The 57,671-nt window shown below is 35.1% G+C and carries 51 protein-coding genes (1 of these 51 running past the window's edge); 37 read left to right on the forward strand and 14 right to left on the reverse strand.

Features of this window, described 5'->3' with window-relative positions; all coding sequences use genetic code 11:
* Positions 1-9 precede the first annotated feature (9 nt).
* On the forward strand, positions 10-7,467 hold the full coding sequence (locus WFZ86_RS15820) for an HYR domain-containing protein (RefSeq protein ID WP_342692824.1): 7,458 nt from the start codon (positions 10-12) through the stop codon (positions 7,465-7,467).
* Between the two features lie 3 nt (positions 7,468-7,470).
* Positions 7,471-8,385: a PorP/SprF family type IX secretion system membrane protein gene (locus WFZ86_RS15825; protein ID WP_342692825.1), complete on the forward strand. Its 915-nt coding sequence runs from the start codon at positions 7,471-7,473 to the stop codon at positions 8,383-8,385.
* A 1-nt stretch (position 8,386) separates the two neighbouring features.
* On the opposite strand, the gene WFZ86_RS15830 is transcribed toward WFZ86_RS15825, so the two are convergent.
* Positions 8,387-8,575, reverse strand: a complete 189-nt coding sequence (locus WFZ86_RS15830) for a LuxR C-terminal-related transcriptional regulator (protein WP_342692826.1) — start codon at positions 8,573-8,575, stop codon at positions 8,387-8,389.
* Positions 8,576-8,888: 313 nt separating this feature from the next.
* On the opposite strand from WFZ86_RS15830, the gene WFZ86_RS15835 reads away from it, so the two are divergent.
* The 11 genes from WFZ86_RS15835 to WFZ86_RS15885 all read left to right on the forward strand — a co-directional run bounded on the left by WFZ86_RS15835 (position 8,889) and on the right by WFZ86_RS15885 (position 18,385).
* On the forward strand, positions 8,889-9,965 hold the full coding sequence (locus tag WFZ86_RS15835) for a hypothetical protein (protein WP_342692827.1): 1,077 nt from the start codon (positions 8,889-8,891) through the stop codon (positions 9,963-9,965).
* A 226-nt stretch (positions 9,966-10,191) separates the two neighbouring features.
* The gene (locus tag WFZ86_RS15840; protein WP_342692828.1) at positions 10,192-10,710 is read left to right on the forward strand and encodes a hypothetical protein; all 519 of its coding nucleotides are present in this window, start codon (positions 10,192-10,194) and stop codon (positions 10,708-10,710) included.
* Between the two features lie 388 nt (positions 10,711-11,098).
* Positions 11,099-12,241: a PQQ-dependent sugar dehydrogenase gene (locus tag WFZ86_RS15845; RefSeq protein WP_342692829.1), complete on the forward strand. Its 1,143-nt coding sequence runs from the start codon at positions 11,099-11,101 to the stop codon at positions 12,239-12,241.
* Positions 12,242-12,622: 381 nt separating this feature from the next.
* Positions 12,623-13,825, forward strand: a complete 1,203-nt coding sequence (locus WFZ86_RS15850; protein ID WP_342692830.1) for a T9SS type A sorting domain-containing protein — start codon at positions 12,623-12,625, stop codon at positions 13,823-13,825.
* 471 nt (positions 13,826-14,296) lie between these two features.
* Positions 14,297-14,617 carry a hypothetical protein gene (locus WFZ86_RS15855; RefSeq protein ID WP_342692831.1) on the forward strand — a complete coding sequence of 107 codons (321 nt, stop codon included), beginning with the start codon at positions 14,297-14,299 and terminating at the stop codon, positions 14,615-14,617.
* 282 nt (positions 14,618-14,899) lie between these two features.
* Complete coding sequence (locus WFZ86_RS15860) at positions 14,900-15,652, forward strand: DUF1835 domain-containing protein (protein ID WP_342692832.1); 753 nt, start codon at positions 14,900-14,902, stop codon at positions 15,650-15,652.
* Positions 15,653-15,947: 295 nt separating this feature from the next.
* Positions 15,948-16,805 (forward strand): alpha/beta fold hydrolase, encoded by an 858-nt coding sequence (locus tag WFZ86_RS15865; RefSeq protein WP_342692833.1) that lies wholly within the window; start codon positions 15,948-15,950, stop codon positions 16,803-16,805.
* Between the two features lie 70 nt (positions 16,806-16,875).
* Positions 16,876-17,337, forward strand: coding sequence for a ferritin-like domain-containing protein (locus WFZ86_RS15870; RefSeq protein ID WP_342692834.1), 462 nt, complete (start codon positions 16,876-16,878; stop codon positions 17,335-17,337).
* A 65-nt stretch (positions 17,338-17,402) separates the two neighbouring features.
* A complete protein-coding gene (locus WFZ86_RS15875; protein WP_342692835.1) occupies positions 17,403-17,564 on the forward strand; it encodes a DUF6496 domain-containing protein in 162 nt (53 codons plus the stop codon).
* A 6-nt stretch (positions 17,565-17,570) separates the two neighbouring features.
* Positions 17,571-17,807, forward strand: a complete 237-nt coding sequence (locus WFZ86_RS15880; protein ID WP_342692836.1) for a 4a-hydroxytetrahydrobiopterin dehydratase — start codon at positions 17,571-17,573, stop codon at positions 17,805-17,807.
* Positions 17,808-17,812: 5 nt separating this feature from the next.
* The gene (locus WFZ86_RS15885) at positions 17,813-18,385 is read left to right on the forward strand and encodes an NADPH-dependent FMN reductase (protein ID WP_342692837.1); all 573 of its coding nucleotides are present in this window, start codon (positions 17,813-17,815) and stop codon (positions 18,383-18,385) included.
* Positions 18,386-18,481: 96 nt separating this feature from the next.
* On the opposite strand, the gene WFZ86_RS15890 is transcribed toward WFZ86_RS15885, so the two are convergent.
* Entirely contained in the window at positions 18,482-19,672 is a 1,191-nt protein-coding gene (locus WFZ86_RS15890; protein WP_342692838.1) for a Pycsar system effector family protein, read from the reverse strand.
* A 25-nt stretch (positions 19,673-19,697) separates the two neighbouring features.
* Between WFZ86_RS15890 and WFZ86_RS15895 the strand changes: the two genes are divergently transcribed.
* Positions 19,698-23,426 (forward strand): metallophosphoesterase, encoded by a 3,729-nt coding sequence (locus WFZ86_RS15895; RefSeq protein ID WP_342692839.1) that lies wholly within the window; start codon positions 19,698-19,700, stop codon positions 23,424-23,426.
* Here WFZ86_RS15895 and WFZ86_RS15900 read toward each other — a convergent pair.
* Both WFZ86_RS15900 and WFZ86_RS15905 read right to left on the reverse strand, forming a co-directional pair.
* Positions 23,409-24,287: a hypothetical protein gene (locus WFZ86_RS15900; protein ID WP_342692840.1), complete on the reverse strand. Its 879-nt coding sequence runs from the start codon at positions 24,285-24,287 to the stop codon at positions 23,409-23,411. The two genes, WFZ86_RS15895 and WFZ86_RS15900, sit on opposite strands and share 18 nt — an antisense overlap.
* Positions 24,288-24,380: 93 nt before the next feature.
* Positions 24,381-25,691: a pectate lyase family protein gene (locus WFZ86_RS15905; protein ID WP_342692841.1), complete on the reverse strand. Its 1,311-nt coding sequence runs from the start codon at positions 25,689-25,691 to the stop codon at positions 24,381-24,383.
* A gap of 448 nt (positions 25,692-26,139) precedes the next feature.
* Between WFZ86_RS15905 and WFZ86_RS15910 the strand changes: the two genes are divergently transcribed.
* The 8 genes from WFZ86_RS15910 (at position 26,140) to WFZ86_RS15945 (ending at position 32,487) form a co-directional block, all read left to right on the forward strand.
* Entirely contained in the window at positions 26,140-26,427 is a 288-nt protein-coding gene (locus WFZ86_RS15910) for a hypothetical protein (protein ID WP_342692842.1), read from the forward strand.
* 56 nt (positions 26,428-26,483) lie between these two features.
* Positions 26,484-26,963, forward strand: coding sequence for a hypothetical protein (locus WFZ86_RS15915; protein WP_342692843.1), 480 nt, complete (start codon positions 26,484-26,486; stop codon positions 26,961-26,963).
* A gap of 263 nt (positions 26,964-27,226) precedes the next feature.
* Positions 27,227-27,994, forward strand: a complete 768-nt coding sequence (locus WFZ86_RS15920) for a ParA family protein (RefSeq protein ID WP_342692844.1) — start codon at positions 27,227-27,229, stop codon at positions 27,992-27,994.
* Positions 27,995-27,999: 5 nt separating this feature from the next.
* A complete protein-coding gene (locus tag WFZ86_RS15925) occupies positions 28,000-28,899 on the forward strand; it encodes a ParB/RepB/Spo0J family partition protein (protein ID WP_342692845.1) in 900 nt (299 codons plus the stop codon).
* A complete protein-coding gene (locus WFZ86_RS15930) occupies positions 28,899-29,459 on the forward strand; it encodes a DUF5683 domain-containing protein (RefSeq protein WP_342692846.1) in 561 nt (186 codons plus the stop codon). The genes WFZ86_RS15925 and WFZ86_RS15930 overlap by 1 nt, the downstream gene beginning before the upstream one ends.
* Before the next feature lie 26 nt (positions 29,460-29,485).
* Positions 29,486-30,190 (forward strand): 4-hydroxy-tetrahydrodipicolinate reductase, encoded by a 705-nt coding sequence (dapB, locus tag WFZ86_RS15935; protein WP_342692847.1) that lies wholly within the window; start codon positions 29,486-29,488, stop codon positions 30,188-30,190.
* Positions 30,191-30,228: 38 nt separating this feature from the next.
* Positions 30,229-31,785: a signal peptidase I gene (gene lepB, locus WFZ86_RS15940; RefSeq protein WP_342692848.1), complete on the forward strand. Its 1,557-nt coding sequence runs from the start codon at positions 30,229-30,231 to the stop codon at positions 31,783-31,785.
* A 78-nt stretch (positions 31,786-31,863) separates the two neighbouring features.
* On the forward strand, positions 31,864-32,487 hold the full coding sequence (locus WFZ86_RS15945; RefSeq protein WP_342692849.1) for a WbqC family protein: 624 nt from the start codon (positions 31,864-31,866) through the stop codon (positions 32,485-32,487).
* Positions 32,488-32,633: 146 nt separating this feature from the next.
* Here the strand turns inward: WFZ86_RS15945 and WFZ86_RS15950 are convergent, their stop codons facing one another.
* The 6 genes from WFZ86_RS15950 to WFZ86_RS15975 form a co-directional block, all read right to left on the reverse strand.
* Positions 32,634-33,677, reverse strand: coding sequence for an endonuclease/exonuclease/phosphatase family protein (locus WFZ86_RS15950; RefSeq protein ID WP_342692850.1), 1,044 nt, complete (start codon positions 33,675-33,677; stop codon positions 32,634-32,636).
* Between the two features lie 51 nt (positions 33,678-33,728).
* Positions 33,729-34,598: a rhomboid family intramembrane serine protease gene (locus tag WFZ86_RS15955; protein ID WP_342692851.1), complete on the reverse strand. Its 870-nt coding sequence runs from the start codon at positions 34,596-34,598 to the stop codon at positions 33,729-33,731.
* Positions 34,599-34,657: 59 nt separating this feature from the next.
* Entirely contained in the window at positions 34,658-35,470 is an 813-nt protein-coding gene (locus tag WFZ86_RS15960; RefSeq protein ID WP_342692852.1) for a rhomboid family intramembrane serine protease, read from the reverse strand.
* Entirely contained in the window at positions 35,467-37,332 is a 1,866-nt protein-coding gene (mutL, locus tag WFZ86_RS15965) for a DNA mismatch repair endonuclease MutL (protein WP_342692853.1), read from the reverse strand. Before mutL ends, WFZ86_RS15960 begins: the two co-directional genes overlap by 4 nt.
* A 177-nt stretch (positions 37,333-37,509) precedes the next feature.
* Complete coding sequence (ribH, locus tag WFZ86_RS15970) at positions 37,510-38,082, reverse strand: 6,7-dimethyl-8-ribityllumazine synthase (RefSeq protein ID WP_315171292.1); 573 nt, start codon at positions 38,080-38,082, stop codon at positions 37,510-37,512.
* Positions 38,083-38,404: 322 nt separating this feature from the next.
* Entirely contained in the window at positions 38,405-39,178 is a 774-nt protein-coding gene (locus WFZ86_RS15975) for a tetratricopeptide repeat protein (RefSeq protein WP_342692854.1), read from the reverse strand.
* A 201-nt stretch (positions 39,179-39,379) separates the two neighbouring features.
* Between WFZ86_RS15975 and recF the strand changes: the two genes are divergently transcribed.
* From recF to WFZ86_RS16030, 11 genes are all read left to right on the forward strand, one after another.
* Positions 39,380-40,459 carry a DNA replication/repair protein RecF gene (gene recF, locus WFZ86_RS15980; protein ID WP_342692855.1) on the forward strand — a complete coding sequence of 360 codons (1,080 nt, stop codon included), beginning with the start codon at positions 39,380-39,382 and terminating at the stop codon, positions 40,457-40,459.
* Between the two features lie 99 nt (positions 40,460-40,558).
* Positions 40,559-41,257, forward strand: a complete 699-nt coding sequence (locus WFZ86_RS15985) for a thioredoxin domain-containing protein (protein ID WP_342692856.1) — start codon at positions 40,559-40,561, stop codon at positions 41,255-41,257.
* Between the two features lie 3 nt (positions 41,258-41,260).
* A complete protein-coding gene (locus WFZ86_RS15990) occupies positions 41,261-41,932 on the forward strand; it encodes a DUF2461 domain-containing protein (protein WP_342692857.1) in 672 nt (223 codons plus the stop codon).
* 31 nt (positions 41,933-41,963) lie between these two features.
* Positions 41,964-42,977, forward strand: a complete 1,014-nt coding sequence (gene murB / locus WFZ86_RS15995; protein WP_342692858.1) for a UDP-N-acetylmuramate dehydrogenase — start codon at positions 41,964-41,966, stop codon at positions 42,975-42,977.
* A 147-nt stretch (positions 42,978-43,124) separates the two neighbouring features.
* A complete protein-coding gene (locus WFZ86_RS16000) occupies positions 43,125-43,739 on the forward strand; it encodes an FMN-binding negative transcriptional regulator (protein ID WP_342692859.1) in 615 nt (204 codons plus the stop codon).
* Between the two features lie 73 nt (positions 43,740-43,812).
* Positions 43,813-44,919 (forward strand): glycosyltransferase, encoded by a 1,107-nt coding sequence (locus tag WFZ86_RS16005; protein WP_342692860.1) that lies wholly within the window; start codon positions 43,813-43,815, stop codon positions 44,917-44,919.
* On the forward strand, positions 44,910-45,461 hold the full coding sequence (locus WFZ86_RS16010; protein WP_342692861.1) for an RNA polymerase sigma factor: 552 nt from the start codon (positions 44,910-44,912) through the stop codon (positions 45,459-45,461). The genes WFZ86_RS16005 and WFZ86_RS16010 overlap by 10 nt, the downstream gene beginning before the upstream one ends.
* Before the next feature lie 189 nt (positions 45,462-45,650).
* Positions 45,651-46,472, forward strand: coding sequence for an energy transducer TonB (locus WFZ86_RS16015; RefSeq protein ID WP_342692862.1), 822 nt, complete (start codon positions 45,651-45,653; stop codon positions 46,470-46,472).
* A 124-nt stretch (positions 46,473-46,596) separates the two neighbouring features.
* Positions 46,597-47,466, forward strand: coding sequence for a lipoyl synthase (lipA, locus tag WFZ86_RS16020; protein WP_342692863.1), 870 nt, complete (start codon positions 46,597-46,599; stop codon positions 47,464-47,466).
* A gap of 31 nt (positions 47,467-47,497) precedes the next feature.
* Positions 47,498-48,505 carry a type I glyceraldehyde-3-phosphate dehydrogenase gene (gene gap, locus WFZ86_RS16025; RefSeq protein ID WP_342692864.1) on the forward strand — a complete coding sequence of 336 codons (1,008 nt, stop codon included), beginning with the start codon at positions 47,498-47,500 and terminating at the stop codon, positions 48,503-48,505.
* Positions 48,502-50,685: a tetratricopeptide repeat-containing hybrid sensor histidine kinase/response regulator gene (locus WFZ86_RS16030; protein ID WP_342692865.1), complete on the forward strand. Its 2,184-nt coding sequence runs from the start codon at positions 48,502-48,504 to the stop codon at positions 50,683-50,685. Before gap ends, WFZ86_RS16030 begins: the two co-directional genes overlap by 4 nt.
* On the opposite strand, the gene WFZ86_RS16035 is transcribed toward WFZ86_RS16030, so the two are convergent.
* The 3 genes from WFZ86_RS16035 to WFZ86_RS16045 form a co-directional block, all read right to left on the reverse strand.
* Positions 50,682-51,494 carry a purine-nucleoside phosphorylase gene (locus WFZ86_RS16035; protein ID WP_342692866.1) on the reverse strand — a complete coding sequence of 271 codons (813 nt, stop codon included), beginning with the start codon at positions 51,492-51,494 and terminating at the stop codon, positions 50,682-50,684. The two genes, WFZ86_RS16030 and WFZ86_RS16035, sit on opposite strands and share 4 nt — an antisense overlap.
* Positions 51,466-52,491: a tetraacyldisaccharide 4'-kinase gene (gene lpxK, locus WFZ86_RS16040; protein WP_342692867.1), complete on the reverse strand. Its 1,026-nt coding sequence runs from the start codon at positions 52,489-52,491 to the stop codon at positions 51,466-51,468. The genes WFZ86_RS16035 and lpxK overlap by 29 nt, the downstream gene beginning before the upstream one ends.
* 66 nt (positions 52,492-52,557) lie before the next feature.
* Positions 52,558-53,295 (reverse strand): hypothetical protein, encoded by a 738-nt coding sequence (locus tag WFZ86_RS16045; RefSeq protein ID WP_342692868.1) that lies wholly within the window; start codon positions 53,293-53,295, stop codon positions 52,558-52,560.
* A gap of 230 nt (positions 53,296-53,525) precedes the next feature.
* On the opposite strand from WFZ86_RS16045, the gene WFZ86_RS16050 reads away from it, so the two are divergent.
* From WFZ86_RS16050 to rluF, 4 genes are all read left to right on the forward strand, one after another.
* A complete protein-coding gene (locus tag WFZ86_RS16050; RefSeq protein WP_342692869.1) occupies positions 53,526-54,641 on the forward strand; it encodes a Nif3-like dinuclear metal center hexameric protein in 1,116 nt (371 codons plus the stop codon).
* Between the two features lie 3 nt (positions 54,642-54,644).
* Positions 54,645-55,424 (forward strand): zinc ribbon domain-containing protein, encoded by a 780-nt coding sequence (locus tag WFZ86_RS16055; RefSeq protein ID WP_342692870.1) that lies wholly within the window; start codon positions 54,645-54,647, stop codon positions 55,422-55,424.
* A gap of 36 nt (positions 55,425-55,460) precedes the next feature.
* Positions 55,461-56,303, forward strand: coding sequence for an alpha/beta fold hydrolase (locus tag WFZ86_RS16060; protein WP_342692871.1), 843 nt, complete (start codon positions 55,461-55,463; stop codon positions 56,301-56,303).
* Positions 56,304-56,396: 93 nt separating this feature from the next.
* Positions 56,397-57,209, forward strand: a complete 813-nt coding sequence (rluF, locus tag WFZ86_RS16065; RefSeq protein WP_342692872.1) for a 23S rRNA pseudouridine(2604) synthase RluF — start codon at positions 56,397-56,399, stop codon at positions 57,207-57,209.
* 60 nt (positions 57,210-57,269) lie between these two features.
* On the opposite strand, the gene WFZ86_RS16070 is transcribed toward rluF, so the two are convergent.
* A protein-coding gene (locus tag WFZ86_RS16070; RefSeq protein WP_342692873.1) for an MSEP-CTERM sorting domain-containing protein crosses the window boundary here: on the reverse strand, positions 57,270-57,671 show its 3' portion. 2,409 nt of this gene lie beyond the right edge of the window; 402 of the gene's 2,811 nt are visible here — the last part of the coding sequence; its start codon lies beyond the right edge, outside the window; it ends in the stop codon at positions 57,270-57,272.

The raw sequence follows: 57,671 nt of genomic DNA on the forward strand, positions 1-57,671 counted from the left end.
GGAAATTTTGTGGATTGCAGTTTTGTTGTGAATGCTTCGGCAGATGTGACCAAACCTACAATAACTTGTCCGTCAAATCAAAGTCTTTCCTGTGGTTCTGTTTTGCCAGATTATAGAAGTTTAGTTATCGCAAATGATGATTGTACTGCTTCACCAACAATCACCCAAAGCCCAGTTGCTGGAAGTGCTTTTACAAGCGGTATGACAGTAACGATGAGAGCTACCGATGCTTCAGGAAATTTTGTGGATTGCAGTTTTGTTGTGAATGCTTCGGCAGATGTGACCAAACCTACAATAACTTGTCCGCCTAACCAAAGTCTCTCCTGTGGTTCTGTTTTACCAGATTATAGAAGTTTAGTTACCGCAACTGATGATTGTACTGCTTCACCAACAATCACCCAAAGTCCTGCAGTAGGAAGTTTTTTTACAAGTGGCATGACTGTAACGATGCGTGCTACCGATGCTTCAGGAAATTTTGTGGATTGCAGTTTTGTTGTGAATGCTTCGGCAGATGTGACCAAACCTACAATAACTTGTCCGTCAAATCAAAGTCTTTCCTGTGGTTCTGTTTTGCCAGATTATAGAAGTTTAGTTACCGCAACTGATAATTGTACTGCTTCACCAACAATCACCCAAACTCCTGCAGTAGGAAGTGTTTTTACAAGTGGTATGACAGTAACAATGACAGCTACCGATGCTTCAGGAAATTTTGTGGATTGCAGTTTTGTTGTGAATGCTTCGGCAGATGTGACCAAACCTACAATAACTTGTCCGTCAAATCAAAGTCTCTCCTGTGGTTCTGTTTTGCCGGATTATAGAAGTTTAGTTACCGCAACTGATGATTGTACTGCTTCGCCAACAATCACCCAAACGCCTGCCTCTGGAAGTGCATTTACAAGCGGCATGACTGTAACGATGCGTGCTACCGATGCTTCAGGAAATTTTGTGGATTGCAGTTTTGTTGTGAATGCTTCGGCAGATGTTACTAAACCAATTATAAGTTGTCCAACAAATCAAAGTTTAGTTATCGGAAGTGCTTTACCCGATTATAGAAGTCTGGCTACCGCCAGTGATAATTGCGCTACTTCATTAACAATTACCCAAAATCCAGCACCAGGAAGTATTTTTGCTTCGAATGGTTTGACCGTTACAATAGAGGCTACCGATACTTCTGGAAATTTTGCGAGTTGTAGTTTTATTGTTAATAATTCAGGCAGTGATTTGCCTCCTGTAATAGGATGTCCATCAGGGGAAGAATTGTTTGCTAATTCCACTTTGCCTAATTATGTTTTTTCATTAACTAGTATAAGTGACGATATTACCGATACTGTTGACTTGGTGTTTACACAAACACCGCCGCAAGGAACCATTTTTACTGCGGATACCAATGTTACAATTACTGCTAAAGATGAATCAGGGAATGTTAATTCGTGTACTTTTTTAGTTAAACTAAAAACCACAAATGTGGTTTTGGATTGTAAATCAAATAGTTCGTATTACCTAAATCTTGATGGAAAATATGGTTTTACTATTTATGGAGAAAAAGCTGATGGTAATACAGGTTTTAGTGTCTCTACAGCTGGTGATATAAATGGTGATGGAATTTCAGACTTTCTTATAGGAGCTCCTGGAAATTATGACCTTTCTTATGGAAAAAATAATGTGTTAAAATTTATTGAAGGTTCTGCTTATTTAGTGTTTGGAAATGCTTCTGGTTTTCCACCTAATATCGACTTAGCGTTATTGAATGGGACCAATGGATTTAAAATTCGTAACGATACTCCTTTTACTAACGAACCAAATACAGGCTATGATGTAAGTAGTGCTGGAGACATCAATGGTGACGGAATAACAGATTTTATGGTCAGTGATCCATACAGAGTAACTTCTTCCGTATCTAAGAATGGAAATACGTATGTAGTTTTTGGTCGAACTTCGGGCTATCCAGCAGAATTAGTATTGTCAAGTCTTAATGGGACCAATGGTTTTTCTTTGATAGGCGCAATACATTACGAAGGTGCTGGAAGCAGTATTGCATCAGTAGAAGATGTAAATGGCGATGGGACAGATGATATTGCTATTCTTGCAGGAAATTCTTCGGCAGGAAATGGTATATGTTATGTATTGTATGGAAAAACATCAGGTTTTCCGGCTCAAATCAAAACAGACCAAATTAATGGCACTAATGGCTTTGTTATTGAAGGAGATGCTTCCGTTGGAAAAGTAGGTAGTAGAGTTGTTGGTTTAGGCGATATTAATGGTGATGGATTTCCAGATATTGGATTAGGTAGTTATAATGGTTCAGATCAACACCGTAAGTATGTAGTTTACGGACGCTCAACCAATTTTCCTGCGACTATAAATACAGCTTCGCTAAACGGCTCTAATGGTTTTATTTTAGAAAATACTGCTTCTCCTTTGGATGGCTATTTTAGTGTTTCTAGATTAGGGGATATAAATGGAGATGGCATTAATGATCTTGTAGTGCATGAAAGTTATGTATTATTTGGCAGTGCTACCATTCCAGCTGTAATGGATTTGAAAAATTTAAATGGAATTAATGGTTTTAAATTATTAGTTGCAGGTAATACAACTTCAATAGGAGATTTTAATAAGGATGGTATTGGTGATTTTGGATTTATTAGTAGTCAAACGTTTTATGCTATTTATGGCAAATCGGATTGGACGACAACCACAATAGACTATACTTTTTTAAACAATCTTAAACCTTCTCAGGGGCTTAAAATAGGTTTAAAATATTATCGAAATTATGATTTGGCATTTGCAGGAGACGTAAACAAAGATGGTGTTGATGATGTAATAATTGGTAATAGCAATGATGTTTATAATATTGATGTTAATCATGATCCAGGATATGCCTATGTTATTTATGGAAAAAAAATTACAGATACCGAAAAACCAGTTATAACCAATTGTCCTTCGGATAAAATTTTAACCAAATTCGATCCAATCCCGGATTATAAGTCAACCATTACCGTAACAGACAATTGTGATACCAGCCCAATAGTTACACAATCACCAGTTGCAGGAACTGTTTTTAATGGAGTCTCTCAAGAAGTTATTTTAACAGTTACGGATGCTTCAGGAAATAAAGCAACTTGCAGTTTTAACATTGATTCTTCTGGACCGGATTTGCCTCCAGCTATAGTATGTCCTGCCACTCAGGAACTATATGCGAATTCGATGCTGCCTAATTATGTTCATTTTTTACAGGCTGTAAGCGATGATATTGCAAAACAGTGGGAATTGGTTTTTACTCAAACTCCAGTAGCAGGAACATTATTTACTGCTGATACCAATGTTACCATTACTGTTGAAGACAAATCAGGCAATACAAGTTCTTGTACTTTCTTGGTTAAATTAAAAACCGGTGGATTTGATATTGATTGTAAAACAACAACTATCAATGTAAATGAATTGAATGGCAGTAACGGCTTTACTCTTTATGGAGAAACCGTAGCCACAAGAGCAGGATTCAGTACAACTCCTGTTGGAGATATAAATGGAGACGGAATGTCCGATTTTGCAATTGGCGCTCCAGGAGACTCAAGATCAGAAGGTTGTTATGTTGTTTTTGGGACAAAAACTGGTTTTCCAGCAAGTATAAATCTCGCTAATTTAGATGGACAAAATGGTTTTCAGATTACTAATGATTATACAGCTGGGCCAAGCAGAACTGGTTTTGATGTGAGTGATGCTGGAGATATAAATGGAGATGGAGTAAGTGATCTTATAGTGAGTGCCTCAGAAAGAGAGACTGGAAGTATTAGTGGAGCAGGCAGAGTGTTTGTGATTTACGGCAAAACAACAGGCTTTTCAGCTTCTATTCCAGTTTCGTCTATAGATGGCACAAATGGATTTTCAATTTTAGGGCAAACGAGTTATGAAATCTTAGGATTTGGCGTTGCCGGTATTGGTGATTTCAATAATGATTCTCATAGTGATATCGCAATTGCTACTTTAAATAAAGGATCTGGGAATGTCAGAAAAACCTATATTCTATTTGGAAAAAGCTCTAATTTCCCTGCTACTGTAAATATAGGAAGTTTAGATTCTTCCAATTCTTGTATCATTGAAGGCGATGTTAGAGCAAATTTAGCAGGAGTGGGCGATGTAAATGGTGATGGTATTTCTGATGTTGCTGTTTCGGGTGAGGATAAGTTTAGATATGTTATATATGGATCGGCTAGTCTTCCTGCAACAATAAACACCAATTCATTAAATGGATCCAATGGGTTCAAAATTGAAAACTCAGTTAGTCCTCTAGAAACATCGTACTATTTTGAAATAAGAAGTGCAGGAGATCTCAATGGAGATTCACTCAATGATATTGGTATGAATAATTATGTATTGTTCGGAAAAAGTACTACACCTGCCGTAGTAGATTTGAAAGATTTGGATGGTACAAACGGATTTAAAATGAATGGAAGTACATTTGAATATCTCCATACGTATAGTTCATTTGGCGATTTTAATCAGGACGGTTTTGACGACTATCTTTTACCATATAATAATGCAACAATATATCTTATTTACGGAAAAGCAAACTGGAATCCTTTGTTGGATATCTTCTCGCTCAATGCTTCTCAAGGGCTAAAAATAAGCACTCGTTATTCGCCAAAATACAGTGCAAGTTTTATTGGTGATGTAAATGGAGACACTGTAGATGATATTATTATTGGAAGTACAAAAACGGTATATAATAGTAATCCTAATGAAGATCCAGGAATGTCTTATGTTGTTTTTGGTAAAAAAACTGTCGATACCGAAAAACCAACCATAACCAATTGTCCTGCTAATCAGGTTCTGGCAGTTAACGATCCTATACCAGATTATACTAAAATTGTAACAGTAACAGACAATTGTGATAATAAGCCAATCATTACTCAATCACCAGTTGCAGGAACTCTTTTTGATGGAGTAAGTCAAGAAGTTACCCTTACAGCTACAGATGCTAGCGGAAATATTGCAACTTGTAAGTTTAACATTTCAACCGTTGCTGATACCCAAAAGCCAGTCATCACTTGCGTTGGCAACCAAACTTTAGCTTGCGGAACAGCAACAATTCCTAACTACATCAGTTTAATCAATGCTACGGATAATATTGATCCCAATCCAGTTATCACTCAAAGTCCAGTCGCTGGAAGTCCTTTTGTAAATGGAATGACCATTACAATGACTGCCACAGATGCTTCGAATAATGTTTCTACTTGTAGTTTTATTGTTAATGCTTCCGCAGATGTTACAAAACCTACTATGAGTTGTTTAGGAACTCAATTCGCCTCTTGCGAATATATTTTACCTGATTTTAGAAGTTTGGTTACAGCTAGCGATAATTGTGATGCCAATCCAGTAATTACACAAAGTCCAGTACCAGGGAGCGCTTATGGAAGTGCTGTGACAGTTACTTTACGTGCTACTGATGCTTCAGGTAATTTTACAACTTGTAATTTTGCTGTGATTCAAGGTGTAGATAATATCAAACCAGTTATTACTTGTGTTGGCAATCAAACTTTAGCAAGCGGAACAGCTACTATTCCAGATTACAAAAGTTTAATTACAACGACCGATAATTGTGACCCTTCGCCAAAAGTTACCCAAAATCCAATTGCAGGAAGTCCTTTTGTGAATGGAATGACCATTACAATGACTGCCACAGACGTATCTAGTAATTTTGAAACTTGTAGTTTTATAATAAATGCTTCGGTAGTTGCAGATACTGAGAAACCAATCATCACTTGCGTTGGCAATCAAAACGTAGCTTGCGGAACAGCAACAATTCCTAACTACATCAATTTAATCACGGCTACGGATAATATTGATGCCAATCCAGTTATCACTCAAAGTCCAGTTGCAGGAAGTCCATTTGTGAATGGAATGACCATTACAATGACTGCCACAGATGCATCAGCTAATTTTGAAACCTGTAGTTTTTTGGTGAATGTTTCAGCCGATATAATAAAACCAATTGTCACTTGTGCTGGCAATCAAACTTTAGCAAGCGGAACGGCTACGATTCCAGATTACAAAAGTTTAATTACAGCGACCGATAATTGTGATCCTTCGCCAAAAGTTACCCAAAATCCAATTGCAGGAAGCCCTTTTGTGAATGGAATGACCATTACAATGACTGCCACAGACGTATCTAGTAATTTTGAAACTTGCAGTTTTATAATAAATGCTTCGGTAGTTGCAGATACTGAGAAACCAATCATCACTTGCGTTGGTAACCAAACTTTAGCTTGCGGAACAGCAACAATTCCTAACTACATCAATTTAATCACGGCTACGGATAATATTGATGCCAATCCAGTTATCACTCAAAGTCCAGTTGCAGGAAGTCCTTTTGTAAATGGAATGACCATTACAATGACTGCCACAGATGCATCTGGTAATTTTGAAACCTGTAGTTTTTTGGTGAATGTTTCAGCCGATATAATCAAACCAATTATCACTTGTGCTGGCAATCAAACATTAGCAAGCGGAACAGCTACGATTCCAGATTACAAAAGTTTAGTTACCGCGACCGATAATTGTGACCCTTCACCAAAAGTTACCCAAAATCCAGTGGCAGGAAGTCCTTTTGTGTCTGGAATGACCATTACAATGACTGCCACAGACGTATCTAGTAATTTTGAAACTTGTAGTTTTATAATAAATGCTTCGGTAGTTGCAGATACCCAAAAGCCAGTCATCACTTGTGTTGGCAACCAAACTTTAACTTGCGGAACGGCTACTATACCAGATTACACCAGTTTAATTACTGCTACTGATAATGTTGATACCAATCCAGCAATTACTCAAAACCCAGTTGCAGGAAGTCCTTTTGTGGATGGAATGACCATTACGATGACTGCGAGAGATATTTCAGGAAATAGTAGTAGTTGTAATTTCAAAGTTCAACAATTACCAGTTAGTGTTTCGGCTGGAAGTGATATATATATTATCGAGGGGCAAACAGCATTGCTTAATGCAACTAGTTCAGGCAATGGATATTTTAGTTGGACCCCATCAAAAGGACTTAGCAATACTACTATTGCCAATCCTGTAGCTCGTCCGTTAGAAACTACTACCTATACAGTTGTTTATACCGATATGGGAGGTTGTTCTGCAACCGATAGTGTAACAATTTATGTAGACCCTGAGCAGAATGACGATACTAAATATGGTCTTTCGGCTAATGATGATGGTATCAATGATTTTTGGAAAATTGATACTATCGAAGAGTATCCGAATAATGAAGTTTACATTTATAACCGATGGGGCGACTTAGTTTTTCAAATTAAAAATTATAACAATACAACTAATGTTTTTAGCGGTATTGCCAACCGAAAAAGAGATATGGGAGCCGACATACTTCCAGAGGGAACTTACTTTTTTGAAATAAAAATAGAAGGAACACATCATCTAAAAAAGACTAAGGGATTCTTGGTTTTAAAACGATAAATAATGATTAAGATATATAAGGCAATAGCGATTTTATTTTTAATACAATCGAGTTTTGGTTTTGCTCAGCAAACCCCAGTTTTTGCAAATTACAGTTACAATACGGTAATTATAAATCCAGCCCACGCAGGTTACTATGAGGATATAGATGCTACTCTGGTCAATTCAGGTTTTTTTAATTCAGTAGATGGCAGTCCACAAAATTTAAGTTTAACGATAAATGCACCACTTCGATCTAAAAATTTAGGTTTAGCAGGAGGAGTGTCTGTTGACCAAATTGGTGTCTCCACTGCTGTTAGTTTTTTTGGTTCGTATTCGTATAAAATATTTTTTGATACTGAATATGCACAAGGAAGATGGTGGGCTTATGATCCTAATATTATTTCTTTTGGTATCACAGCTGGTGGAATTCAGTACAATGAAAATTTATTAAGTCTGGGAATTTTGGATGATCCCGAGTTTCAGCAGAATATCCATGAATTTATGCCTAGCTTGGGAGTTGGTTTTTTATACAATAAAGACCGTATTTATTTTGGTCTTTCAGCTCCCAATTTGTTGGGTTCTACGGTGTCTTCGGAAAGAAGCATTAACTTGAAAACGGCTTATTACTCTTATTTTGGATACCGTTTTTTCACCACTCATTTAGAAGATGTTATGGTTAATCCGAGTGTGTTGATCAAGTATGTCTCGGGAGTGCCACTTCAGGCAGATCTTAATCTAATGGTCAATTATCAAAATAAAGTGGAGTTTGGAGTAGGCTATCGAACCAGCGAAACAGTTAATTTATTAGCAGGAATTCACGTAGGAACTAATTTTAAATTTCTATATAATTATAGTTATGCACTTAAAGGATACAACAATATCAACACCCACGGCATCATATTGAATTATCGTTTTGGAGATGGTTACGAACGATAAATCAATCCAATAAACCATATTCAATAGCGTATTTTACCAATCCCGCCGTGTTTTTTACATTCAGTTTGGATATTAAATTATTCCGGTGGGTATTTACAGTATTGAGACTGATAAATGTTTTTTCGGCAATTTCGCTTCCTGTAAATTCTTGAACAATAAGCACCCCGCTCTGCAAATGTCTCGAGTTCACGCATTTTAGTTTCGTTTTGAAATTCGTGCAAGTCTTAAAAGTCGTCCGATTTTTATCGTTGTCAGTTATGGGATTGGCTGTTCAGCATTAGTGATAGGCTTTTTAAATTCTACATTAGAAAACGAATCTTTTTTCTAAACTACTTTTTACCGCTTTTCAGGAAAATTAGTATTTATATATTTTAGCACATACAACTTTTCTTTCTTATATTAAGCCGTTTTGACTATTTTTGAAAGAGAAAAGTGGAAGTTTTTTTCACTCATTATCCGTTATAAACTATCTCAAAAAATATGAGAAAAAACAAAATATAAAAATGAAAAAGAAAACTTTTTTTTACTTATTACCTCTACTAATAATACATTTAAATCTTTTGTCTCAAACTGAAGATGTACAAAATATTCAAGATTACAAAAATGCAACATTACAGCAGAAATTTGAATTAAATAAAACTTATGCAATAAAAGAAGTATTACCAATTTTGAGTGGTTATCAGACTATTGTAGAAGAAAAATTCGCTGGAGTTAAAAATTTTGGAAATCTTATATCCAAAACTAGTTTTTCAGAACAACAAGAGATTCTAAAATTAACTGGAAACAACTCAGATTTTTGGCGAGCAATTATGGAAATGGAATCTGGAAATCAACTAATTCCAGTAACAAAAATTTTTATGCTAATTTCACAAGGAGAATTTGATTACGCAATCAAATATATTGAGATTATAAAAATGTTTTCAAAAAAAGAAACTTATGCTGACAAATATTTAAATGATTTAGCAATAAGATTAGAATTATTTAATAAACAGCTTAATTCAGAAATCTATCGAGGAATTACTGAACACGACAAAGGAAATTTTGATAAAGCGATTTCAATCTATAACGAAATATTAAAACAATACCCAAATTCAGCTTGGGCTAACTTTGAGTTATTTTATTCTCAAAGCGAGCTAAATAAAAAAAACGGAGAAGGAAAACTAAATAGCATTGAAAACTGGAATAAAAAGAAAAACAATATTTTAGACCATAATCCATTTTATGGATTACCCATAAGTTCCCAAAATCCCGAAGATGCTTATCTATTATTCAGAAGAAACTCAATTGGAGGATTATTCAAAGATAAAAAAGAGCGATTAAATGACATTTATAAATATGCTGAAATAGCAATGGATTTAAAAATTTATGATTTTGCAGCACAACTATTTTGGTTCTCTTTTAGCCATAGCAAAAATAATGAAGACTCCATTTATAGATTTCTTTATTGTATTGAAAAACTTGGAGTAACTAATTTGAAAGAAAACTTTAAAGGAAATTTCGAAAAAGAATTCAAGAAAATTGAAATGGAAAAAGAAAATGAAATGGTAAAAAGTGAAATTTACAAATCGTATCAAAAATAAATTCTACTAATCGAATTTTGACAATATGATGGATTTGAATTTTAAAAGTTACTTTATATTTGAGTAACTAAAGCTCAGATTCATTAATTAAAATTCTTATCAATTAGGATATCAAATACAAATATTTGACTTACTTTTTTAATAAACTTTTTATGAATGTTGGCAATATTCATAAAAAAAAGAATAAAATAAATTCTTATATTTCAAAAACATAATTCAATAAAAAATGAATCAAATTCAATATAATAATAACACGTTGATTTTAAGCGTAAAAAAGTCCCCTCTATTTGGAAGATTAATTTTATATACTATAACTTTTCTTTCAATATTTTTACCATTAAGTGGCTTTACTTTTAATCTTTTAAGTGGAAATGGATTGAAATTTTCTAATTTAGTGTTCTTGTTTGTTTTTGGTTTAATTTCTTTCTTTATGCTAAGGATTTCACTTTGGAATACATATGGAAAAGAAATTATAAAAATATCTGAAAATCAATTGAATTACATAGCAGACTATAATTGGTTTAAGGATAAAATTAAAGAATTTAGTTTTAAAAACATCATATTTAATTTGAATGAAATTGGATACGAGGAAGACAATAAAGCAGTCTTAATTATTAAATTTGATAATGGAACTGTTTTAGAAACGGTTACTAAAATTGATATCAAAGAATTAAATAATTTATTAGATAAATTAAATAAAAATTATAACTATCAGATTACACAAATCCCGCTACTCAAAGTCTAGCTAATTTGTCGTTCAAGCTCTTCGAATGTGCCGAGTTCGCAGCATTGTTATTTCATTTTGTAATCCTTGTAAGTGTCAAAAGTCTCCTGACTTTTATAGAAAACACTTTTTATCATTAGTTATACCTTTTTAAATTCTAAACACATACGTAAAAAAATCGAGTTACTTTTACTAGCTTTACATATCAAAAAAAGATTAAAAAATACGAAATCGTAAGACTTCGAAGACCGATAGTACCCGCTATACTGCTAAACCGTTAACGGTATGCATAAAACGACCGTAATTATAAACTGGTAAACAATTTTAATTTTCAATTGTTATGAAACAAAAAGAAAAATCACTTAAAATGAACATCAATACTTTTACCTCATTTAAAAAAGCGTGGCTCATGCAACTAACATTTGCATTTGTAGTGTTTCTTTCCTCATGCTCAAAAGATGCTGAACCACCATCTCCCCCGGTTATAACCCCTCCTTTAACCGGCACACCTGAGATCAAGATAACAACCCTGCTAAGCAATCAGGGTATTATTTGGGGATTTGATGTACTGCCCAATGGCAACTTGCTGTTTACGCAAAAAGCTGGAACCATGCAGTTGTTTGATACTACAACACAAAACAACACGATGATTACGGGTTTACCTTCTAATATTTCGACAGTGGGACAGGGTGGATTGCTCGATGTAGCCATTTCGCCAGATTACGCTACAAGCCGCAATGTATTTGTAACTTATAGTATTACAGGCGGTTTTCTTTCGCTTGCAAAGTTTACATTAAATGGAAATGTAGCTACCAATTGGCAGGTGATCCTAACTACTGAATCGGCTTCTACTTGGAATGGTCATTTTGGAAGCAGAATTGCGTTTGGACCTGATGGTAAATTGTATTGGAGTGTGGGAGAAGGCGGAACCGCTAGTCTTGGTGGAGCATCAAGTCCACATCAAAATGGACAACGACTTAATACGCTTTGGGGGAAAATACATCGATTAAATCTTGATGGGACTATACCAAATGACAATCCATTGCTTCCCGGACAAACAGCACCAAGTACCATTTACAGTTACGGTCACCGCAATCCTCAGGGCATGGCTTTTCAAACAAGTACAGGACGTCTTTTTGTAAATGAACATGGACCAAGTGGCGGCTGTGAGCTTAACCGCGTTCAAGCTGGTGAAAATTTTGGCTGGCCACTTTATAGCAATGGCATTAATTATAATGGAACTCCTATTAGCAATGGACATAATGCTACAGGAATTGTTGCACCGCTCAAAAGCTGGACACCCGCACTTGCACCCGCAGGTCTAACCTTTATCAATCACACTTCATACAAAGATTGGAACGGCAATATGCTAATGGGAAGCCTGGGACGCCGTCAATTACTTATGATAAGTATGGCTAATGGAGTGCCTGGCAATGAAACGATTTTACTAGAAAATATTGGCCGAGTACGGAACGTAAAAATGGGACCTGCCGGTAAGATATATGTAAGCGTGGAAGACGGAGGTAGGTTACTTGAGTTGACCGCTAAATAAAAAATGGCTCCAACTTCACACCATTGTAGTTTCGTTTTGTAATCCGTACAAGTGTCAAAAGTCGCCCGATTTTTATAATTATCAGCTCTAGTTTTATAGCCTAGGTTTTTACCCTAGGCTATAAAAAAAGTGCTACAGTATTATCCAAATGTCATTAAGTTAAGGAATTGCTCTTTTTGTTTTCACACAGATTTTGTAGATTAATAAAGAAAATGAGGAAAAATCTTCTGAATTTTTTCTTTTTCCATTAACTCAATAAGATTGACTATTATCCTTCATGCAATATAACTGGCAACACTGTTAATTTTAAGAATATTATCTATTTTAACAAAAAAACGTATTCTACAATCCCATTCTTTTGTTAAATTTAAAAATGAAAAAATGAAAAAAAACACTGCTCTGTTATTGGTTTTGTTCATATATGCTGTTGCACAATCGCAAACGCCCCAACTTATATTTAATTCAGGTTTTGAAAACAATGTTAGTATTATGCCAGTAACTACTACAACATCGGATATTTTGGGAACAGACACTTCTTTACCAACTAACAACAATTGGAAAACTCACCTAGACGGACATCCTAATATAGGCTATTCGGTCATTCAGTTTGACGATGCTGCTACTACTTCAAGAGGGGCAACAATAGTGAGCGACCCTTTAAATCCAACAAATAAAGTAATGCAGTTTTGGTCCAAAATACCTAATAGCACTAATACTTTTGGTCGTGTTCAAGCTTGCATTTATAACAACAATGCATTAAAAAATGTATTGACTTCGGTAAAAATGTATTTACCATCAGATATTAATATCTTAAAACAAATGCCTAATTCATTTGATTGGTTTACAATAATGGAATTTTGGAATTCTCCCAATTGGACTAACGATCCTTATCCGTTTAGAATTTCCTTAAACATAAGAAAGTTAAATGCTAATAGCCAAATCCTAAACATACGGGCTTATGCGCAAAAGTTTGACCCAACAACAAATACTTGGATTTATATTTGGGATAATACCAATATAAATGTAGCGATACCAGTAGAAAAATGGTTTATACTTGAAACACACATTATCGAAGGAAATGCTACAAATGGCAAATTTAGAGCTTCAATAACCCCAGATGGAGAGCCAAGTGTTGTGTTGTTTGAAATTAATAATTATACACATCATCCCGATGAAGCAAATACAAACGGAATTGATTTTATAAATCCTTTTAAATTATACACCGCTGCTAATTTGGTAAATTACGTAACTGCAAATAATGGTGTTTTAAATGTATTGTATGATGATTTCAAAATTTGGAAAGATGTCCCTCAAGCTATTTTGAGCACAGCAAGTAATGAACTAGAAAATGATTTTTTATACTGGGACGGCAATACTCAATCAATAAAATATAAAAATAATACTGGTTTGAAATTAGGCTTAAACTGCAAATTATTTGATATTTCGGGGAAACTTGTGTTTGAAGTCGAAACGAATACCCAAGAGGATTTTGCTGTAACTAAAAACAATGTAACCTCAGGTCTCTATTTTTATAAAATAACAACAAAAGAAAAAACATCTCAAGGTAAAATTTTCATACCCTAATTTATAATCTGCGGATTCAACACATAAGCGTAACTTTAGCCAGTTGATCTACTTTTGCCACAAAAAAACAGGATGAGCTTTTAGGAAACTTGATCTTTTTTAGTGACTTCTGCGCTGCGAATATCTACGACTTCATAGCGTTTTAGTTTCGTTTTGAAATCCGAGTAAGAGTCAAAAGTCACCAAAACTTATCGTTTTCTACTGCAGGATGTACGTTACATTATTGGCTATAGTTTATTACATTCTATTTTAGAAAACGAGATGTGTTTTTGAATTAGATTTTACTCTTTTTAGACAGACTACTAATCTAGTGACAGACCAAAATACCGAACTTTTCTTTAATGCTTAACTGCATTTTGAGTGTTTTTGAAAGAAATCAAAGATAACAGCATATTGCAGACAATAGCATTGTTGTTTCGAATAACATAAATAGTATAATCCATCAAAATAAAAAGATACATGACAAATAAAATGAAAGAGATAGTATGGAATCAGTTTGGTGCAAGTATTGATATGCTTATTAATGTAATTGACAAGTGCCCTGATGACTATTTTATTAGAGACAGAAAGTTCTATTATTTGGCTTTTCATAGTGCTATTTTTTTAGACTATTACGCAACAATTCCACCTACCAATTTTTCACCATTACTTCCTTTTACTCCAAAAGAATTGAAGGATAAACCAAAAGAAGCTATTGACAACTTACAACCTGATAAAGATTATAGCAAGAAAGAAATTCTAGAATATCTTAAACAAAGTAGAAAAAATGTGAGCAAATTGTATATGGCTTAAATGAAGAAAACGCTAATGATAGATTTAAAGAAGGTGAAGAGGAAAATGATATGGATTACCCAATTTTAGAAATTTTACTATACAATTTGCGACACACTCAACACCATACTGCGCAATTAAACCTGTTGCTAAGGCAAAATTTAAACATGCATATCGAATGGTCCTTCAGAGCAAATGACTTAAATCTTTTGCTCTAAACATTTCACTCAAATAGCCTACAAAATACATTTGACTAAATAAAGTTATTTCGTCCAACGTTTTACCCCTAAAGACCACCCAATAATGATAACCTATCATCTATTAAATGGAGACTGTTTGGCTGAGCAATTGAGACAAACCAACATCAATCAAGACTTTATAATTTGCAGAGAATGTTTGATTGTAGGTTCTGTCGCTGCGGACACTCTTGATGTCTTTTGGAACGTTCGAGCTCAATTTATTGCCAATACTTATCAAGAATCAACCGAAAAGTATTTTAATAAAACAGTCCATGAATTAAACAAACTAAACAACTTGCCGGAGCATTCCGAAATTTGTCTTTGGTTTGAAAATGATTTATTTTGTCAAGTCAACATGTGGTTTGTACTCTCCTTACTTTCCAAGCACCCCACTTTTAAAGTCTTCAGAGTGTTTCCCGTCATAGCAAACAAAGCGGATATATGGAAAGGTTTTACCCAATCTACTACCGAAACACTAGAACAAGCCTATCATTCAAAAATTCAATTTTCAAACGATGATATCAACTTGGGAAAAAACCTATGGTCTGCGTATCAAAATAATGATTTAGACAAACTTATTACATTAGCGAAAACCCCATCAGACTGTTTTGATTACCTAGAAGAGGTTTGCCAAGCTCACAGTGACCGATTTCCATTAGACCAATCATTAGGAAGACCCGAAAAAGTGGTACAAGAAATACTTGACACACAATCAAGAGATTTTCCAATTGTTTTTACAGAATTTGTAAAAAGAGAAGGAATTTATGGCTTTGGAGATATTCAAATTAAGAGTATGTATGACAGATTGATTCAATAGTTTTTACGCTAAGAAACAGTTTCATTTTTTGACAATACACTAAATCATCCGAAAAAAAAGTGTTTTAGCCTCCAAACAAAAAATAGAACAGCCCCTAAAATCGGGGCTGTTCTGTTTTTACTAATCTTTTGACTTTAGTAATAGCTGGTGTTTTTTTATTAATTGAAAAGTGTGAATCATATAACTCTTTTGATTTTTTTTATAATGCTTGCCAGAGTTAGCTGCTGCAACTTTGTAGCATAAATATTTATAACTAAATAAAAACCATCAATATAACCGTTATAAAAAAACCAACATGAGTTTTATAAAATCAAAATCATCAGGAAGCAATAGCTCCGTAAAAGTTTTTTATCAGGAGTATGGCAAAGGTAAGCCCGTAGTATTTATTCATGGTTGGCCACTAAACCACGAAATGTGGGAATACCAGTTAGCAGAACTCCCAAAACATAACCTTCGTTGTATTACTTATGACCGCAGAGGATTTGGCAAATCAGACAGACCTTGGGAAGGTTACGATTACACTACTCTTGCCGATGATTTGAATGAATTAATTACTCAACTACATTTATCGGAAGTCACCCTTGTAGGCTTTTCAATGGGCGGTGGAGAAATTGCCAGCTATATCGGAAAGTATGGCACTGCTAAAATTGAAAAAGTTGTCTTTATTAGTTCTGTAACACCATTCAGGCTAAAAACAGAAGACAACCCAAATGGAACGGATAAGCTAACTTTTGATGATACTATTCATAAAATTGAAGAAGACCGTCCTGCATTTCTTATAGAGTTTGGCAAAAAATTTTACGGAGTTGAAGAAAAAAAGCAAACCGTTAGCCAAGCCATGTTAGACTGGAACCAGAACTTATGCTTAATGAGTTCGGCAAAGGCAACAGTTGATTGTGTGCGTTCATTTTCTGAAACAGACTTTAGGGAGGATATTAAAAAAATCACGGTTCCTGTTTTAATTATTCATGGTGATGCGGATAAAACTGTACCTATTGAAGCATCAGCAGACAAAACAGCAGCCATGCTTCCACATGCCAAATACATGGTGTATAAGGATGCTCCACATGGTTTATTCATAACCGAAAAAGAAAAATTAAATGCCGACTTAATCCATTTTATCACAGAAAAAAATTCTGAATTTAAATCTTAAGAAGAAGACATATCAATCACGATCAACTTATAAATATTACAATCAAATAATAACTTAACAATCATATAAAATGGAAAACGAAAAAACAATTGAAGTGTTAAACACACTTATCACTATCAACAACGATAGAATTGAAGGTTATGAAACAGCGGCCAAAGAAACTGAAGAGCAAGACTTAAAAACCTTATTTGCACAGTTCTCTGCTAACAGCCAGAAATGCAAAAAAGAATTAGAAATTGAAGTGAGTAAATTAGGTGGTACACCTGCCGAAGGAACAATGGTATCAGGAAAATTCTATCGTGTGTGGATGGATATAAAGGCAGCTCTAACAGGCAAAGACCGCAAAACAATTCTCAACTCTTGCGAATATGGTGAAGATATGGCAAAAGGCACTTATGAAAAAGTATTGAAAAATGATACAGAAAATTTAAGTATCGAACAACAAGCCATGATTAAAGCACAACACATTTTGCTTGTAGCTGACCACGACCATGTAAAATCTATGCGAGATTTAGTAATGGCTGAGAAATAAAAACCAAGTAACAAAGCATGGGTATAAAATTTAATTTATGCCTATGCTACAATATAAAACGAATAATGAAAAAGAAAAAAATTAGTACTAAACAAAAAAAAGTGGGAAAAGTGATGCATGAATTTAAAGAAGGCAAATTGCATTCTGGCAAAACTGATACGATTGTAACAAATCCAAAACAAGCAATTGCTATTGCACTGAGTGAGGCTGAAAAACTTAAAAAATAAGCCATCATGTGGAAAGAAGAAAACAATCAGCTGCAACGGAGCTTTGAATTTAAAGATTTTGTAGAAGCTTTTGCGTTTATGACAAAGGTTGCTTTTGCCGCTGAAAAAATGGGACATCATCCTAATTGGAATAATGTTTATAACAAGGTAGATATAAAACTATTTACCCATGAAGCGAAAGATACGATTACAGAAAAAGATGTAAAACTTTCAAAGGAAATAGATGAAATTTTCAAAAAATAAAAATTATGAGACAGATTACTATCATTTCATCCAGCGTTAGAGAAGGACGAAAAAGCCATAACGTTTCGCTTTATTTTCAAAATTATCTTATTGAAAATAAGCTGGCAACTGCATCGATAATTGATTTGAAAGAATACAACTTCCCTATCTTTGAAGGCACTTTTAAAACACTGATTAATCCAGCTGAAAATGTTCTTGAATTTGTAGCGAAGATTAAATCATCCGATGGAATTATCATCGTTACGCCAGAATACAACGGAAGCTATCCTGCAAGTTTAAAGAATGCTATTGACCTGCTTTATGAAGAGTGGAAACACAAACCGATTGCGATAGCTACCGTTTCAAGTGGACCGTTTGGCGGTAGCCAAGCTTTGGTAGCACTACAGTTTACTCTATGGAAAATGATGGCTTGGACAATTCCAGCTATGTTTTCTGTACCATCGGTAGACAAAGCCTATGACGAAAATGGAAAAGCGATGGATAAACTTAATTCTGATAAACTGGCTGCCATTTTTATTACAGAACTACTTTGGTGTATTGAAGCCGATAGAGCACCTCAACATCAACAAAGTTTATGAGTATTTCACTTTAAAAATCTGTTGTGCTTTACGAATATCTTTCTATTTCTAGCCCAAGTTGAGTAAGAATTCTGCCAATTGACAACTTAGAAAATATTACATCCCACTCATTTTAAACGCCACCACAAAAGCGATTACCGAAGCCACAATCCCAAACATAAATAGGTTATACGCCACACGAAGCAAGCGGTATTTTCGTTCTAATACAACGCCTAAGAAATATAAATCCTTGATCATAGTGTTGTAAATATAATCACGGTCTTTGATCATTTCGTTCATCGCCCATTGATATTCGTCGAGGGGCATTTTATAAAAATTACCAAAAAACAAGAGATTCACTTTTTGCTCTTCGATGTCTTTTCGGGAGAAAAAACCTTTAGTTACTTTGGGACGCGTGGAGAGAATTGCAAAAATAATCGTCGTCACACTAGAAACAATCATCACAAAAGTCGGCATCATTAAATGCGCGTATTTGGGGTTGTCCAACTTAGGAATAATCGTAGACAACGCAATAGAAATGATAATGGCATTTACAGATAGCAATATATTTGCCTTACTATCAGCAATACCACTCAATCGGGTGTGATTGCCCAAGGTAACTCTAAAAACCGTATCAATTCCACGATCTGGTTTGTCAGGCTTGTCTTCTTTGGGAGTATTGACTTTCTTCTTCTCCTTTTTGCCTTTTTTATCTTCTTTGGTGTTAATTATTTTTTGCAAAGCGATACAGTTTTTATCTTTTAAAGGTTGCCAATTCGTCTTGGCATAATCGGTATAAAATTGGTGGTTGTTGACCATAAAATCAAAATTAACCAAAGCCCATTCTTTGTCGGTGTAGGTCACCTTTTCGGTTTTTTCCCATTCCTTTCGGAGTCCTTCACAACTGAATAAATAGTCTTCTCCAAAAAGATGGTAATAATCAGCATCTTTAATTATTTTTTCCAAAAGTGTCTGAGGAACATACTTTTTTTCAGTAGCAGCAATCAACTGACAAACTTTAGTAATAAATGCATTAGAAGCGCCTTGTTCTGTTAAAAAAGTGGTCACCAAATCACAGCTACATAGCTCATGGTTATGACAACCTGTAATAAATCCAGTATCATGAAACCATGCGGCAATAAGCAACGCCTCACGCTCCTCGCCTTCTACTTTTTCTTCTTGACACAAAGTGGTTACAGCTGCTACCACGCCTTTGGTATGCGTTAAATTGTGATAGGTATATTCACTAGAAAGTTTATCTTTGAGCAAAGTAGTGACAAAATCTTGAGCTATAGAAATCAGGATCATAAACAAATTTTTATACGACTAAATTATGGAATTGTTTTGGGATTATCGTTTTAAAACTATTAAAACTAGAATTACCCTTCTTATCTTTATACTATTGCTTCAATCCTGTGCCACACATCAGGCACAATTTGGAAAAGAAGCAGCAAAAACAAGGAGTACTAACGGCATTGATACCACAAAAATTGCCCACACTTTTTATTTAATTGGCGATGCCGGCAATGCCGACTTAACACTACCCCAACAAACCCTTGAACTCTTGAGCCAAAAGTTAGCTTCGGCGGACAAAAATAGTACTTTATTGTTTTTGGGAGACAATATTTATCCCAAAGGAATGCCCAGTGATAAAGAACCTGACGCTAAAGCAGTAGCAGAAACCAAATTGAATACGCAACTGGCTTTGGCTAAAAACTTCAAAGGGCAAACGGTATTCATTCCCGGAAATCACGATTGGTACAGCGGCATCAAAGGATTAGAACGCCAAGCGCAATACATCACCACGAAATTAAACGATAAAAAAAGCTTTCTCCCACAAAAAAACTGTGCCATCGAAAGTGTAAAAATCAACAATAATCTAACAATGATTGTGGTGGATAGTCAATGGTTCTTAGAAGATTGGAATGAGCATCCTACCATCAACGAGTTTTGTGACATTAAAACCAGAGAAGCTTTTTTCGAAGAATTAGAAGATTTACTAAACAAAAACAGGGACAAAAAAGTAGTGTTGGCCATCCATCATCCTTTGCAAACTAATGGGTCGCACGGAGGACAATTTTCGCTAGAAAAACAACTTTTCCCTTTGGAACAAAAAATCCCGTTGCCTATAATTGGGTCTTTTATCAATTTACTACGCAAAACATCTGGAATAAGTTCACAAGACATTCAAAACAAACAGTACTCCATCCTGACCAAACGCATCAAAACCCTATTACAAGCCCACAATAATGTGGTTGTTGTTTCGGGGCACGATCATAATTTACAGTATATTGACCACGACAACATCAAACAAATCATCAGTGGTGCTGGCTCAAAATCTGAAGCCGCAAGAGCCATTTTCCCAAATGATTTCTCCTATGGCGGTAATGGTTATGCCACTCTTTCTGTTTATAAAAATGGTCGTATCACAGCTTCTTTTTTTGGAAATGAAAAAGGAAACGAACAACTTTTATTCGAAACCACTCTTTTCGATTCGGATGAAAAAAGTGCTGTTGTAGCGCCAAAAGATTTCCCCAAAACAACTACTGCTTCTATTTACACCCAAAAACAAACCCGAAAAAAAGGATTTTACAAGTTCCTTTTTGGCACGCATTACAGAAAAGTGTACAGCACCGAAATTACCGTTCCAACAGTTACGCTAGACACGCTTTATGGCGGTTTACAACCCAAAAGAGCGGGTGGCGGACATCAATCCAATTCACTGCAATTGGTAGACAAAGACGGAAAAGAATACGTAATGCGCGCCTTGAAAAAAAGCGCCACTCGTTTTCTGCAAGCCGTAGCCTTCAAAGATCAATACGTGGTTACTGACTTTGAAGACACATACGCCGAGGATTTTTTATTTGATTTTTACACGACATCGCATCCTTATACGCCTTTTGCGGTGGGCAATCTTGCGGACAAAATTGGAGTATACCACACCAATCCAAAATTGGTTTACATTCCAAAACATAATGCTCTAAAAGAATTCAATGCCAATTTTGGCAATGAGCTATATATGGTAGAAGAAAGACCAAGTGACAGCCAAGCCGACAATGACCTGTTTGACAATCCCGATAAAATTATTGTTACCGATGAGTTGCTCAGCAATTTACACAAAGACGAAAAATACCAGGTCGATGAAAAAGCCTATATCAGAGCGCGATTGTTTGATATGCTTATCGGAGATTGGGACCGTCATAGCGATCAATGGCGCTGGAGTGCCTTCAAAGAGGGAAAAAATGTTATTTACAAACCAATTCCAAAAGACAGAGACCAAGCGTTTAGTAAGTACGATGGAGCGTTGCTTTCCTTATTAATGAATATGCCTGCTTTGCGCCATATGCAAACCTTCAACTCGTCTATTCGCAACGTAAAATGGCTCAACAGGGAGCCTTATCCATTGGATTTGGCGTTATTAAGAACTGCCAAAAAGGAAGATTGGATTGAAGAAGCCCAATACATTCAAAACCATTTGTCTGACAAAGAAATAGAAGAAGGTTTTGCGTCAATTCCAAATGAAATAAAAGGAGCTACTATCAACGAAATCATTGAAAAATTAAAAGTCCGAATGCGAGACTTACCGAATTATGCCAAAGCGTATTATGAAGTGCTTCAAAAAACGGTAGTAATCGTCGGAACCAACAAAAAAGAACAATTTTCCATTTCATTCCCTTCAAAAAACGAAGTTGAAGTAGCAGTCTCTCGTCTCAAAAAAGAAGGACCCGAATCGTGGTACACCAAACGATTTGACGAAAAAACCACCAAAACAATTTGGATTTATGGCTTAGATGATGATGACGTTTTTGAAGTTAATGGAAAAAACAAGTCTGGAATTTTACTACGTCTTTTGGGCGGACAAAATAACGATAGTTACACCGTAACGCACGGCAAAAAAATTATGGTTTATGATTTTAAATCGAAACCTAACACTTATAATTTGGATGGAAAAACCAAAAAAGTAATCACAGATGATTACGACACCCAATATTACAATTATGAAAAACCCAAATACAATGCGATTTCTGGACTTCCTTTTGGAGGATACAATCCAGATGATGGCGTAAAATTGGGGTTAATTGCCAACTATACGGTAAATCGTTTTAAGCAAAATCCTTTTACACAAAAACACATCCTAAAAGCCAACTACTTTTTTGCCACTAGCGGTTTCGAACTTTTGTACAACGCTCATTTTCCAAAGGCTTTGGGAAATTGGGATTTGGATGTAGCCTCCAAGTATACAAGTCCTAATTTCACCATCAATTTCTTTGGTTATGGGAACGAAACCATCAACAACGACGAGACGAATGGAATGGATTACAACCGAGTACGTCTAAGAACTTTATCCATAACTCCCTCTCTGAAAAAAATAGGAAGAATGGGCAGTGAATGGAACTTTGCAGCAATTGTAGAACGCATTACAGTAGAAGAAAGCAGTAACCGTTTTATCAACACGCCTGGTGTGGTTAATCCTGAGATTTTCGAAAGACAGAAATTTGCAGGTGCCAGTGCCTCCTATTCTTTTGAAAACTATGATTTACCTGCCTATCCAAGTATGGGATTTGGTTTTTCGATAAAAGGAACTTGGAAAATGAATTTGGAAGAACTCAACCGAAACTTCACCGCTTTGGAAACCAAAATTAACCTTAACCATCGCCTAGATAAAAAAGGAAAACTAGTACTCGCAACAATTCTAAAATCGAAAATACTTTTTAATGACCATTACGAATTCTATCAAGGCGCCACATTAGGTGGAGATTATGACCTTAGAGGTTTTAGAAATGAACGCTTTTTAGGAAAACGTTCCTTCTATCAAAGCAGTGATATTCGTTGCCAATTGGGGAAAATCAAAAAAAGCTTGTTACCACTTTCTTATGGTCTTCTTGGCGGATTCGATTACGGGCGTGTTTGGCTCCCTAGTGAAAGTTCTAACAAATGGCATCAAGCCTTTGGTGGCGGCCTTTGGCTTAACGGATTGAATGTACTGACTGCTAGAATTACTTATTTCAAAAGTAGGGATGAAGAAGCAAGACTTTCTGTAGGCTTAGGGTTTGGATTTTAATTGACGTAACGAAGTCAAATACATTTTTGACCTTCCTTTTTTCTCGCCTTCATCAGCAAGTAATATTTGATTATTGTCGATAAAAGCAATGGATTCTTTTTGTGAAAAATGCCCTAGTTCAAAAAGAGTTTTGGTTCCATTTAGCACCGTTCCTCCTTTGAATCCTGATAACAAAAACACTTTATCGTGGCAAAGCAGAACAATTTTGCTTTTATCAGGACTTAGTGTTGCTCCCGTAATTTGGCAGTTGTTGTAAGTATCGCACGTTTTAATTTTTCCAATTAATTGTGCTTGCTGCACTCCAGCCGCATTTCGGATTTTATAGACTAACGAAGTACCGTCAAAATTTTTGCTTCTGTTTTTGGTAAACAAATAAAAATAGCCTTGCCATTCAATAAACGCTTCGGTATCGAAAAGTAGTGCTGATTTTTTGGGAGGTAATTCTTTTTGCTCCGGAAACGAAAAGGAAATTTTATAGTCAGTTTTTGCAGAAGATGCATTGAGTTTTGAAGCCCCAATTTTATAAATACACAAATCACGACGAATGTTGTCATTGTTCCCAAAATCGCCAATATATACATTGCCTTGAGTATCTTTGGTCAATTCTTCCCAGTCAATATTGGTGGCATTGGTGATGGTACACGTCTTTTTGAGGTCACCCGAATGCGCATCTAAACCAAAGAGCACATTGTCATTACCGCTATCTTCTAAAGCCCAAATCATTTTGGCTTGAGACATGTATACCATTCCCGAAATTTCCTTTATTTTTTTGGGGAGTTCAAATTGTACGGTCAAAACACTACTATCTTTTTGACAAGCTAAACATACAATCCCCATCAAACCTATAATTCCTTTTTTCATGATTGAGAGTCTTTAAATATTGGCTCAAGATAAGAAAGATTACTAAAAAAGAGGCTTATGTAGCCTCTTTTAAAATGATATTAGTTATGAAATTTACTTTTTTATAAACTTCCAAGTGGTGATACTTGTACCTATTTTGAGCTTACATAAATATAATCCTTTGGGCAAAGTCGATAAATTGAGAGCTACTTTCTCAGTAGCGTTAACTTTTTTAGACCATGAAAAAACTTGAGTTCCTAAAGTCGAAAACACTTCAATGTTGGCCATGCCATCCATATTTTCAGGTAATTCGATCGTCAGCATAGCGTCAACCAATGTTGGATAAAACTGCACCTTACTCAGCATAGTCTCATTTTGTCCGAGAGCAGCACAACCTGAGGAAATAACTCCTGCTACGGTTACGTTTAATGTAGCACCCGCCCCACAATTTCCGTTAGCCACTGCCGTAGCTACTTCAGCCACCGGTAAAACAGTATAAGCATAGGATGGTTTTGAAACCGAACCTACATTGGCACTTCCGTTTATACAGCCATCAAATGTGAGCCCAACAGTACCTCCATCGGTGCTATTGTAATTACGATAAACACTGGCAATGTTGGCAAAATTGGTGTTCTCTACATAACAAGTAGTGTTATTATTTCCGCCACCTAAACCAATGGCCAATGAACCAGAAACCGTAGTATTGTAATAGCAATTTAATAAATGTAATTCTGCATTTCTGGCTCTAGGCATTCTTTCTTTGCAACCTTCAGCCCAATAGCAGTTTTGAAAAGTGATGCTATAATGTCCATCTGCAGGGAAATCCGACTTACTAGACCCCACCAAATTGGTAAAACGATGGTCATCCGCACCGCCAGGACCGCCAGTTTTTGCCGGTTTTAAATAGGTAAACTTACACCAGGAAATGGTGGTATTATCACCAGCTCCTTTATTATCAAAATTTCCGTCGGTGCCATCTTGAAACTCACAATGGTCTACCCAAAGATTGGTACACTCAGATGTGAGATTGTCTCTACCATCTACATCATAGGCGCCTGGTCCTTCAAAAATAAGATTTCTAATAATCACGTTGTTTGAGCCTGGTTTTAGATAAAGAATTCCAGAGCCCGTTGCCGTTTGATTAGTATTGACTAAGCGTGCTCCTTTTAAACCGATGATGGTTTTATTGGTGAGTGTTTCACTTGTATAACTGCAATTAATCGTACCAGAAACCAAAATAACTTGGGGAGTAGTCAATTTGATTGCCGCCTTAAATTCATCATAGGTAGTAACGGTTATGGGAGTGGCATTGCCCCCACCAGTAGCGGCAGCTCCAAAGCCTTCGGGTTTAGACATATAATAGTTTTGTCCAAAAGCAGTCAAAAACACGAAAAAAAAGAAAGGTGTAAATACAGTCTTCTTCATAAAATAAAATTATTAGTAGGTTAAGATTTTGGGAAATCAGTGCAAAATACAACAACTTAATCTAATGTAATCCATTACCCAACCAGATAATACTTTTTTATTTTGCAATAGCTAATTAATGATAAACAGTCATTTTCTATCAACAAGAAGGGATTATTGGTATTATATCCCTGTTTTTTTTAAGAAAAAAACTATAAAAAAAAGGATAAAATAAAAAACTACTACCTATATAACTAAAATCTATTTTCACTCATAAAAAACAGACCCCCTACCAAAAAACACCTAAAAACATGATAAGAATAAAGAATTAAGTACCTACCCCCATTGTAATGACATTAATAAGTAAATAAGTATCAAAATAAAGATACTGTACTTATAAAAAGCACATTAACTGTTTTTTAACCAAAACAGAATTGTGCGTTTTTCTTTATTTTAATATCTTTACAATGTGAAAAAATCAAAAAACATAGCATTTTTATTCTTTTTATTTTCATATTCTTTATTATGGACACTAAATTGCTATTTAGACGTAAGAGATTCTAAAACAACGGAGTGGACAGTAAAAAATGAAAGTCAAAAAGAATTGGACTCCGAATTTTTTTGGGTGTTCAGAGTTGAGACTTTGGGCAACACCAAAAAAGAATACTTCAGCATTCGAAGACCAAAAGTGATTATGGATTCTTTCTATACCACAGGAATTTATTTGCAAAAACATTGTCCACCTCCAGAATGCTAACTTTTTTTTCAGTTCCCTTTTAATTAAAAAAAAACAACAAGAAAAAAATTAGTCCTATGAGAACTTTTATAACTTTATTATTTTTAGCTATTTCTGCACCATTTTATGCTCAATCACATACTTTAGTAAAACATAATGGTGAAAAACTGAATGTAAATTACATCAAAACCGACAACAATTTAATCTATTTCAACTCTGGAAAAGATCAAGTAGAGCAAACGATAAGCACTTTTGCGATAGCAGAATTAATCAACACTACAACCAATGCGACAACCAAAGTTTCAGATAAAATTGTAGTAAACGGTGAGCAAGATTACAACAAAGTGCTACTTATTACTCCTAATACAGCTGCTGGTTTATCTTCAACTACTAGCGACTCTAAATTCGTTAACCGAGTAAAAGGTCAAACTCCATTGGCTGTTCAGCAACAAAATATTATTGCTTTGAAAAGAAAAGCCGCTAAAGAAGGAATTCCTTTTGTTTCTTTAGCACAAAACAACAGAGCGGAATCAAGTGCTACGATGTACACTTACTAGATACTACAAAACAGCAAAAAACTCTAATTTAGATTACCCCCAAAAAGGTTAGACACTTTTTGGGGGCATTTTTATAAATATAAAAATTTAACGAATAGGCATAAAAAAACCTTAAAAAAAAACAATTCCGTAATTAAGAACGACTTTCGCTTGTAAAAAATATAGTCTCCAAAGTGGTAAAAAAAAACAATCAGAAATGTTACAAAATAGATTTTCAATAACCATAAAAAATTGTATTTTTACCGCACAAAATTCAAAAACAAATGGGCAAAATCATTGCGATTGCTAATCAAAAAGGAGGAGTTGGAAAAACTACAACATCCGTAAATCTTGCAGCATCATTAGGTGTTTTAGAAAAAAAAGTTTTATTAATTGATGCTGACCCTCAAGCTAATGCCACATCAGGACTAGGAATTGATGTAGAAACAGTTGAGATTGGGACCTATCAAATTTTAGAGCACAGTCATACTCCACATGAGGCGTTGCTGAAATGCACCGCTCCAAACGTAGACGTAATTCCATCCCATATCGACCTTGTGGCTATCGAAATCGAATTGGTAGACAAAGAAAACCGTGAGTACATGCTCAAAAAATCATTAGACAGTATCAAAGATGAATACGACTACATTTTGATTGATTGCGCGCCATCTTTGGGCTTACTAACTTTGAACGCACTTACCGCTGCTGATTCTGTGATTATCCCTATTCAGTGCGAATATTTTGCACTTGAAGGATTAGGAAAATTATTGAATACCGTAAAAAGTATTCAAAAAATTCACAACCCAGATTTAGATATCGAAGGATTATTACTTACGATGTATGACTCAAGATTACGTTTGTCTAATCAAGTTTTGGAAGAAGTCCAAAAACACTTCAACGATATGGTTTTTGACACCGTAATCCAACGAAATGTAAAATTGAGTGAAGCTCCTAGTTTTGGAGAAAGCATCATTAACTATGACGCTACTAGCAAAGGAGCGGTAAATTACATTCACTTAGCTCAAGAAATAATAAAGAAAAATAGCAAATAGGTTTTATGACAAAAGCAGTAAAAAAACAAGCACTTGGTAGAGGATTATCCGCATTATTAAAAGACCCTGAAAACGATATTAAGTCGGTTGAGGATAAGAATGCTGACAAAGTTGTAGGTAACATTATTGAGCTTGAAATTGATGCTATTGAAATTAATCCATTTCAACCCAGAACAAATTTCAATGAAGAGTCATTGCGCGAATTAGCTACTTCTATCAAAGAATTAGGCGTGATTCAACCCATTACGGTTCGAAAGTTAGACTTTAACAAATACCAATTAATTTCAGGAGAACGTCGTTTGCGTGCGTCAGTTTTAGTAGGACTTACTACTGTACCAGCGTACATTCGTATTGCAAATGACAACGAATCATTGGTTATGGCTTTGGTGGAAAACATTCAACGTCATGACTTAGACCCAATTGAGATTGCCCTTTCCTACCAACGCTTAATGGATGAAATTCAGTTGACTCAAGAACAAATGAGTGAAAGAGTTGGAAAAAAACGTTCTACAATTGCTAACTATTTACGTCTTTTAAAACTAGATCCAATTATTCAAACAGGGATTAGAGACGGTTTCATTAGTATGGGACATGGCCGTGCCATTATCAATGTTGAAGATTTAGATGTTCAGGCGCAAATGTATCAGAAAATCGTAAGTCAAAATCTATCTGTACGTGAAACCGAAACGTTGGTAAAAAACTATCAAGAAAGTTTATTGCCAAAATCAAACATTCCAACAAAATCTGCTGCTTTCGAAATTGATGACGAACAACAACATAGTTTCAACTCTTATTTTGGAACCAAAGTAGATCTGAAAGTAGACCCTAAAGGAAAAGGGAAAATAACGATTCCATTTCATTCCGAAGAAGATTTGAACAGAATCATAAAACTAATCAACAGGTAGTGAATAAATTCCTTACCATATGTATCCTCACTTTTTGTATAGGAAATGATTTTGTTTTTGCACAAGATAAAAAAACTGAAGGTTTAGTTCCAAAAGACACTGTCCAATCAAATGATATAGATCCATTAACACCTGCAAAAGCAGCTTTTTACTCTGCTATTTTGCCAGGTTTAGGTCAAGCCTACAACAAAAAGTATTGGAAAATTCCACTGGTTTACGCTGGAATAGGTACAAGTTTGTATTTTTATATTGATAACAATAGAAAATACAATCAATACCGAGATGCTTACAAAAGAAGATTAGAAGGCTACACCGATGATAAATTTTCTTATTTAGACAATAGCCGACTCATTGCAGGTCAAAAATTCTACCAACGTAACAGAGATTTATCGGCATTAGTAACGGTTGGTTTTTATGTATTGAATATTATAGACGCCAATGTCGATGCGGCTTTAATTCAGTTTAATGTAAATGAAAATCTTTCTTTAAAACCTGAAATTTACCCAAACGATGTAACGTTTCGTCCCAACGTTGGACTAACTTTCAATTATACTTTTTAAGAAGTACTTATTTTAAATCAAAAAAAATGAAGATTGCGCTTTTAGGATACGGAAAAATGGGCCAAGTAATTGAAAAAATTGCGCTTGAGAGAGGCCACGAAATTGTTTTAAAAAAAGACGAATTCAACACCTACGAAGGACTAGAAAAAGCCGATGTTGCTATAGATTTCAGTGTCCCAGCAGCAGCAGTTGCTAATATCTCTGCAAGTTTCAACAATCAGGTTCCTGTAGTTTCTGGCACAACGGGCTGGTTGGCGCATTATGACGAAATGATTGCCTTATGTAAAGAAAAAAATGGTGGTTTTATTTCTAGCTCTAACTTCAGTTTGGGCGTAAATCTTTTTTTTGAATTGAATTCCTATTTGTCAAAAATAATGGCTCCTTATGATTCTTATAAAGTGTCAATGGAGGAAATTCACCATATCCATAAATTAGACGCGCCAAGCGGAACGGCTATTACCCTAGCCGAGGGAGTTATGGAACATAGTAAGTATTCTAAATGGACTATGGATACAAGTCCAAATGAAAACGAACTTCACATTGAAGCCATTAGAATAGGAGAAGTTCCGGGTACACATACGGTGACCTACAACTCCCCTATCGACGCCATCGAAATTAAGCATACTGCTCACAACAGAGAAGGATTTGCCTTAGGTGCTGTTATTGCTGCAGAATGGTTGGCAGGAAAACAAGGCGTTTTCACAATGAAAGATGTTTTAAATTTTAAATAATCATAGAGCTACATTAGTTTTAAAAAATACCGAATCCTATGACACTATATTCTTGGTTTGTATTCTTTTTAGTTATTCAAATAGTCCATTTTTTGGGGACATGGAAAATGTACGAAAGTGCCGGAAGAAAACGCTGGCAAGCCGCAATTCCTATTTACAATGCTATTGTATTGATGAAAATCATAGGAAGACCAACTTGGTGGACGATTTTATTGTTCATTCCAGTAATCAACTTAATTATGTTTCCTGTAGTTTGGGTAGAAACCTTACGTAGTTTTGGAAGACGTTCTACAATAGACACCATTTTAGTGATTCTAACCTTTGGTTTTTATTTGTATTACATTAATTATACACAACCATTAAATTATATAGCCGATAGAGACACAGCACCTGATCACAAAGCGGCTGATACTGTTAGTTCATTGTTGTTTGCAGTTATTGTTGCCACCATTGTTCATACTTATTTCATTCAACCATTTACCATTCCAACTTCATCTTTAGAGAAATCATTATTGGTGGGAGACTTTTTGTTTGTAAGCAAAATGAACTATGGAGCAAGAGTTCCAATGACTACCGTTGCGATGCCGATGGTTCACGACACCATTCCATTAACTAAGAAAAAATCGTATTTAAATTGGCCACAATTGCCTTATATGAGATTCCCTTCTATCGAAGACATCAAGCGAAATGACATTGTAGTATTCAACTGGCCAGTAGACACAGTATATAAATTTAGAGACAAATCTGGTTTGCGCGTTGATAAACCTATCGATAAAAAATCAAACTACGTAAAACGTTGTGTAGGTTTACCTGGAGATAATTTATCCATTAAAGATGGTTTAATTTACATTGACGGAAAAGAACTTATCTTACCAGAAAGAGCCAAACCTCAATATTCCTACAAACTGGCATTGGATGGTAAAACACCTATTGATTTTGAAACACTGTTCAAAGAACTAGACATTACAGATCCAGCGGGATTTTTGGATGATCAAAAAAGAGATACTTTATTTATTAGTGCTTTGACTGCTGCCGGTGCAGAACGATTTAAACAAGTACCAGGTATTACTTCGGTGACTAGAATAATTTCAAAAGGAGCCGAAAAAAGTGTCTTTCCTCATACCAAAAACTGGAATCAAGACAACTACGGTCCAATTTATATTCCGCAAAAAGGAAAAACGGTGGCTTTGAATTTAGAAACGCTTCCTTTTTACAAAAATATCATAACCGATTATGAAAATAAAAAATTAGAAGTAAACGGAACCGAAATCAGAATTGATGGTAAAGTAGCTACTAATTACACTTTTGATCAAAATTATTATTGGATGATGGGAGACAATCGCCATAACTCTGAAGACAGTCGTTATTGGGGATTTGTTCCAGAAAACCATATTGTGGGTAAACCTATTTTTATTTGGTTAAGCTGGGATACTAACGGAAAAGGTATCAACAAAATTCGTTGGGATCGTGTTTTCACAACCGTTAGCGGCGAAGGCCAACCACAATCCTATTTCAAGTACTTCTTGTTTGCTTTAGTTGCTTTCTTTATTGGAGAATATTTTTGGAAAAAAAGAAAAGCTAAAACTGAGATTTAACCCAATGTACAACGTTTCTTCAAAAGTCATATTTTTCCTTTTCGGATAGATATGACTTTTGACTTTAAAAAAAGTAGTATGAATACATTAATACACCCATCGTATTTCCCTTCAATTAGTCAGTTTGCGGCTATGGTACAGTCGGAAGTAGTAACGTTTGAAGTTGAAGATAATTTTCAAAAACAGACGAATAGAAATAGAACTTACATTTATAGCCCGAATGGGATTCAAATGCTAAATATTCCAATAAAGCACGCCAACAAAGGACATCAAAAAACAAAAGACATTACCATTGAGAATGATTTTGATTGGCAAAAGCAGCACTTTAAATCTCTTGAATCGGGCTATAGAAGCTCTCCGTTCTTTGAGTTTTTTGAAGATGATTTTATACCATTCTTTGAAAAAAAGCACACTTACTTGATGGATTTAAATTTTGAAACGATTGCTTTGATGGAAAAATGCCTAAGATATCCGCTAGAATTCAAAAAGACAGATGAATATTTTCACGAAGTAGCAGATGACATTTTTGATGCTAGAAGCCTAGTAAATGGTAAAAAAGACCCTAATATTTTCGGGAGCTACACTCAAGTTTTTGATGACAAACACGGTTTCATCAACAATTTGAGCGTGCTGGATTTAATTTTTAATGAAGGAAAATTTGCTTTGGATTACTTGAAAAATCAAAAGATTATTGTGCCATAAAAAGCCAATTGATACTCCTTAGCCCCGATCGCAGCGGCATCCTTTTGTAGTCATAGCTTTTTTCAAGCTCTGACTACAAAAGATATAGCGGAGAGCGGGAACCCATACCAACAAAATTGCCTTTTGTTTCGCTCCTAAAACTGCTTTTAAAAACTCAATTTAGCTATGATGGGATAATGATCTGAGTTTTGAAACTCAGGGAAACTCTGAAAGTCTTTCACTTCCATTTGATTGTCTGCAAAAATATAATCAATCCTCGCGGGGTAGTATCGAAAGGTATAGGTTTGCCCAAAACCTTTTCCCGCTTCTTCAAAAGTGTCTCTCAATTTCCCTTTTACATTTCGATACACATAAGAAAAGGCGCTATTATTCAAGTCGCCACAGATGATTAACGGATAGGTACATTCTTTTTTGTGAGCGATAAATATTTCGGCTTGTTCTTGTTGTTGTCTGAAAGCTTTGCTAATTCGGTTATATAATTTCTGTGATTTTTGTTGATTGATTACCTCGATGTTCTCGGAAATTTCGTGTACGTCTGGCGAAATTTTTATCGATTGAAAATGGATATTGTACACGCGGATAATATCTTTTCCTCGCTTTATATCGGCGAAAATGGCGTTATTATTAGAATTAGGAAACACAATATTGCCTTGATTGATGATAGGGAATTTTGAAAAAATGGCTTGCCCCGTACGAATTTTATCCCCTTCGATAAAAATATAGCGATAAGGATATACTTTTAAATCGACATTTCCGTGGTTTGAATATTCCTGAATACATAGAATATCAGGATTGTTTTGATTGATAAAAGCCAAGATTACTTCTGGTATATCCTCTCTATCTATCCATTTGAATACGTTAAAAAGGCGAACATTATAGCTCATTATTTTAAAATCCTTTGGAGATTCTGGATAGTTTTTTTGTGAAAATTTGTAAAATTTATTGATAAAAGTTATCCCCATCAGCAAAACCAAACCTGATAGAATCATTCGTTTTTTGAACTGAATTCCCCAATAAATGAAAAACAAACCGTTAAGCACGAAAAAAGCAGGCATAAACAGTGTAAAAACAGCAAACAACGGAAATACTTTGGGCGACAAAAAAGGAAATATATAGGCAGTAAACGTGAATACAGTCAGGACTAAATTCAAGAAAAACATTATTTTATTGAACCAAGATAGGTTTTTCATTTTTTATTAGTTTCAGGTTGAAGATTTAGATTTGCGCTATCTAAAACAACTTTATTTTCCGGCTTTAAACAAAAATTCTTTTTCTTCTTTGGTCAGACAATCATAACCCGACTGACTAATTTTATCTAAAATTTCATCAATCTGTTGTTGTGTTTTGTCTTTAGTAACAATTCTAGAAGTCGTTCTTGTTGGCTCTTTTTTAGCATAATTTACGTGCACTTTCTTGAACGGTTTTTTCTCTTTCTTTTGAAACAAACTTATAAAAAAATCGACAATACCAGTTACCAATTTACTCAAATCCAAACCATTAACCAATAGTTTTATAAATAAAAAACCAAAAAAGGCACCAGCAAAGTGAGCGATGTGCCCGCCCATATTCTCTAAACGAAATTGAAGCACATCCAATAAAAGAATTACAGCGGCGGTGATGTACCACAACTTTACTCTACCAAAAAGGAACAATTGCACTTCCATTAGTGGTTGATAGGTTGTAGTGGCTACCAATATTGCATAAATTGCTGCCGAAGCCCCTACTATTAACGAATTGTACTGCATAAAATAATAAGACAATACAAAGACAACACCTGAAAAAATTGCACTTAAAATATACAATCCTACAAACTGTTTGGTTGTAAAAAACGTCAAAAACAACTGACTGCAAAAGTGCAAAACAATCATATTGAAGAACAAATGACCAATTCCGTCGTGAAAAAACGCATATGATATATATGTCCAAGGAGAGCGTAAAGAAACTAAAGGATCTGATGACAATGCAATCCAATCAGGAAATGCAAATTGACCTAACTTAAATTGGTAAAAAAGCGGTATGGAGATTAAAAAGATACCTACATTCCAGAAAATGAATTGCAATGCAACATCTCCCAAACGGTAACGCGATTTTAAATCATCGAGTATATTCATAAAATGATGCTATTAATATCCTAAATATAAACAAAACTATAAAAAAGAACTCGTTTTTATTAATTCCAACGATTGTTATTGAATTGATTTTTTTTCCAATACCACATCATCAAGAAACCTAACAGAGCACCTCCCAAATGCGCAAAGTGTGCAATTCCTGAAGAACCTCCAAAAATAGAACCTCCAGTTACACCAGAATATAAATCATACATTAATAATACAGGTATAAAATATTTTGCTTTGATTGGAATCGGGATGAACATTAACATCAATTCAACATTAGGAAACATAAAAGCAAAGGCAACTAAAAGTCCATAGATAGCTCCAGAAGCTCCTACCATTGGCACTTGGACACTACTAGCTGCTTTGAAAAAGCTTAAAAATGAATCTTCATTTAACATATTCAATTTGCCAGCATTCTCTAAAATTGGTTTTAACTCTGCTTCAAATAAATCTGGGCGATAAACCGTATTATCAGATACCGTAGCATTAAGTATTTGATGCAAAGCACTGTCCGTAAGATTAAAATCTTTTACATTTTCTAAAATATGCTGCAACTCTAAATAATTTATACCCATTTGGACCAAAGCTGCACCAATACCGCAAGAAATGTAAAAAAACAAAAACTTTTTGCCTCCCCAAAAATGCTCAAGAGTAGAGCCAAAAGAAAACAAAGCAAACATATTGAACAAGATATGCATTATACCACCATGCATAAACATATGTGTTAGTATCTGCCAATATTGAAAATTTGAATCTTGATACGAAAATAATGCAAAATAAACATTTGATACTGGAACCAACTGAGTACCGATAAAAAATAATATATTGATTATTAATAGTTGTTTTACAACAGGTGTGATATTCATCATACAGCAAATTTTTTATCTAAATCTTCCACACGCATAGTAATGAAAGTAGGTTTATTAAAAGGAGAAACATTGGGCTCTTTGCATGCAAAAAGGCCATTTACAACATTTTCTTGTTCTTTTTCGGTTAAATACGTTCCTGTTTTTACTGCTAAACTTTTGGCCATTGATTTGGCAATAGTATCGCTTTGACTAAAACTGTTTTCTGGAATTCCATCGTGTAAATCGGCTAATAATTGTTCGATCACCAAAGCCACTTCACTTTCTGAAATTGTAACTGGAATTCCCGAAATCACCACATGATCTGTAGCCGAAGTGTCAAAAACAAAGCCTGTTGCAGTCAATGTACTTTGCAATTCTGCAATCAACGCCATTTCATCGGTAGAAAAGAACAAATTCAACGGAAACAACAACTGCTGACTAGCTGCTTGATGCATGGTCATATTGGCCAAAAATTGCTCGTACAACACTCTTTGATGAGCACGCTGTTGGTCGACAATTACCATTCCTGACTTTATAGGCGAAACAATATATTTTTTATGTATTTGATATGTTTTTTGAACCGCTTGTTCAACTTCATTATCCGAAAACAATGAGGAAGAAATAGCATCCGTTTCGAAAGCCATACTAGAAAACTGCTCGGGTTCTGGATTGCGTCCTACCTCTGGTTCTAGGCCGACATATAAACTTTCCCAACTTGAGGTAGACTCTGGTTTCTTATAACTAGAAAAAGATTTTTTGGGAGCAGCAACTACTTCTGCAAAAGGATTAAAATTACCATCAACCTCAATAGTAGGAAAAGAACCTTCCAAATCTTTATAATGATACGGTGTATCCAAATTGGCATCTCTATCAAAATCCAATACAGGAGCTACATTAAATTGCCCAAGACTGTGCTTGATTGAAGCTCTTAGAATAGCATACAAAGCGTGTTCATCGTCAAATTTAATCTCGGTTTTGGTGGGATGAATATTGATATCGATAGTATTGGGTTCAACAGTGAGGTACAAAAAGTAACTGGGTTGCAAACCGTCTTTCAAAATGCCGTCAAAAGCTGCCATTACCGCGTGGTGCAAATAACCACTTTTTATAAATCGGTCATTGACAAAGAAAAACTGTTCTCCTCTACTCTTTTTGGCAAATTCGGGTTTGCTTACAAAACCTTGAATGCTCACTATCTCTGTTTCTTCGCTTACAGGCACCAATTTTTCATTGGTTTTACCAGCAAATATTCCTACAATACGTTGACGTAAAGTAGCTGGAGGCAAATTGAACATTTCATTTCCGTTATGATAAAAAGTAAAATGAATTTTGGGATGCGCCATAACCACACGTTGGAACTCATCGACCACGTGGCGAAATTCGACGGTATCGGATTTTAGGAAATTACGACGGGCTGGAATATTAAAAAAAAGATTTTTTACAGCAAAAGAAGTTCCTTTGGGCAGAACAGCCACTTCTTGGGAAACAAACTTGCTCCCTTCGATGATAATGTGAGTACCCAATTCGTCTTGATCTTGCTTGGTTTTCATTTCTACGTGAGCAATCGCTGCGATAGAAGCCAAAGCCTCTCCACGAAAGCCTTTGGTGTTTAATGAAAATAAATCTTCGGCCAAACGGATTTTAGAAGTAGCGTGGCGTTCAAAGCACAAACGCGCATCTGTCACGCTCATTCCAACGCCATTATCTATGACTTGTACCAGTGATTTTCCGGCATCTTTTATAATCAATTTAATGTCGGTGGCTTTGGCATCTACAGCATTTTCCAACAATTCTTTGACAACAGATGCAGGTCTCTGGACTACTTCTCCAGCAGCAATTTGGTTAGCGACGTGATCCGGAAGCAATTGAATAATACTCGACATTAAAAAATATAAGATTTAGAGGTTACGAATTTCTGATTTGGATTTAAAATCAAAAACCAAGGAGGACAAATTTAAGCAAAAACTATTGGGTTTTACTAGCGTCGTACTCATAAAAAAAACAAAAAACCTATACTTGAAAAATCGAAGTATAGGTTGTAAAATTAAGAAACTATAACACTATTCTTCAAGTTGTAACGGCTTCTCTTCGATTTGCAAAGCGCCAGCTCCTAATAAATTTTGATGTTGAAATTGATGCGTTAGCGTAGCTTGATGACGAATGTATGCCATTTTTATAGCTGCGATGGCGGCTTCGGTACCTTTGTTACCGTGAATTCCTCCGCTTCTGTCTATAGATTGTTGCATCGTATTATCCGTTAGCACGCAAAAAATTACAGGAATATCGGTTTGTACGTTTAGGTCTTTTATGCCTTGGGTAACGCCTTCGCAAACAAAATCAAAATGCTTGGTCTCACCTTGAATCACACACCCAATCACAATTACCGCATCTACGTTTTGGGTTTGCAGCATTTTTTTGGCTCCATAAATCAGCTCAAAACTTCCTGGAACATTCCAACGGATAATGTGCTGAACGGGCACTTGGTTTTCTATCAAGGCTTGGTAGGCGCCATTGAAAAGCCCTTCTGTTATATTTTCATTCCATTCTGCAACCACAATTCCGAAACGGAAATCTTTGGCATCTGGAACTTCGTTTTTATTATAATCCGATAAATTTTTGTTTACGGTTGCCATTGTATTGTTTTATTTAAATTAAACTCTTGTACTTTTTGTTGCCTTTTAAGAATGTTGCCAAAAAAGCAAAAACATTACTCCTAGCCCCGATGGGAGGGAATATCCTTTTGTATACAGCTGGCAGGTGATAAAACCTGACAGCTGTATACAAAAGATAGGAAGGACAGCGGGACGATTTTCGCTGAAAAGCCTATTGTTGCTGCTCCTAAAAAGCAGTAGTAAATATAGGCATAAAAAAAAGAGGTTAGAAATGAAAGTATTCAAAAATTAATTCGAACTCCTTTGGTTTCTAACCTCAACTTATTTTGGGAGAAAGTGCTTTTTATTGCGCTAATCCTATCAATCCATCTACAACAGCAGCTTCTGGAGTTGCGTCATAATTTTCTTTAATATCTGTAAAGTATTTCAAAGCGTCTTCTTTTTTGCCTAAGCTCAAAGCCGTTTTACCAGCTTTCATCAAGAAACGTGGCGTAGTAAAATCGTTTTTGTTGGATTCAGCTGCTTTTACATAAAAGTCTAAAGCCTCTTCTTGCTTGTTGGTTTGAGCATAAGCATCTCCAATAGCTCCTTTTGCTAATGCGCTTAAGATAATGTCATCAGACTTGAACTTCTCTAAGTAAGAGATAGCCTCTGCATATTTACCAGTATTTAGGTAAGCGATACCCGCATAGTAATTGGCTAAATTTCCAGAAGCGGTTCCTGAGTATTCGTCAGCGATTTTGATAAATCCGAATTTACCTTCAGACCCGTTTAATGATAATTTGTATAGAGAGTCGCTTGCTACACCATCTGTTGCTTTTTGGAAGTTTTGTTGTGCTACGAACATCTCGTTAGCTGCTTCTTCTTCTTGTGGAGTAGCAATAAATTTTTGGTACGCTAAATATCCTACAGTTATCAAAGCAATACCTGCTACGATACCAATAATGAATTTTTGGTTTTTGGCAACAAAATCTTCAGTTTTTGAAGCTGTTTCATCTAACTTAGAGAAAACTTCAGCAGTAGCACTGTCTTTTTCATTAACTTGAACTTCTTCGATTGGTTCTTTTACTTCTTTCTCTTTTGGTGTTTTATATCCTCGTTTGCTGTAAGTAGCCATTTAAAATTAATTTAGTGAGCCGCAAAAATAAAATTTTTATTGAAACAGACGTAAAAAAAATTGATTTTATATTCAGTTTTATCTTCTTTCTTTTTTCAATTCTTGAAAACCTTAATAATATGGATAATTTTCAATAATTTGCGCCCCTCTAAACTAGCACTCATAAACGAGGTTGTTGTCAATAAAAAGGGGGCTTTCACTATGTATTTAAAAAAAATTTCTTTATTCAATTATAAAAATTTTGCCGAAGCTGAATTTGAATTTGACAACAAGATTAATTGTTTTGTTGGCAAAAACGGAATTGGAAAAACGAATGTTCTGGATGCGATTTATCACTTAGCTTACGGTAAAAGTTATTTCAATCCGCTGGCCATTCAAAACATTAAACACGGTGAAGATTTTTTTGTAATTGATGCTTTATTTGAAAAAAACGAACGCAATGAGCAAATAGTTTGCAGCATCAAAAAAGGGCAAAAAAAGATTTTAAAAAGAAACGGCAAAGCCTACGACAAATTTTCGGATCACATTGGTTTCATTCCATTGGTAATTATTTCACCAGCCGACCGCGACCTTATTATAGAAGGCAGCGAAACCCGAAGAAAGTTTATGGACAGCGTTATTTCGCAACTTGACGCGACCTATTTGCAACAATTGATTCAGTATCAAAAAACAATCAGTCAGCGCAACGCTTTATTGAAGTATTTTGCCTTGAACCACGTTTTTGACAATGACACCTTATCTATTTACAACGAGCAATTGGATGGTTTTGCTGCCTTACTTTTCGAAAAAAGGAAAGCCTTTATTGCCGAATTTTTACCCATTTTCAATAAGCATCATCAAGCCGTTACAGGAAGTGCAGAACAAGTACAACTCGTTTATGAAAGTCATCTTTATGAGAAAAGTTTACTAAATTTATTAAATGAAAATTTAGCCAAAGACCGAGCGTTACAGTACACCAGCGTTGGCATCCATAAAGACGATTTGTCGTTCGAAATTGATTCATTTCCTATCAAAAAATTTGGCTCACAAGGCCAACAAAAATCATTTTTGATTGCGCTAAAACTGGCTCAATTTGATTTTCTGAAACAACAAAGTGGCGTAAAACCAATACTGCTTTTTGATGATATTTTTGATAAGTTAGATGAATTTCGAGTAGCCAAAATTATCGAAATGGTAAAAGACGATTCGTTTGGACAACTCTTTATATCGGACACTCATCCCGAAAGAACCGAGGCCATATTGCAATCGACTTACCAAAGCTATACGGTTTTCAATTTGTAGCAACCAAAAAGAACACGCTGTAGCATTCAAGATTTGAAGTGTTTTATTTCAACCAAAGCCTAAAAAATAATTACTTTTACATAAAATCATTCAATACCTATGAAGAACATTTTTATAATCGCATTGGCAATGCTTTTTAGTTTTACTTCTTGCCAAAGTCAAACTTCAAAAAACATACAATTAATTGAAGCTTCAGCTTTTGCAGAGAAAATAAAAAACACCCCTAACGCACAAATCCTTGACGTAAGAACACCTCAAGAATTTGCAGGCGACCATATTGAAAATGCCAAAAACGTCAATTGGCTCAATGCTGATTTTACTACAAATGCTGCAACATTAGACAAAACAAAACCCGTATTTGTGTATTGCAAAGCAGGAAGTCGCAGTAATAAAGCCGCAGCAAAATTAGCAGAAATGGGATTTACAACCATTTATGACCTACAGGGTGGTATCCTAAAATGGGAAGCCGCTGGACTTTCAAAACCAAGTGACAAGCTTGTTGGAATCAACAAACAACAGTTTCAAGCACTTTTGAACTCAGACAAGAAAGTACTAATCAATTTCTTCGCGCCTTGGTGTGCGCCTTGCAAAAAAATGGAACCTTTCATTTTAAAAATGCAAAAAGAAAATAGCGACAAAGTTGTTATTGTTCGTTTGAACGCCGATGAAAACAAAACCATTATGAAAGAACTAAAAGTAGAAGAACTTCCAACCCTACTTTTGTACGAAAACAACAACCTAAAATGGAAAAGTAGCGGTTTTGTAAGCGAAGAAGATTTGAAAAAACAAATACTATAACTTATGGTTTCGGAAAGTACGATACAATTCTTGAAAGATTTAAAAACCAACAACAACAGAGAGTGGTTTTTAGACAATAAAAAAAGATATGAAGCTGTAAAAAAAGAATACTACCAACTAACTGCTGATATATTGGATAGTATGAAAGCTTTGGACCCAACCTTAGCACTTTTGGAAGTAAAAAACTGTGTATTCAGAATCAATCGTGATATTCGTTTTTCAAAAGACAAATCGCCTTACAAGGCCCATTTGGGTATTTGGCTTTCTACTGGTGCCAAAAATGCTGAAGCGGCTGGATATTATTTACAAATCGATGCCGAAAATCCTTTTGTTGGCGGCGGAATGTATTGTCCGCAACCCGAACAAATTCAGAAAATCCGAAAAGAAATCAACTTTTTTTATGACGATTTAGTAGCGATAACTAGCGACAAAGATTTCGTGTCTAATTACAAAGCACTGAATCGTGACGAAAATTCAACGTTAAAAAATCCGCCAAGAGGATACGAAAAAGACAACCCAGCGATTGAGTTTTTAAAATTAAAAAGCTACACCGCCACAGAAAACTTCAAGCCTGAACTTTTGACGCACAAAGATTTTATTCCGTTAATGGTCAAAAAAATGATTGCTTTGCGACCATTGAACGAATTCCTCAACAGAGCTTTAGAAATAGAATAACCTGTTTGCAACAGACAAAATACTACTCCCTATGGAAATCCTTGAAAATTTTTCATTAAAAAAATACAACACCTTTGGCATGGAAGCCAAAGCCAAACAATTCGTTGCCGTTCACTCTACCGAAGAACTACAACAAGTGTTAGCACAGCATCCCAACGAAAAAAAATTCATTTTAGGTGGAGGCAGCAATATGCTATTGACCCAAGACATTGACGCTTTGGTCATACACATCGATTTGAAAGGAAAAAAGATAATCGATGCCAATGACGATTTCGTTTGGGTTGAAGCCCAAGCTGGCGAAAACTGGCACGAGTTCGTACTTTGGACCATCGAGCAAGATTTTGGTGGATTAGAAAATATGTCACTTATTCCGGGCAATGTGGGCACCACTCCGGTTCAAAACATTGGCGCTTACGGCACCGAAATCAAGGATACTTTTGTTTCTTGCCACGCTATGCACATAGCCACTCAAGAAATCAAAAATTTCACCAATGCTGATTGCCATTTTGGATACCGCGAAAGCATTTTCAAAAACGAAGTAAAAGACCAATTCGTAATCACTAGCGTGATTTTCAAATTAACCAAAAGAAATCACCACATCAACATCTCTTACGGCGATATTACTGGAGAATTAGCCAAAAACGGCATTACACAACCCACGCTAAAAGACGTGAGCAACGCCGTAATCGCCATCCGACAAAGCAAATTACCCGACCCAAAAGAACTTGGCAACAGCGGTAGCTTCTTCAAAAACCCAATCCTTCCGAAAGCCGATTTCGAAAGCATTCATAAAAAATTCCCCGAAATGCGCTTTTTCGAGGTCTCTCCTACTGAGGTCAAAGTACCTGCTGGCTGGCTAATCGAGCAAGCGGGCTTCAAAGGCAAACGCTTTGGCGACGCCGGAATCCACAAAAATCAAGCGCTGGTACTGGTCAATTATGGCAACGCAACGGGGCAAGAAATAGTGGCGGTCTCCAAAAACATCCAAGAAACAATTTTCAACACTTTTGGCATCCACATCGAGGCCGAAGTGAATATCATTTAGGAGCAAAACAATAGGCTATTCAGGAAACAAGGTTCCCGCTTTTCGCTACAATCTTTTGTGCCGAACTCCGGCACAAAAGGATTTTCGCTGCAATCGGGGCTAAAGAGCCACAAATGGCTTTTTTGTAAACATCTAAAATCTCAAAAAATGTACACACCCGATATTTACCAACTAGAAAATCCCAATAGTATTCGCGCCTTTCTAAAAGAAAATGCTTTTGGAATATTAATCAATCAAACCAACGGAAAATTGTGGGCCACGCATATCCCAATGGAATTGGATTATAACAGCGAGGGTAAAGAAATTTTGCACGGTCATCTCTCCAAAGAAAATCCACAAGGCATCGCTTTTGAAGATAACACCGAAGTTTTAGCCGTTTTTACGGGGCCGCACGCTTACATTTCATCTTCTTGGTACGACCACGAAAACGTCCCTACTTGGAATTACACCGCCGTTCACGTATATGGAAAAGTAAAAATCATTCACGGAGAAGCTGTAATCGATTCTCTAACAAAATTGGTAGACAAATACGAACAAGCCTCAGCCTGTCCGGTAAAAGTTAGTGAGTTATCGAAAGCCACGATGCGACAAGCCAAGGGCGTAATTGGTTTTGAAATTGAAATCACTCAAATCGAAGCGACACAAAAAATGTCACAAAATCGTGACGACCACAATTACAAAAACATAATTCAAGAGTTAGCAAAAACACAATCTCCTTCAGCTATTGCCGTTGCAGAAGAAATGAAAAAATTAAGAAAGTAAATCACCGATTGTATGGAAAGTTTATAATTGATAATTAACTTTGCAGCCATCCTATCAGAAACTAATTAATACAATGTTTTTATATCTACTATACTTTTTTATCGCTCTAATCGTAATACAATTTGTATACTATATTGGCGTTTTTAGTAAATTTTCCTTCACAAAACCTGATGCAATCAACGCTAAAAATATTCCTATTTCGGTAATCGTTTGTGCCAAAAACGAAGAAGAAAACGTTAAAGAATACATTCCGATTCTTGCACAACAAGACTACCCTACATTTGAATTAGTACTAATAGATGACGCTTCTAGCGACGAAACATTAGAAGTTTTTGAAGCCTTTGAACAACAATACCCAAACATTCGATTGGTAAAAGTTCAAAACAACGAAGCCTTTTGGGGTAATAAAAAATATGCTTTGACCTTAGGGATTAAAGCAGCAAAATATGAGCATTTGTTATTCACCGATGCAGATTGCTTCCCGCTTACCAAAGATTGGATTAGCAATATGTCCGCTCATTTTGATCGTGACAAAAAAATAGTTTTAGGTTATGGAGGCTATATCAAAATCGCCAATTCTTTTTTAAACAAAATCATACGCTACGAAACCGTATTAACAGCAATTCAATATTTTTCTTGGGCAAAATCAGGTCGTCCTTATATGGGAGTCGGACGAAATTTAGCTTACAAAAGAGAAGTTTTTTTTGATGTAAACGGATTTATTAATCACATTCAAGTGCGTTCTGGCGACGATGATTTATTTGTCAATCAAGCAGCAAATAAAGAAAACACAACCATTGCTTACACTCCAGAAAGTTTTACTTATTCTGAGCCTAAAAAAACATTCAAAGAATGGTTCAATCAAAAAAGACGACACATAGCAACCGCTGAACACTACAAATGGGGAGATCAATTCCAACTTGGAATCTTTTATTGTTCCCAATTGCTTTTCATAATAACCGCTATTGTATTACTTGCTTTTCAATTTGAATGGATACTTGTTGTAAGCCTTATAGCATTCAGATATTTATTCACTTGGATTAGCTTTGGATTAGGAGCTAAAAAACTAAAAGAAAAAGATATCATCTATTGGTACCCTGTTCTTGAATTTTGGCTTATATTCACACAAATTAATATCTTTATTACCAATATTTTTTCAAAACCTGTACATTGGAAATAAATAAAAAAATTGAAAAAGCTAAAAAAGGGGATCAAATTGCCTTTACTTTCTTGCTAGATCATTACTGGAATGAAGTATACGGCTTTATGCTCAAAAGAACCGAAAACGAAACCGATGCGGAAGACATCACTATCGAAACATTCTCTAAAGCGTTCGATAAAATTAGCACCTACAACAGCGAATTTCAATTCAATACCTGGTTAATTGCTATCGCAAAAAATGTCCACATTGACTTATTGCGCAAAAAAAGATCCAATCTTTTCGTAGAAATCACCGAAGAACAAGACAGACAAGCTCAAAATATTGCCGACACCACCCCATCTGCAGAAGACGAATTGATTACGGAACAAAATTTATCTCGTTTATTACAATTCATCAAAGAATTAAAACCGCATTATCAAGAAGTCATTCAATTGCGTTACTTTCAAGAATTGAGTTATCAAGAAATAGCCACTAAAATTGACGAACCTATCAGTAATGTAAAAATTAAACTCCTAAGAGCTAAAAAGTTACTAGCAGAAATTATCCAGCAAAAACGATAGCTTTATCAAAAAAAATATTTTATTTTTCACAACATAAAACTCATTAATTCAGCCATTAAACACTAAAAAAGTTAAATACTTAAAAATATTTTTACATTTTAACACAATAAGAAAACACTTGTTCACGTTGTTAAATATAAAAATATAGCTTATGATTCTATAGTTACTTAACCTCTAAAACTATACACCATGTCTAAATTAAGTATTTACGAAAGCCGCTGGATTGATCTTGTTTTTGAAGACAAAAACAAAAATTATGGAGCCTATCAATTACGACAAGAAAGCACCAAAAACACGATATCTGCGTTTTTTCTTGGAGTAGTATTAATTACCACTATCGTCTGTATTGCCATGGTCATTAACAAGCTAAGCCCAAATACCATCGTAGCACCAGAAATTCCAGAAATTATAATTCACCCAATAGATTTAGATAAAATCATTCCGGTGACACCTGAAGAACCTGTTAAAAAAACAGCGCTTCCAACGGTAAAAGATCCTGTACAAAATGTGGTAACCACCCAACAAATGACCAATCCACAAGTTGTGAATGCTCAAGCAGCTACTCCAGATGTTCCAAAAAACGACGAGTTTTCGCAATCGAACACAACAACTGCTGTTAGTGGAGACGCTACAACAGGAACGGTGACTACAGCAACACAAGGCACAACTCCTGAAGTAGAAGTACCCAATAATAGCATTGTTAACACTGCTATACTAGACAAATCACCAGAATTTCCTGGTGGAATGAAAAAATTCTATAGCTACGTAGGGAATAACTTTGCAAAACCAGATATCGAAGGATTAGAGACCATCCGTATATCGGTAGCTTTTGTAATCGAAAAAGACGGAAGTTTGACAGATATTCGCGTATTAAAAGATCCCGGATACGGATTAGGACAAGAAGCCATTAGAGTCTTGAAATCATTAAAAACCAAATGGACTCCTGGAATTTTAAACGGCAAACCTATGCGAACCGCCTACACACTACCCATAGTCATCAAGACAGAATAACTTCAAAAAAGCAGAACTAAATGTTCTGCTTTTTTTATGCAAAATTCTCCCAAAAACTGATGCGTATACTTCTTTTTTTCCATACAACTTTGCCCTATCTTTGTGACTCTGAAAAAATGAAGATATGGAAACCTTAACAGATAACACCTTACCAGTAGGCAAACCAAAATGGTTAAAAGTAAAATTGCCCATTGGACAAAAATATACTGAATTACGCGGATTAGTAGATAAATACAGCTTAAACACCATTTGCACCTCAGGAAGCTGCCCAAATATGGGAGAATGCTGGGGCGAAGGAACTGCAACCTTTATGATTTTAGGAAATATTTGTACTCGTTCCTGTGGTTTTTGTGGCGTAAAAACAGGAAGACCAGAAACCATTGACTGGGATGAACCTGAAAAAGTAGCGCGATCAATAAAAATTATGAACATCAAACACGCTGTCATCACAAGTGTAGACAGAGATGATGTAAAAGATGGCGGATCAATTATTTGGAACGAAACCGTAAAAGCGATCCGAAGAATGAACCCAAACACTACACTTGAAACACTTATCCCAGATTTTCAAGGTATAGAAAGAAATATTGACCGTATAGTTGAAGCCAATCCAGAAGTAGTTTCGCACAATGTAGAAACCGTACGAAGATTAACACGCGAAGTACGCATCCAAGCCAAATACGACCGAAGCCTAGAAGTACTACGTTATTTAAAAGAAAAAGGCATCAATAGGACCAAATCTGGAATTATGTTAGGCCTTGGAGAGCAAGAAGAAGAAGTTTTTCAAACACTTAGAGACTTACGCGAAGCTAAAGTAGACGTTGTAACTATTGGCCAATACTTGCAACCCAGCAAAAAACACCTTCCGGTAAAAGAATTCATCACACCAGAACAATTTGCTAAATACGAAGCCTATGCTTTAGAACTTGGTTTCAGACACGTAGAAAGCGGACCACTCGTTCGTTCTTCTTACAAAGCACAAAAACACATTTTATAATTAAACATCCCAAAAAAAACCACATAAACAGTTGAAAACAAGAATTGCAATTAATGGTTTTGGACGTATTGGACGCAATTTATTTCGCCTTTTAGTCAACCACCCTACCATCGAAGTTATCGCCATAAACGACATTGCCGATGTGGCAACAATGGCTCACTTGATAAAATACGACAGTATTCACGGAATTTTACCCGAAAAAGTAAGTCATGATGCTGCTGGTTTAATTGTGGCCGACAAACATTTCTTGTTTTTTAATGAAAAAAATATAGCCAACCTAGATTGGAAAAAACACAACATCGATTATGTAGTAGAATCTACTGGTAAATACAAAACTTTCGACGAGATCAATGCACATATTTTAGCAGGTGCCAAAAAAGTGATTTTATCCGCTCCCGCCGAAGTAGAACAAATAAAAACAGTAGTTTTAGGCGTAAACGACCACATACTAGACGGTACTGAAAATATTATATCCAATGCCAGCTGCACCACAAACAACGCTGCGCCTATGATTCAGATTATTGATGAATTATGCGGTATTGAGCAAGCTTATATTACTACCATACACTCGTTTACAACCGATCAAAGTCTCCACGACCAACCCCACAAAGACCTAAGAAGAGCTCGTGGCGCAAGTCAATCTATCGTACCCACAACAACAGGCGCTGCCAAAGCACTTACAAAAATATTCCCTAAATTAGAAGGCAAAATTGGAGGTTGTGGCATACGTGTTCCTGTTCCGGATGGCTCTCTAACTGACATTACTTTTAATGTAAAAAGAGCCGTTTCAATTGAAGAAATCAACAAAGCTTTTAAAAACGCCTCCCAAAAGGAACTAAAAGGAATTCTGGACTATACCGAAGACCCAATCGTTTCTGTAGACATTTTAGGCAACACACATTCTTGTCTTTTTGATGGCCAGCTTACTTCAGTAATAGACAAAATGGTAAAAGTTGTAGGATGGTACGACAACGAAATAGGCTATTCCTCTAGAATTATTGATTTAATTATACACACAAAACAGGAATACAAAAAATGAAACAACAAATAAAATACTTTTGGATTGTAGTATTAGCCAGTAGCACTATGCTATATGCTTCGACTACACAAATCATCGACAGTATTTCTATTTATCATAATTTATCACAATATAACTTCAAAATTCACAATTATGAGAAAGCCATTCATTTTGCGAATAAATCTCTAAAATACAGCCAAACCACCAAAAATATTGAAGCACAAATAGAAAAAAACTTTGTGCTCGGCAAACTGTATTTTGATTTAAAAGAATACAATGAAGCTCAAAATTATTTTGAACAAAGCTTTCAACTGAATATCAAAAACCCTCCTGATTTTAACAAATTCAAAGCAATCTATTTTGCAGGCTATTGTGCAATAGAAAAAAAAGAATGGAACATAGCATCCCTTTCATTTGCAAAAGCTGATAATTTACCCATTACACCAGTTCTCAAAAAAAAAGTCAATTTATTGCTTTTAAAAAAAGCAAAATTATATTTCAGAAACAATCAATACGATATTGCCTCTATTGATTTTGAGAGACTTCTTGTAAATGCTGATCCTACTACTGAAAAAATCAGCATAGAAGAAGGCTATCTATATACTGGAATCATAGCTTTACAAAACAAAAAATATCTAGTAGCACTTGATTTTTTGGAGAATGCCTTAACCTTAAACAAAACTACCAAAAACCTGAAAAGCAAGGAAAATATTTTGCTAGAACTCAGTAAATGCTATAAAGGAATGCGCAATTATGACCAAGCCTACTCTTATTTAGAAGAATATCATTTACTCAAAATGCATTTGTCCGAAATCATAAGCGCCAAGCAAAATCTAGAAAAATTCAAAAATTTCAAACGTGACGAGGAATACAAAACTATTATAAAGAAAAACAAAGAACAACAACAAAAAGAAGACGTTAACAAGTATTCTAAACTAATCAATATTTTAGCCGTTGCACTAATCACGATTTTATCGCTTTTGAGTTTATCCTTATACAAAAACAACATCATTCGAAACGAAAGCAATAAACTTCTAAAAGAAAAAAATCAGGAGTTAATTGTAGCCAAAAACAATGCTGAGAAAGCTTCTAAAGCTAGAGCGGAATTTCTTTCAACTGTTAGTCATGAATTGCGAACTCCTCTCAATGCCATCAATGGAATTACTCATTTGTTACTAGAGGAAAAGCCTAAAAAATCACAGTTGAATTATTTGACATCACTTCAATTCTCTGGGAATTACTTAGCCACCTTTATCAATGAAATTTTAGAAATTAATAAAATAGAATCTAATAAGATTGAACTGGAAAGCATCTCCTTTAACTTAAAAGAATTACTAGAAAATATTCAAAGTTCGCTAAACAAATTTGCTTTAACAAACAACAATGAATTCAATCTAAAATTTGATGAAAGAATTCCTGATTATCTTATTGGAGATCCAACAAAGCTTTCACAAGTTTTCTTGAATCTAATCAACAATGCGTTGAAATTCACCCATGACGGAACAGTTAGTATTGTAGCAAACTTGATTAAAGTAAAAGAAGACAAAGCCAAAATCAACTTTCAAATCATAGATACTGGAATCGGAATCCCAAAAGATAAACACGAATTGGTCTTCGAAAATTTTTCCCAAGGTTCTGTAGAAATCAACAGAAAATACGGTGGAACTGGACTTGGATTAACCATTGTAAAAAAGCTAGTCAAAGTCTTAGGTGGAAAAATCAAGCTTGTTAGTGAAGAAGGAAAAGGGGCTACTTTTTCGTTTAGCTTACCATTTAAAATCGCTGAAAGCATAGAAGAAACTACAGAAAAAGTGACAAATTACGATGAAGAACAATTCAGAAGTAAAAAAATATTATTGGTAGAAGACAACAAAATCAACCAAATGATTACCAAAAAAATGCTTGAAAATAAAGGAATTGTATGTATCATTATAGACAATGGCGAAGATGCCGTCAAATTGATGCACAATCATGAATATGATTTAGTCTTAATGGATGTGCATTTACCAGGGATTAATGGCACCGAAGCCACTAAACAGATTCGAGAATTTGATGATACTGTACCAATTATAGCCCTAACAGCAATTTCACTAGACGAAAATAGAGAAACACTACTTTCTTACGGAATGAATGATGTAATTACCAAACCATTCATTCCAGAAGAATTTTACACTATAATATCAAAATACATTGCTAACTAGTAGGTCAGAATAAGTTCTCTAATTAATTGTCTGACTTTAGGCTCAGCACCTTTGGCTGCTTCGAGGACTTCGTCATGTGAAATGGTATCAATACTATCAGCATCACCCATATCAGTTATAACCGAAACACCAAAAGTCTCAACATCCATATGACGGGCTACGATAACCTCCGGCACAGTTGACATTCCAACACAATCAGCGCCTAGAATTTTCACCATTTTATATTCAGCCAAAGTTTCAAAAGTAGGCCCTTGCAAACCTAAATATATCCCAATATGCACTTTGATGGCTAATTGTTCCGCCAAAGAAGAAGCATGAGCAATCATTTTTCTGCTATAAGGCTCACTCATATTTACAAAACGAGGACCAAAACGTTCGTCATTTTTCCCTCTTAATGGATGTTCTGGTAAGAAATTGATATGATCTTTCAATACCACTATCGAACCAACTTGATAATCAGAATTCACACCTCCCGAAGCATTAGAAACGATCAATTTGGTTACGCCTAAATATTTCATAACTCGAACAGGAAACGTCACTTCCTTCATTGAATAGCCTTCATAAAAATGGAAGCGTCCTTGCATCGCCAAAACTTTTTTGTCACCAATTGTTCCAAAAACCAAGGCACCTTTATGACCTTGCACAGTTGATACTGGAAAATTTGGAATTTCGGTATACGGCAAAGTGTACACAATTTCCATTTCATCCGTAAAACTTCCTAATCCTGAACCTAAAATCACCCCATATTCAGGTGTAAAATTGATTTTATTTTGAATAAAACTAACGGTTTCTTGAACTTGTTCCCACATAATCTAAAATAATTTGATCGAATTCTTTTTCATCACTGATAAAAGAACTTCTAATTGGTAAATAATACAATTGCTCGGAAAGAATGGAATCTTTCAATCGAACATAATCTTTTTCGGTAGTAATAATTTTTCTACCCTTGGCTTGTTTTTGAATAGTTGCAATTTCGCTTTCGCTAAAATGATGATGATCTGGAAATGTCAAACATTCATCATTAGCTTCTTTGATATGCTCAAAAAAAGATTCTGGTTTTGCAATTCCTGCCAAAAGCAATTTGGGTTCATCTCCTAAATCAGCCAATTTTACTTTTAATCCTTTTGAATAAACCGAATCTTCATAATCAATAAAGGTAAAATATAATTGCTGATTATCGACTAAATTGAGTTGGTTTTTTATCCTTATTTGTTCCGAAGTAGAAAGGTTTTTAGGACATTTGGTCACCACTACAATCGCTGCTCTTTGGGCGCCACTTCTACTTTCTCTTAAATTTCCGGTAGGTAATAAATAATCATTCGCGTATACATCTCCGTAAGCTGTTAATAGAATATAAAAACCTGCTTTTACTTTACGGTGTTGATAGGCATCATCTAATAAAATAACTTCAGGAATACACTTTTGGGACAACAATTGTTCGATACCATTTTTCCTGTCAGCGTCTACAGCCACTTGAATAGCGGAGAATTTTTGAAAAAACTGAAACGGTTCATCTCCCAAAATCGCTGCATTTACTGATGCATCGGCTAGTAGAAACCCTTGAGATTGTCTTTTGTACCCTCGACTCAAAGTCGCCACTCGATATTTTCTTGAAAGTAACCGAATCAAATATTCAATTTGTGGGGTCTTACCCGTTCCGCCAACGCTTAAGTTTCCTACCGCAATAATGGGTAATGGAAAAGAATATGACTTTAAAATTCCTACATCAAAAAGAAAATTTCTAATAGCCGTGACAATACCATATATAATGGCCAATGGAAACAACAAGGTTCGAAGTAATTTCATAATACGAAATTAGAACAAAATATTAAAACATCCCCAAACGACAATTAATTTATAGCAACAATAGTGCTAATTTGAACTTGTTCTTCTTTCCAAATATTCTTTGTACTTTTTAAATAAAAAATCCAGCAAAGTCAATTCATCTTTGTTTATAAAAACTTTTTTTGATTCAGGGTCTTCTTTACAAAAGCTCAAGAAATTATCTATTTCATTTTTTTGAAGGTCTAGCTTCTGCTGATAAAAAGACTCGTTCAGACTAGCTTTAGCATAAGCTATGAAATCTTCCTCGGGTTGTTTTTTCCGTTTGGGTTTGTCTGGATTTTTGAATAGACTTATAATTTTTCTTCCAATTTCCATAAAATCCATCCCATTGGTAATGGTACCATCATAGACAAAAGGATTTTTGGGATGAGCAGCTTGTTTATCAATTCGAGCTGCAGCCGCTTGCTCATAAGTAAACTTAGGGACATTTAATTTAGTGTTTTTAACGACTACTTCATCCAATTCGATAGCTGACTTAATGAGGTTGACCTTCCATCGTTCCACCTGAAAGTACTCTGAAACAACCACCACCTTTTTAAAAACATACTCTTTCGAATAAAACGCTACAACGTCTTTGCTTTTGGCGGAAATAGCGAAAAAACCTCTACTATCCGTTTTGGTGCTTTGCTCTGAAGTCAAATTGATTACTTCGATTCCGCTAACTGCCAATGTATCGCACATCACTTTTCCTTTCAACAGATTAGTGGTTTGTGCCTTTCCAAAAGAGAAAAATAAAAGTCCAAAAACAATGGCCAGTTGCTTCATAATTACATAAAAATTAGACTACAAAAATACCCAATTATCGTTCTATCTTTCAAAAACTATCCTAATTTACTGTTAATGAATATTTAAAATATGTAATAGAACAAAAAAAGAGAAAACTAACCTGTACTATAATTATTAATTAAAAAAAGCTAAAAAGTGTATATTTGTTAGGCTTTTCAAGTACTCACAACTGAAGACGAAATCAATCTAATACTCAAAATTCTTTTTGAATGAAAATAAAACAAATCCTTGCTTTACTTGAAGAAATGGCGCCGCTGGGCTATGCCGAAGATTTCGACAATGTAGGCTTATTAGTTGGTGACCAAGATGCTGAAACTACGGGTGTTTTAGTTTGTCACGACGCCTTAGAAAATGTAATTACAGAAGCCATCAATAAAAATTGCAATTTGGTTGTTTGCTTTCACCCCATTCTTTTTTCGGGCATTAAAAAAATTACAGGCAAAAATTATGTTGAAAAAGCGATTCTAAAAGCGATTAAAAATGACATTGCCATTTATGCCGTTCATACCGCTTTAGACAATCATCCTGAAGGTATAAATCAAATCTTTTGTAATGCTTTGGGTTTAACAAATACCAAAATACTGGTTCCCAAACAAAATTATATTCGCAAATTAGTTACCTACACGATACGAGAAAATGCAGATGCTGTTCGAAATGCTTTATTTCTAGCGGGAGCAGGAAGCATTGGCAATTATGATAATTGCAGCTTTAATTCAGAAGGCACTTTCACCTACCAAGGTAACGAAAATAGCAATCCAGTGGTAGGACAAAAAGGCGTTTTATCAACAGGAACTGAAACTAAAATAGAAGTCGTTTTTGAAAAACATTTGCAGTCTAAAATTTTAAAAGCATTATTTATTTCTCATATCTACGAAGAAGTAGCTTACGAAATTTATGATTTGCAAAACAATTACCAAAAGATTGGACTAGGAATGGTCGGTGAACTAGAAGAACCGATGGAAGAATATTCATTTTTACACTTTGTAAAAGAAAAAATGCAAGCAGAAGGCATTCGACATTCGGCATTTTTGGGTCGTCCCATCAAAAAAGTAGCCGTTTTGGGTGGTGCAGGAAGTTTTGCTATTTCACAAGCCATTCAAGCAGGAGCTGATGCCTATTTGACCGCTGATTTGAAATATCATCAATTTTATGAAGCAGAAAATCGAATACTTTTAGCAGATATCGGACATTTTGAAAGCGAACGTTATACAAAAAATTATATTGTTGAGTATCTTCGAAAAAAAATCCTTAATTTTGCACCCGTCTCGCTACCAAGCGGAATCATTTTATCAGAAGAAAATACAAATCCAGTTAAGTACTTATAGAATATGGCTACTACGAAAGAATTAAGTGTTGAAGAAAAGTTAAGAGCAATCTACGATTTACAACTTATTGACTCAAGAATTGACGAAATTAGAAACGTAAGAGGAGAGCTTCCTTTAGAGGTGGAAGATTTAGAAGACGAAGTTGCAGGTTTAAGCACTCGTACCGAAAAATTAAAAGCAGATCTTGAGGTTATTGAAGACTTGATTAAAGTTAAAAAAAATGCCATCGACGAACACAAAGAAGCGATTAAAAAATATACCAAACAACAAGAAACGGTTCGTAATAATCGCGAATTCAATTCTTTAACAAAAGAAGTAGAGTTTCAAGAATTAGAAATTCAATTGGCTGAGAAGCAAATCAAAGAAATGAAAGCTTCTATCGAACACAAAAAAGAAGTTATCACTAATTCTAGAGAAAAATTAGAAGCTAAAACTTCTCATTTAAAACATAAAAAATCAGAGTTAGAAGCTATTATGGCAGAAACTCAAAAAGAAGAAGAGTTTTTATCTCAAAAATCAGCGGAGTTTCAAGCAAACATTGAAGAGCGTTTATTATCGGCTTACAAAAGAATTAGAAGCAGCGTTCGTAATGGATTAGCAGTAGTTTCTATCGAAAGAGGAGCTTCTGCAGGATCATTCTTCACCATTCCACCACAAACTCAGGTAGAAATCGCAGCAAGAAAGAAGATCATTATCGATGAACACTCAGGAAGAATCTTAGTCGACAGCGTTCTGGCCGAAGAGGAAAGAGAAAAAATGGAACAATTGTTTTCTTCAATATAAATTATAACAAGCCTCCTTCTAGGAGGCTTTTTTGATATGAAAGATACCGCACGCTACTTGTACATCAAATCTATTGGATTAGCCTTAAATCTTTTGAGTCTTGCTTTTCCCAAGAAAGCTACTAGTATTGCTTACGGTCTATTTAGCGAACCACGTTCAGGAAAATTAATCCCAACCCAGCTTCCAAAAATTCTCCAAGAGGCAATAACAGAAAAAATAACACATGGAGATTCTTTTTTTCAAACCTATACTTGGAAAGGAAATGACACGGTAATTCTCTTGGTTCATGGTTGGGAAAGCAATGCAGGACGTTGGGAAAACTTACTCCCTTTCTTGAGGAAATCAGGTAGTACAATCGTTGCCATTGATGCACCTGCCCATGGCTTGTCTAGCGGAAAAGAATTTAGCATTCCACTTTATGCGGAATTCATTCATAGTAGCGCTCAAAAATTTCATCCTAAATATATTATTGGACATTCTATTGGAGGGCAAACTTGTTTGTATTATCAATCTTTATATCAAAACAAAGACATTGAAAAAATGGTCATTCTAGGTGCACCAAGCGATTTCAATATTATTCTTTCGAATTTTGTTGCTTTATTGCGACTCAACACCACTATCGCTATAAATATTGAAAACCATTATTTGCATCATTTCAAATTGGACATCCATCAATTTTCTAGTCAATTATTTGCTAAAAAAATCAATACTAGAGGTTTTATAGCTCATGATGAAGAAGATGCTGTCGTAAAAATTGAAGAAGCAAAAAAAATTGCTACCACATGGCAAAACGCCATTTTATTTAAAACTAAAGGATTAGGACACAGCATGCACGATGCCCAATTGTATGATAAAGTCAGTAATTTTCTATTTGCGTAATATAGAAAATAAGATTCCTTAATTATAAAGTTACCCAAACAAACTATTGCATCGAGTACCTCAAACTACTTGTCAAATTTGTATTTTTGCATCATGGAAGAAAATCTAAAACGACTCAATAAATTCATAGGAGAAACGGGATATTGTTCTCGTCGTGAAGCTGATAAATTAATCGAAGAAGGTCGAGTGACTATTAATGGTGTGGTTCCTGAAATGGGGACTAAAGTGTCACCCCAAGATGAAGTACGCATAGACGGAAAATTGATTGTTGAAAAACACGAAAAATTAGTGTATTTGGCCTTTAATAAACCGGTTGGAATTGAATGCACAACTAATCTAGAAGTTCGTAACAACATCGTGGATTACATCAATTATCCCAAACGTATTTTCCCGATTGGCCGATTAGACAAAGCCAGTGAAGGATTGATTTTTATGACCAATGACGGAGATATTGTAAACAAAATTTTGCGTGCAAGAAACAACCACGAAAAAGAATATACTGTTACGGTAAACAAACCCATAACGGATCGCTTTATAGAAAGAATGGGCAATGGTGTTCCAATCTTAGATACAGTAACTAGAAAGTGTAAAGTAGAGCAAATCAGTAAATACAATTTCAAAATTATATTAACACAAGGCTTAAATCGTCAAATACGTAGAATGTGCGAGTATTTAGGCTATGAAGTCACTGCTTTGAAACGTATCCGAATCATTAATATCTCTTTGGATGTTCCTGTGGGACGCTACAGAGATTTAACCGATGTAGAAATCAAAGAACTCAACATGCTAATCGAACCTTCTAGCAAAACAGAAGAAGCCAGTTTACCCAAAGCTGAAGCTCCCAAACGAAGAGCCGAGTTCATCAAAAAAGACGATCCTAGATTTAAGAAAAGAGGAGATTATTAAATAGAAAACCCAAGACATTCATCTTGGGTTTTCTGTCTATTCTATTTTAATTTATTTAAACTATAATCGTGCTCTTTCTTTTTTTAACCAAAAAGTTATCCCGAGTAAAACCATCAAAATCAAAAGATTTGGCTCACTCATTTGTTGGACTTCCTCTGCAAGATCTAATGATTTATTACTAGCTAAAACTTGCTGCTGTTTTTTCTTTAAAATCTTTTTTTGCGCTTCATTTTCAACCACCAAATAAGAAGTAACAGGTGTCATTATTTTTGACATAAAACTATACTTTATCAAATTAAGCCATTCCTTATCAGATGTTTCTGGGTGCAAAATCTGAGAATACCACTTCCCTTGTAATAACAACCCTGATTGCCAATTTTTTGGTTTAATTTCATTAGACTGAATATCAAAAATATCTCTTTTCAAAACAATACTTGGTTCATTATTTTGTGGCAAATAAAA

Source organism: Flavobacterium polysaccharolyticum (assembly GCF_038739875.1).
GTDB classification, from domain to species: domain Bacteria; phylum Bacteroidota; class Bacteroidia; order Flavobacteriales; family Flavobacteriaceae; genus Flavobacterium; species Flavobacterium polysaccharolyticum.

Coding starts and splice junctions, on each gene's coding strand:
- WFZ86_RS15825 (WP_342692825.1), top strand. CDS start 7,471: ATGATTAAGATATATAAGGCAATAGCGATTTTATTTTTAATACAATCG.
- WFZ86_RS15835 (WP_342692827.1), top strand. CDS start 8,889: ATGAAAAAGAAAACTTTTTTTTACTTATTACCTCTACTAATAATACAT.
- WFZ86_RS15840 (WP_342692828.1), top strand. CDS start 10,192: ATGAATCAAATTCAATATAATAATAACACGTTGATTTTAAGCGTAAAA.
- WFZ86_RS15845 (WP_342692829.1), top strand. CDS start 11,099: ATGCAACTAACATTTGCATTTGTAGTGTTTCTTTCCTCATGCTCAAAA.
- WFZ86_RS15850 (WP_342692830.1), top strand. CDS start 12,623: ATGAAAAAAAACACTGCTCTGTTATTGGTTTTGTTCATATATGCTGTT.
- WFZ86_RS15855 (WP_342692831.1), top strand. CDS start 14,297: ATGAAAGAGATAGTATGGAATCAGTTTGGTGCAAGTATTGATATGCTT.
- WFZ86_RS15860 (WP_342692832.1), top strand. CDS start 14,900: ATGATAACCTATCATCTATTAAATGGAGACTGTTTGGCTGAGCAATTG.
- WFZ86_RS15865 (WP_342692833.1), top strand. CDS start 15,948: ATGAGTTTTATAAAATCAAAATCATCAGGAAGCAATAGCTCCGTAAAA.
- WFZ86_RS15870 (WP_342692834.1), top strand. CDS start 16,876: ATGGAAAACGAAAAAACAATTGAAGTGTTAAACACACTTATCACTATC.
- WFZ86_RS15875 (WP_342692835.1), top strand. CDS start 17,403: ATGAAAAAGAAAAAAATTAGTACTAAACAAAAAAAAGTGGGAAAAGTG.
- WFZ86_RS15880 (WP_342692836.1), top strand. CDS start 17,571: ATGTGGAAAGAAGAAAACAATCAGCTGCAACGGAGCTTTGAATTTAAA.
- WFZ86_RS15885 (WP_342692837.1), top strand. CDS start 17,813: ATGAGACAGATTACTATCATTTCATCCAGCGTTAGAGAAGGACGAAAA.
- WFZ86_RS15890 (WP_342692838.1), bottom strand. CDS start 19,672: ATGATCCTGATTTCTATAGCTCAAGATTTTGTCACTACTTTGCTCAAA.
- WFZ86_RS15895 (WP_342692839.1), top strand. CDS start 19,698: ATGGAATTGTTTTGGGATTATCGTTTTAAAACTATTAAAACTAGAATT.
- WFZ86_RS15900 (WP_342692840.1), bottom strand. CDS start 24,287: ATGAAAAAAGGAATTATAGGTTTGATGGGGATTGTATGTTTAGCTTGT.
- WFZ86_RS15905 (WP_342692841.1), bottom strand. CDS start 25,691: ATGAAGAAGACTGTATTTACACCTTTCTTTTTTTTCGTGTTTTTGACT.
- WFZ86_RS15915 (WP_342692843.1), top strand. CDS start 26,484: ATGAGAACTTTTATAACTTTATTATTTTTAGCTATTTCTGCACCATTT.
- WFZ86_RS15920 (WP_342692844.1), top strand. CDS start 27,227: ATGGGCAAAATCATTGCGATTGCTAATCAAAAAGGAGGAGTTGGAAAA.
- WFZ86_RS15925 (WP_342692845.1), top strand. CDS start 28,000: ATGACAAAAGCAGTAAAAAAACAAGCACTTGGTAGAGGATTATCCGCA.
- dapB (WP_342692847.1), top strand. CDS start 29,486: ATGAAGATTGCGCTTTTAGGATACGGAAAAATGGGCCAAGTAATTGAA.
- lepB (WP_342692848.1), top strand. CDS start 30,229: ATGACACTATATTCTTGGTTTGTATTCTTTTTAGTTATTCAAATAGTC.
- WFZ86_RS15945 (WP_342692849.1), top strand. CDS start 31,864: ATGAATACATTAATACACCCATCGTATTTCCCTTCAATTAGTCAGTTT.
- WFZ86_RS15950 (WP_342692850.1), bottom strand. CDS start 33,677: ATGAAAAACCTATCTTGGTTCAATAAAATAATGTTTTTCTTGAATTTA.
- WFZ86_RS15955 (WP_342692851.1), bottom strand. CDS start 34,598: ATGAATATACTCGATGATTTAAAATCGCGTTACCGTTTGGGAGATGTT.
- WFZ86_RS15960 (WP_342692852.1), bottom strand. CDS start 35,470: ATGATGAATATCACACCTGTTGTAAAACAACTATTAATAATCAATATA.
- mutL (WP_342692853.1), bottom strand. CDS start 37,332: ATGTCGAGTATTATTCAATTGCTTCCGGATCACGTCGCTAACCAAATT.
- ribH (WP_315171292.1), bottom strand. CDS start 38,082: ATGGCAACCGTAAACAAAAATTTATCGGATTATAATAAAAACGAAGTT.
- WFZ86_RS15975 (WP_342692854.1), bottom strand. CDS start 39,178: ATGGCTACTTACAGCAAACGAGGATATAAAACACCAAAAGAGAAAGAA.
- recF (WP_342692855.1), top strand. CDS start 39,380: ATGTATTTAAAAAAAATTTCTTTATTCAATTATAAAAATTTTGCCGAA.
- WFZ86_RS15985 (WP_342692856.1), top strand. CDS start 40,559: ATGAAGAACATTTTTATAATCGCATTGGCAATGCTTTTTAGTTTTACT.
- WFZ86_RS15990 (WP_342692857.1), top strand. CDS start 41,261: ATGGTTTCGGAAAGTACGATACAATTCTTGAAAGATTTAAAAACCAAC.
- murB (WP_342692858.1), top strand. CDS start 41,964: ATGGAAATCCTTGAAAATTTTTCATTAAAAAAATACAACACCTTTGGC.
- WFZ86_RS16000 (WP_342692859.1), top strand. CDS start 43,125: ATGTACACACCCGATATTTACCAACTAGAAAATCCCAATAGTATTCGC.
- WFZ86_RS16005 (WP_342692860.1), top strand. CDS start 43,813: ATGTTTTTATATCTACTATACTTTTTTATCGCTCTAATCGTAATACAA.
- WFZ86_RS16015 (WP_342692862.1), top strand. CDS start 45,651: ATGTCTAAATTAAGTATTTACGAAAGCCGCTGGATTGATCTTGTTTTT.
- lipA (WP_342692863.1), top strand. CDS start 46,597: ATGGAAACCTTAACAGATAACACCTTACCAGTAGGCAAACCAAAATGG.
- WFZ86_RS16030 (WP_342692865.1), top strand. CDS start 48,502: ATGAAACAACAAATAAAATACTTTTGGATTGTAGTATTAGCCAGTAGC.
- WFZ86_RS16035 (WP_342692866.1), bottom strand. CDS start 51,494: ATGTGGGAACAAGTTCAAGAAACCGTTAGTTTTATTCAAAATAAAATC.
- lpxK (WP_342692867.1), bottom strand. CDS start 52,491: ATGAAATTACTTCGAACCTTGTTGTTTCCATTGGCCATTATATATGGT.
- WFZ86_RS16045 (WP_342692868.1), bottom strand. CDS start 53,295: ATGAAGCAACTGGCCATTGTTTTTGGACTTTTATTTTTCTCTTTTGGA.
- WFZ86_RS16050 (WP_342692869.1), top strand. CDS start 53,526: ATGAAAATAAAACAAATCCTTGCTTTACTTGAAGAAATGGCGCCGCTG.
- WFZ86_RS16055 (WP_342692870.1), top strand. CDS start 54,645: ATGGCTACTACGAAAGAATTAAGTGTTGAAGAAAAGTTAAGAGCAATC.
- WFZ86_RS16060 (WP_342692871.1), top strand. CDS start 55,461: ATGAAAGATACCGCACGCTACTTGTACATCAAATCTATTGGATTAGCC.
- rluF (WP_342692872.1), top strand. CDS start 56,397: ATGGAAGAAAATCTAAAACGACTCAATAAATTCATAGGAGAAACGGGA.